This window comes from Arthrobacter sp. K410C (assembly GCF_059090105.1).
Genome location: NZ_JBNHFJ010000005.1, coordinates 1 through 57,112, shown reverse-complemented (window position 1 = coordinate 57,112; position 57,112 = coordinate 1). Strand labels below are relative to the sequence as shown.

Annotated in this window: 46 protein-coding genes, 3 tRNA genes, 1 pseudogene and 1 riboswitch (1 of these 51 cut by a window edge); of the genes and pseudogenes, 21 read left to right on the top strand and 29 right to left on the bottom strand. The window is 67.1% G+C overall.

Annotated features, from left to right (window positions below; translation table 11 throughout):
* The 4 genes from AC5RU7_RS09745 to AC5RU7_RS09730 all read right to left on the bottom strand — a co-directional run.
* Window positions 1–738: the 5' portion of a YcnI family copper-binding membrane protein gene (locus AC5RU7_RS09745; protein ID WP_494052056.1), read on the bottom strand. 24 nt of this gene lie to the left of the window's left edge; the window shows 738 of its 762 coding nt (coding positions 1–738); it begins with the start codon at window positions 736–738; its stop codon lies beyond the left edge, outside the window.
* 80 nt (window positions 739–818) lie between these two features.
* Window positions 819–1,454: a hypothetical protein gene (locus AC5RU7_RS09740; RefSeq protein WP_494052055.1), complete on the bottom strand. Its 636-nt coding sequence runs from the start codon at window positions 1,452–1,454 to the stop codon at window positions 819–821.
* Between the two features lie 112 nt (window positions 1,455–1,566).
* A complete protein-coding gene (locus AC5RU7_RS09735; RefSeq protein ID WP_494052054.1) occupies window positions 1,567–2,640 on the bottom strand; it encodes an NAD(P)H-dependent flavin oxidoreductase in 1,074 nt (357 codons plus the stop codon).
* A gap of 74 nt (window positions 2,641–2,714) precedes the next feature.
* On the bottom strand, window positions 2,715–2,930 hold the full coding sequence (locus AC5RU7_RS09730; RefSeq protein ID WP_494052196.1) for a hypothetical protein: 216 nt from the start codon (window positions 2,928–2,930) through the stop codon (window positions 2,715–2,717).
* Between the two features lie 256 nt (window positions 2,931–3,186).
* Between AC5RU7_RS09730 and AC5RU7_RS09725 the strand changes: the two genes are divergently transcribed.
* A complete protein-coding gene (locus AC5RU7_RS09725) occupies window positions 3,187–3,531 on the top strand; it encodes a hypothetical protein (protein ID WP_494052053.1) in 345 nt (114 codons plus the stop codon).
* 148 nt (window positions 3,532–3,679) lie between these two features.
* Window positions 3,680–4,009 (top strand): GYD domain-containing protein, encoded by a 330-nt coding sequence (locus AC5RU7_RS09720; protein ID WP_494052052.1) that lies wholly within the window; start codon window positions 3,680–3,682, stop codon window positions 4,007–4,009.
* A 120-nt stretch (window positions 4,010–4,129) separates the two neighbouring features.
* Here the strand turns inward: AC5RU7_RS09720 and AC5RU7_RS09715 are convergent.
* From AC5RU7_RS09715 to AC5RU7_RS09705, 3 genes and pseudogenes are all read right to left on the bottom strand, one after another.
* Window positions 4,130–4,564, bottom strand: a pseudogene (locus AC5RU7_RS09715) (thiamine pyrophosphate-dependent enzyme); the annotation flags it as partial.
* Entirely contained in the window at window positions 4,563–5,513 is a 951-nt protein-coding gene (locus AC5RU7_RS09710; RefSeq protein WP_494052051.1) for a glutaminase, read from the bottom strand. The pseudogene AC5RU7_RS09715 and the gene AC5RU7_RS09710, both read right to left, overlap by 2 nt.
* Entirely contained in the window at window positions 5,510–7,108 is a 1,599-nt protein-coding gene (locus AC5RU7_RS09705) for a PucR family transcriptional regulator (RefSeq protein WP_494052050.1), read from the bottom strand. Before AC5RU7_RS09705 ends, AC5RU7_RS09710 begins: the two co-directional genes overlap by 4 nt.
* 268 nt (window positions 7,109–7,376) lie before the next feature.
* Between AC5RU7_RS09705 and AC5RU7_RS09700 the strand changes: the two genes are divergently transcribed.
* Both AC5RU7_RS09700 and AC5RU7_RS09695 read left to right on the top strand, forming a co-directional pair.
* Window positions 7,377–8,594, top strand: a complete 1,218-nt coding sequence (locus AC5RU7_RS09700; protein WP_494052049.1) for an NRAMP family divalent metal transporter — start codon at window positions 7,377–7,379, stop codon at window positions 8,592–8,594.
* A complete protein-coding gene (locus AC5RU7_RS09695; RefSeq protein WP_494010783.1) occupies window positions 8,591–9,376 on the top strand; it encodes a putative hydro-lyase in 786 nt (261 codons plus the stop codon). The genes AC5RU7_RS09700 and AC5RU7_RS09695 overlap by 4 nt, the downstream gene beginning before the upstream one ends.
* Window positions 9,377–9,462: 86 nt before the next feature.
* Here AC5RU7_RS09695 and AC5RU7_RS09690 read toward each other — a convergent pair whose 3' ends face one another.
* The 6 genes from AC5RU7_RS09690 to AC5RU7_RS09665 form a co-directional block, all read right to left on the bottom strand.
* Window positions 9,463–10,149 (bottom strand): GntR family transcriptional regulator, encoded by a 687-nt coding sequence (locus AC5RU7_RS09690; protein ID WP_494052048.1) that lies wholly within the window; start codon window positions 10,147–10,149, stop codon window positions 9,463–9,465.
* A gap of 32 nt (window positions 10,150–10,181) precedes the next feature.
* Window positions 10,182–11,945 carry an acetyl/propionyl/methylcrotonyl-CoA carboxylase subunit alpha gene (locus AC5RU7_RS09685; protein ID WP_494052047.1) on the bottom strand — a complete coding sequence of 588 codons (1,764 nt, stop codon included), beginning with the start codon at window positions 11,943–11,945 and terminating at the stop codon, window positions 10,182–10,184.
* 11 nt (window positions 11,946–11,956) lie between these two features.
* On the bottom strand, window positions 11,957–13,669 hold the full coding sequence (locus AC5RU7_RS09680) for a 5-oxoprolinase subunit B/C family protein (protein ID WP_494052046.1): 1,713 nt from the start codon (window positions 13,667–13,669) through the stop codon (window positions 11,957–11,959).
* The gene (locus AC5RU7_RS09675) at window positions 13,666–14,424 is read right to left on the bottom strand and encodes a LamB/YcsF family protein (protein WP_494052045.1); all 759 of its coding nucleotides are present in this window, start codon (window positions 14,422–14,424) and stop codon (window positions 13,666–13,668) included. Before AC5RU7_RS09675 ends, AC5RU7_RS09680 begins: the two co-directional genes overlap by 4 nt.
* 310 nt (window positions 14,425–14,734) lie before the next feature.
* A complete protein-coding gene (locus AC5RU7_RS09670; RefSeq protein WP_494052044.1) occupies window positions 14,735–15,169 on the bottom strand; it encodes a hypothetical protein in 435 nt (144 codons plus the stop codon).
* 234 nt (window positions 15,170–15,403) lie between these two features.
* Window positions 15,404–15,493, bottom strand: a tRNA-Ser gene (locus AC5RU7_RS09665).
* A gap of 163 nt (window positions 15,494–15,656) precedes the next feature.
* Between AC5RU7_RS09665 and AC5RU7_RS09660 the strand changes: the two genes are divergently transcribed.
* The 4 genes from AC5RU7_RS09660 (at window position 15,657) to AC5RU7_RS09645 (ending at window position 20,086) form a co-directional block, all read left to right on the top strand.
* Window positions 15,657–17,426 (top strand): HNH endonuclease signature motif containing protein, encoded by a 1,770-nt coding sequence (locus AC5RU7_RS09660; protein WP_494052043.1) that lies wholly within the window; start codon window positions 15,657–15,659, stop codon window positions 17,424–17,426.
* A gap of 118 nt (window positions 17,427–17,544) precedes the next feature.
* On the top strand, window positions 17,545–18,588 hold the full coding sequence (locus AC5RU7_RS09655) for a zinc-dependent alcohol dehydrogenase (RefSeq protein ID WP_494052042.1): 1,044 nt from the start codon (window positions 17,545–17,547) through the stop codon (window positions 18,586–18,588).
* A gap of 3 nt (window positions 18,589–18,591) precedes the next feature.
* A complete protein-coding gene (locus tag AC5RU7_RS09650; RefSeq protein WP_494052041.1) occupies window positions 18,592–18,987 on the top strand; it encodes a 6-pyruvoyl trahydropterin synthase family protein in 396 nt (131 codons plus the stop codon).
* 4 nt (window positions 18,988–18,991) lie between these two features.
* Window positions 18,992–20,086: a glycosyltransferase family 4 protein gene (locus AC5RU7_RS09645; RefSeq protein ID WP_494052040.1), complete on the top strand. Its 1,095-nt coding sequence runs from the start codon at window positions 18,992–18,994 to the stop codon at window positions 20,084–20,086.
* A 9-nt stretch (window positions 20,087–20,095) separates the two neighbouring features.
* On the opposite strand, the gene tadA is transcribed toward AC5RU7_RS09645, so the two are convergent.
* A complete protein-coding gene (gene tadA, locus AC5RU7_RS09640) occupies window positions 20,096–20,599 on the bottom strand; it encodes a tRNA adenosine(34) deaminase TadA (protein ID WP_494052039.1) in 504 nt (167 codons plus the stop codon).
* A 61-nt stretch (window positions 20,600–20,660) separates the two neighbouring features.
* Here tadA and AC5RU7_RS09635 point away from each other — a divergent pair, with 61 nt between their 5' ends.
* From AC5RU7_RS09635 to AC5RU7_RS09625, 3 genes are read left to right on the top strand one after another with little or no spacing between them, the layout of a single operon-like run.
* Window positions 20,661–21,464: a phosphatase PAP2 family protein gene (locus AC5RU7_RS09635; protein ID WP_494010772.1), complete on the top strand. Its 804-nt coding sequence runs from the start codon at window positions 20,661–20,663 to the stop codon at window positions 21,462–21,464.
* Window positions 21,465–21,476: 12 nt separating this feature from the next.
* On the top strand, window positions 21,477–22,112 hold the full coding sequence (gene upp, locus AC5RU7_RS09630) for a uracil phosphoribosyltransferase (RefSeq protein ID WP_494052038.1): 636 nt from the start codon (window positions 21,477–21,479) through the stop codon (window positions 22,110–22,112).
* Window positions 22,113–22,157: 45 nt separating this feature from the next.
* Window positions 22,158–22,532, top strand: a complete 375-nt coding sequence (locus AC5RU7_RS09625; protein WP_493974556.1) for a glyoxalase superfamily protein — start codon at window positions 22,158–22,160, stop codon at window positions 22,530–22,532.
* Window positions 22,533–22,592: 60 nt separating this feature from the next.
* Here the strand turns inward: AC5RU7_RS09625 and AC5RU7_RS09620 are convergent, their stop codons facing one another.
* Window positions 22,593–23,327, bottom strand: a complete 735-nt coding sequence (locus AC5RU7_RS09620) for an aggregation-promoting factor C-terminal-like domain-containing protein (RefSeq protein WP_494052037.1) — start codon at window positions 23,325–23,327, stop codon at window positions 22,593–22,595.
* Between the two features lie 5 nt (window positions 23,328–23,332).
* Window positions 23,333–23,492: riboswitch (cyclic di-AMP (ydaO/yuaA leader) on the bottom strand.
* A gap of 1,011 nt (window positions 23,493–24,503) precedes the next feature.
* Between AC5RU7_RS09620 and AC5RU7_RS09615 the strand changes: the two genes are divergently transcribed.
* The 3 genes from AC5RU7_RS09615 (at window position 24,504) to AC5RU7_RS09605 (ending at window position 26,997) form a co-directional block, all read left to right on the top strand.
* Window positions 24,504–25,367: a winged helix-turn-helix domain-containing protein gene (locus AC5RU7_RS09615; RefSeq protein ID WP_494052036.1), complete on the top strand. Its 864-nt coding sequence runs from the start codon at window positions 24,504–24,506 to the stop codon at window positions 25,365–25,367.
* A gap of 65 nt (window positions 25,368–25,432) precedes the next feature.
* Window positions 25,433–25,960, top strand: a complete 528-nt coding sequence (locus AC5RU7_RS09610) for a SixA phosphatase family protein (RefSeq protein WP_494052035.1) — start codon at window positions 25,433–25,435, stop codon at window positions 25,958–25,960.
* Window positions 25,961–25,998: 38 nt separating this feature from the next.
* Window positions 25,999–26,997, top strand: coding sequence for an EamA family transporter (locus AC5RU7_RS09605; RefSeq protein WP_494052034.1), 999 nt, complete (start codon window positions 25,999–26,001; stop codon window positions 26,995–26,997).
* A gap of 553 nt (window positions 26,998–27,550) precedes the next feature.
* Here AC5RU7_RS09605 and AC5RU7_RS09600 read toward each other — a convergent pair.
* The 5 genes from AC5RU7_RS09600 to AC5RU7_RS09580 form a co-directional block, all read right to left on the bottom strand.
* Entirely contained in the window at window positions 27,551–28,192 is a 642-nt protein-coding gene (locus tag AC5RU7_RS09600) for a TetR/AcrR family transcriptional regulator (protein ID WP_494052033.1), read from the bottom strand.
* The gene (locus tag AC5RU7_RS09595) at window positions 28,189–30,225 is read right to left on the bottom strand and encodes a YhgE/Pip family protein (RefSeq protein ID WP_494052032.1); all 2,037 of its coding nucleotides are present in this window, start codon (window positions 30,223–30,225) and stop codon (window positions 28,189–28,191) included. The genes AC5RU7_RS09600 and AC5RU7_RS09595 overlap by 4 nt, the downstream gene beginning before the upstream one ends.
* Entirely contained in the window at window positions 30,222–31,013 is a 792-nt protein-coding gene (locus tag AC5RU7_RS09590) for an ABC transporter ATP-binding protein (RefSeq protein ID WP_494052031.1), read from the bottom strand. Before AC5RU7_RS09590 ends, AC5RU7_RS09595 begins: the two co-directional genes overlap by 4 nt.
* Before the next feature lie 69 nt (window positions 31,014–31,082).
* Window positions 31,083–32,537, bottom strand: a complete 1,455-nt coding sequence (locus tag AC5RU7_RS09585; RefSeq protein WP_494052030.1) for a dihydrolipoyl dehydrogenase family protein — start codon at window positions 32,535–32,537, stop codon at window positions 31,083–31,085.
* 130 nt (window positions 32,538–32,667) lie between these two features.
* A tRNA-Arg gene (locus AC5RU7_RS09580) sits at window positions 32,668–32,744 on the bottom strand.
* A 276-nt stretch (window positions 32,745–33,020) separates the two neighbouring features.
* Here AC5RU7_RS09580 and AC5RU7_RS09575 point away from each other — a divergent pair.
* Window positions 33,021–34,847: a phosphoenolpyruvate carboxykinase (GTP) gene (locus AC5RU7_RS09575; protein WP_494052029.1), complete on the top strand. Its 1,827-nt coding sequence runs from the start codon at window positions 33,021–33,023 to the stop codon at window positions 34,845–34,847.
* Window positions 34,848–34,997: 150 nt separating this feature from the next.
* Here the strand turns inward: AC5RU7_RS09575 and AC5RU7_RS09570 are convergent, their stop codons facing one another.
* The 4 genes from AC5RU7_RS09570 to AC5RU7_RS09555 form a co-directional block, all read right to left on the bottom strand.
* Window positions 34,998–36,158 carry a globin domain-containing protein gene (locus AC5RU7_RS09570; protein ID WP_494052028.1) on the bottom strand — a complete coding sequence of 387 codons (1,161 nt, stop codon included), beginning with the start codon at window positions 36,156–36,158 and terminating at the stop codon, window positions 34,998–35,000.
* Between the two features lie 148 nt (window positions 36,159–36,306).
* Entirely contained in the window at window positions 36,307–36,771 is a 465-nt protein-coding gene (locus AC5RU7_RS09565; protein WP_494052027.1) for an RrF2 family transcriptional regulator, read from the bottom strand.
* A gap of 13 nt (window positions 36,772–36,784) precedes the next feature.
* Window positions 36,785–37,273 carry a hypothetical protein gene (locus tag AC5RU7_RS09560; protein WP_494052026.1) on the bottom strand — a complete coding sequence of 163 codons (489 nt, stop codon included), beginning with the start codon at window positions 37,271–37,273 and terminating at the stop codon, window positions 36,785–36,787.
* A 6-nt stretch (window positions 37,274–37,279) separates the two neighbouring features.
* Window positions 37,280–38,698: a phosphomannomutase/phosphoglucomutase gene (locus tag AC5RU7_RS09555; protein WP_494052025.1), complete on the bottom strand. Its 1,419-nt coding sequence runs from the start codon at window positions 38,696–38,698 to the stop codon at window positions 37,280–37,282.
* Between the two features lie 141 nt (window positions 38,699–38,839).
* Between AC5RU7_RS09555 and AC5RU7_RS09550 the strand changes: the two genes are divergently transcribed.
* Complete coding sequence (locus AC5RU7_RS09550; protein ID WP_494052024.1) at window positions 38,840–41,050, top strand: RecQ family ATP-dependent DNA helicase; 2,211 nt, start codon at window positions 38,840–38,842, stop codon at window positions 41,048–41,050.
* On the opposite strand, the gene AC5RU7_RS09545 is transcribed toward AC5RU7_RS09550, so the two are convergent.
* From AC5RU7_RS09545 to AC5RU7_RS09530, 4 genes are all read right to left on the bottom strand, one after another.
* On the bottom strand, window positions 40,974–42,455 hold the full coding sequence (locus tag AC5RU7_RS09545; protein WP_494052023.1) for an MFS transporter: 1,482 nt from the start codon (window positions 42,453–42,455) through the stop codon (window positions 40,974–40,976). The two genes, AC5RU7_RS09550 and AC5RU7_RS09545, sit on opposite strands and share 77 nt — an antisense overlap.
* A 131-nt stretch (window positions 42,456–42,586) precedes the next feature.
* Window positions 42,587–42,675, bottom strand: a tRNA-Ser gene (locus tag AC5RU7_RS09540).
* A 104-nt stretch (window positions 42,676–42,779) separates the two neighbouring features.
* Complete coding sequence (locus AC5RU7_RS09535; RefSeq protein ID WP_494052022.1) at window positions 42,780–43,310, bottom strand: GNAT family N-acetyltransferase; 531 nt, start codon at window positions 43,308–43,310, stop codon at window positions 42,780–42,782.
* Entirely contained in the window at window positions 43,307–45,565 is a 2,259-nt protein-coding gene (locus AC5RU7_RS09530) for a prolyl oligopeptidase family serine peptidase (RefSeq protein WP_494052021.1), read from the bottom strand. Before AC5RU7_RS09530 ends, AC5RU7_RS09535 begins: the two co-directional genes overlap by 4 nt.
* Window positions 45,566–45,633: 68 nt before the next feature.
* Here AC5RU7_RS09530 and AC5RU7_RS09525 point away from each other — a divergent pair, with 68 nt between their 5' ends.
* The 5 genes from AC5RU7_RS09525 (at window position 45,634) to AC5RU7_RS09505 (ending at window position 51,884) form a co-directional block, all read left to right on the top strand.
* Window positions 45,634–47,574 (top strand): FAD/NAD(P)-binding protein, encoded by a 1,941-nt coding sequence (locus AC5RU7_RS09525; RefSeq protein ID WP_494052020.1) that lies wholly within the window; start codon window positions 45,634–45,636, stop codon window positions 47,572–47,574.
* Window positions 47,575–48,020: 446 nt separating this feature from the next.
* The gene (locus AC5RU7_RS09520) at window positions 48,021–49,100 is read left to right on the top strand and encodes an ABC transporter substrate-binding protein (protein ID WP_494052019.1); all 1,080 of its coding nucleotides are present in this window, start codon (window positions 48,021–48,023) and stop codon (window positions 49,098–49,100) included.
* Between the two features lie 2 nt (window positions 49,101–49,102).
* A complete protein-coding gene (locus AC5RU7_RS09515) occupies window positions 49,103–49,996 on the top strand; it encodes an ABC transporter ATP-binding protein (RefSeq protein WP_494052018.1) in 894 nt (297 codons plus the stop codon).
* The gene (locus tag AC5RU7_RS09510; protein WP_494010749.1) at window positions 49,996–50,910 is read left to right on the top strand and encodes an ABC transporter permease; all 915 of its coding nucleotides are present in this window, start codon (window positions 49,996–49,998) and stop codon (window positions 50,908–50,910) included. Before AC5RU7_RS09515 ends, AC5RU7_RS09510 begins: the two co-directional genes overlap by 1 nt.
* A 50-nt stretch (window positions 50,911–50,960) precedes the next feature.
* On the top strand, window positions 50,961–51,884 hold the full coding sequence (locus AC5RU7_RS09505; protein WP_494010748.1) for a TauD/TfdA dioxygenase family protein: 924 nt from the start codon (window positions 50,961–50,963) through the stop codon (window positions 51,882–51,884).
* A 143-nt stretch (window positions 51,885–52,027) separates the two neighbouring features.
* Here AC5RU7_RS09505 and AC5RU7_RS09500 read toward each other — a convergent pair whose 3' ends face one another.
* On the bottom strand, window positions 52,028–56,578 hold the full coding sequence (locus AC5RU7_RS09500; protein ID WP_494052017.1) for an ExeM/NucH family extracellular endonuclease: 4,551 nt from the start codon (window positions 56,576–56,578) through the stop codon (window positions 52,028–52,030).
* Window positions 56,579–57,112 lie beyond the last annotated feature (534 nt).

Here is a 57,112-nt window from a genome sequence, read left to right as displayed (position 1 = left end):
GGCCTTACGCCGGGCTCCGCTCCGCAGCAGGGCTGCCCCGCCCAGGACCAGCCCGCCCACGCCTGCAGCGAGCCCTGCCCAGCTGCGGGCTTCAGCTCCGCTCTCCGTTACGGCTGCGGCCTGTTCTGGTTCGGCGGGGGCCTCGTGCGCTGAGTGCGCTGCGCGTTCCGCCCCGTGCCCGCCGGCGCTCTCAGCCGCCGTCACGGTGATGGACGGCGCCGGTGCCTCCAGGGAATGCGGGTCCTCGCCGTCCTTCGCGATCTGGGACCAGTCGGTCTGGCCTGTTTCGCAGGTCTGGAGGGTGGGGAAGTGCAGCGTGCTGTCCGCCGCGTCAGGAAGCTTTACGGACAAAACCAGTGCGTCGCGGAGGTCATGCGGCAGGGGTTCCTTGGCGGTGTAGACGATCTGGCTGGTCCGCTTGGTGATGGATGTTCCGTCCGTGAGCTTCTTGGGCTCGGCGAGCTGCTCTGTCACCTTTTCAACCGTCCAGTTGGGGTTGACTGTGGGCTGGGCGTCGTTGAGCTCGGCGGGCAGGGTGATAGCCACCTTGGTGGTGCCGGACTCGTCACAGCCGTGGGGAACCCCGAACGTGAGGAGGGCGTAGGAGTTGGCGTCGGTCTTGTCCGGCGTGACGCCGACATGCGCCGCGGCGCCGCCCGCCGCTGCGAGCATCAGGGCTGCTGCGCCGCCCGTGGCGGCGGCGGTGGTCAGGGTACGGCGAAAGATGGAAGTGTTCATGGGGTTGCCTTTCTGGCGCACGCCCGCACAGGGCGTGCAGAAGTATTGAATGCCCCGCCGGCAGTGAATGCGGCGCGGGGTTAGGAACAAAGCGCGACGGCGGAAGGCGGGCCGCGTCGGCTGTCTTGCCTGAGGTTCCGCCAGGGACGGCGGGGAACGGCGGCAGGCGGGAAAACTGCGAAAACCGGGGGAACGGCGTCGGGCGCCGCTACGCGGGGGAGTCCCGCGAACGGACGAAGCCAGGCGGCCAGGGCCCACAAGGCATCCTCGCCCCTGGCCAGCAACAGCGCGCAGCCCAGGGACGCCAAAACATGCGCGGCCAGCATCAGCGGTGCCGAACCGGGATCGCCGGCGGATGCATGACCCGCGACGGTAACCAGCTCGGGAAGCACCGGTGCGCCGCCGCCATGCTGGTGGCCGGCATGCAGGCTGGCCGGTCCCAGTGCGAGGGCCGGGGCGCTGAACGCGGTGAACGCCTCATGCAGGACCAGCTGTCCGACGCCAAGGAGCGCCCCCACAGCGGGAAAGGCGAGCCGCAGCCGGGTGGCGGCCGTGCTGGCGAGTCCGGTCAGGGCCAGGATGGCCAGCATGATGCCGGGGGCCGGAAGTTGGCCGCCGCCCGCCACGTGGGCCCCTGCCGCCAGGGTAAGTATCGCGGCGGCGAGGGCCGAGGAGCGGAGGAGGTGGAAGGGCGCGCGCGGCTGGTGTGTCGGCACGGCTCCTCCTCTCCCCGTAGCGGTTGCCGGCGAGATCCCGGGCATGGTTCCGCCGGTCCAGATTCTATCGGTGATTGGCACGCCGGCAGGTGCCGCTGCTTTCTGCGTCCTGTTATCCGACGCCTGCCAGCAGTTCGGCGAGGACATCCGCGGCGGTGTCGTGCCGGATCAGGGGAGCGGCCTGGCCGGCCCAGAGGGACATGAGTCCGGTGTTCCCGCGGGCGGCGGCCTCGGGCCGGAAACGCCCTGTCAGCCAGTTCTGGACGGGGAACGGCGCGATGGACCGGGCATCGGCCAGGTCGGTGGTGACGCGGTTGGGGATGCCGCGGGCCAGCCTGCCGCTGAGCGCCCTGGTGAGGACCGTCCGGCCGGCCGACGGGCTGAAAAGGAGCGAGCGGTAGGCCGGGACCGCGGCCGACTCGCGGGTGGCCAGGAACGCGGTCCCAACCTGCACGGCTTCCGCGCCGAGGGCAAACGCAGCAGCAACCCCGCGCCGGTCGGCGATTCCGCCGGCAGCTATCACCGGGATACGCACGGCGTCGGCAACCTGGGGGACCAGGGCGAAGGTGCCAATGAGCGACTCTTCTGCCGGCTGCAGGAAGGACACGCGGTGCCCGCCAGACTCCATGCCGCTGGCCACCACGGCGTCCACGCCGCCGGCCTCCAGCGCCACGGCCTCCTCCACGGTCGTGGCGGTGCCGAGCACCTTGATGCCGTGACGGTGGGCGTCCTCCACCACCTCGGGTGCAGGGACACCGAACACAAAGCTGATGACGGCGGGACAGGCTTCCAGCGTGGCCTCCACCTGTTCGCCGTAGTCGGGCAGGTACCGCGCTGGCATCTCCGGCAGCGGGATGCCGAGTTCCTGGAAGTACGGCTCCAGCAGGCTGGTGAAGCGGCCAAAGTCCTCCTGGTCCACGGCCCCGGCCTCATCGCCGGTGGGGATCCACAGGTTGAGGGCGAAAGGCCTGCCCGTGGCGGCACGAAGGTCCGCTGCCGTCCGGCGGATGGCGCCGCCGTCGTAGCCGTACAGGCCGTAGGAACCCAGCCCGCCGCCGTCGCTCACGGCTGCCGTGAGCTGCACGGAGGAGACGCCGCCGAAGGGTCCAAGGACCACGGGCGCGTCGATGCTCAGTAGTTCTGTGATGGGGGTGCTGCGGAAAGCGATGAAGTCCGGCTGGGGCATGGCTGTCTCCTGGCTGGTTGCCTATGGGCGGGTCCGTCCCTAGTCTTGCAAAGCCCCGACGCCGTTCCGGCCGGTTATTGCGGCGCCGGTGACTCCACCAGGTCGTAGCCGTCGGAAATGTGGAACAGCCGGCGGCCACCGGCCGGGGCGATGACCCACACCACATCGCCGTCTGCAGTGCGGGCATCCACCAGCCCGGCATGGACGCGGGCGCCGTTGCGCCGGAGTTCCACGGAGTCGCCAATTTCCACTTCGTCCCAGCGGGTGGGGCTCTTGACGCGGTTCGCCATTGAAGTCACGGGATTTTCCTTAGGTGGTCGGGCGGCTGTCCAGCCGTTCCTGCAATCAAACAGGTGCGGACCCGGTGGCTTCAATGGAGGACTGACCACGCCTGCCGCCGGCCGCTTGTGCAGCCCTCCAGTGCACGGGCAGAGTGCTGGACATGCTTTCACTTTCCGGCCCGGGGCCTAAGCCGGGCACTGGGGACGCAGCAGCGTGCGGCGTTAGACTGCGTTCGTAAGTGCCAGACGATCCAAGGAGATGTTCATGGACTACACCGGAAGCCAGTCGGAAAAGGTTGTACCCGCTGGGGAGCTTGGCCGCAACCACATCGGCCAGACCATCAGCTTCCAGCCCAACCAGTTCACAGTCGTCATTGGGAAACTCGCCGGAGTTGCCCGGACAGAGGCTATGGTCTACTTGTCCCTGCAGGGGGTCGGAAACGGCACGCACCTGAAGGATGAATACGACCTGCCGCTCACACACGACGTTTACGTGCCGGTGGACGTCATCAGCAACGCCGAATCCACCATCAAGGACCTGTTCGGCAAGGTCCAGGAGAACCTCCGGGGCGCAGGCCACAAGGGTGAGGACCGCACGGACAAGCTGTAGCCACAGTCCCGGCACGGTCCTAGCCCTGGAGTTGGCAGGACGGCGGCCGGCCCCGGAACAGCAGCCGAAAAACGGCCATTGCCGACCCGGGGCCGGCCTGCCATTCTGGGTGCATCCGCAGTACAGGCACCCACGACAGGACAGGGCCATGCCTCTTTATCTCTCGAAATTCAGCTACACCCCGGAGACCTGGTCCCGGCTGATCAGCACTCCTGAAGACCGGCGGAAAGCTGCGCAGGCCTACATAGAGTCGGTGGGCGGAAAGCTGCACGGATTCTGGTACGGCTTTGGCGGCCATGACGGCTACAACCTGTGGGAAGCGCCGGACAACGTGTCCATGGCCGCCGTGGCCGTTGCGATCAGCGGGGGAGGTGCGCTCAGCTCCTTCGAAACCACAGTTCTCCTCACTGTTGAGGAAACAATGGAGGCCCTCCAAAAGGCCCGGGATATCAAGTACCGGCCGCCGGGAACGGAGTAACTGTCCGGCTCCGCGGGGAGGCGGACGACGGCGGTACTTCCCGCCGTCGTCGCCTTGCCTTCAGTGGTGCCCCCCAGAGGTTCCCGGCATGGGCGCGCCACAGCGCCCGCTGGGCTTTCGTCAGTACGCCTTGACCCGCTGCTCCACCACCAAATGGATCAGGGCAAAGACGTTGTCCTGGTCGATGGCCGCCAGTGCAGCGTCCAGCGCTGCCGGAATATCCTCGTCCTCCGTAACCGTGATGCCAAAACCGCCAAAAGCCCTGGCCATTAGCCCAAAGTCGGGGTTCTGCAGTTGGGTGCCGGAAATCCGGGCTGGGTAGTGCCGCTCCTGGTGTGTGCGGATGGTGCCGTATTCCTGGTTGTCCATCACGATTACCAGCGGTGTGGCACCGTACTGGGCGGCGGTGGCCAGCTCCTGCCCGTTCATGAGGAACTCGCCATTGCCCGCGATAGTGACCACGCGCCGTCGGGGATCATCCAGGGAAGCCGCGATGGCTGACGGAACGGAGTAGCCCATGGAGCCGTTGCGGGCGCTGATCATGGACGTATAGCTAGAACACGGACCAGCCGGTGAGGTCGGAGAGTTCGGCGAGGGCGGCAGTGCCGGCCAGCGAGTTGCCTTTGGCGTCCAGCCGCGGGCTCCAGACGCAGATGGCGCATTTGCCTGGAACGATGACCAGGATTCCGCCGCCCACCCCGCTTTTGCCCGGCAGGCCCACGCGGTAGGCAAACTCGCCGGCGGCGTCGTACATCCCGCAGGTCAGCATGATGGAACCGATCCTTTTGGCCTCGCTGGGGGACAGGACAGGTCCCTGGGCGCCCTGGCCGTCCCGGGCCAGGAAAAGCCCGGCGGTGGCGAGTTCAGCGCAGGACATCATGATCGAACACTGGCGGACGTAGCTTTCCACCACCGCTTCTGCTGGCCGCCGGAGATTGCCGAAGTCCTTCAGGAAGTGGGCCAGTGCTAGGTTGCGGCTGCTGCGGGCCAGCTCGCTGGCAGCCGCGGCCTCGTCGATGAAGGGCCCGGGCTTCCCGTTCCCCGGCCTGCTCCCTGCCTGTTCGGCGAGGAACCGCAGAAGCTGCGTGGCGGCGTCGGACGTTTCCTCCATCAGGTGGTCCGTGACCACCAGGGCACCCGCATTGATGAACGGGTTGCGAGGAATGCCGTGTTCCACTTCCAGCTGCACCAGCGAATTGAAGGACGTTCCGGACGGCTCGCGCAGGACCCGTGGCCAGAGCGCACCGGCCTTGCCGCCCTGCAGGGCCATGGCCAGCGTGAAGACCTTGGAAATGCTCTGGATGGAAAACGGGACGTGTGCGTCCCCGGAGCTGAACACTTCGCCGGACGTGGTGGCCACCGCGATCCCGAACCTGTCGAACGGGACCTCCGCGAGGGAGGGAATGTTGCCGGGAACGGATCCCGCTTCCCGGCGGGGACGGTGGTTGCTGACGATGTCGTTGAGGAGGGCACCCAGAGGTGGTGCCTGGAGTGTTGCGGTCATTTCCTGCCTGGAAGATCGTGATGGTTGGCTGCCCACTCCTGGATGTGGAGCAGGGCGACGAGGGAATGGCGGGGGTTGCCGAAGTCCAGGCGGGTTACCCGCGCGGCCTTGCTGACCCGGTAGTAGACGGTGTTCTTGTGGAGGTTCATGCGTTTGGCGCACTCGGCGACGTCGAAGGACGTATCGAAATACGCGTGCAGGGTCGCGGCGAGCTCGGCGTCCTGCTGGAGCAGCGCCGCCAGGCTGCGGTGCCGGAAGGGGGACGACGTGAAATTGCGGACCGCCTCGCGGAAGAGGATCTCCTCCTCGAAGTCGTCCACCGTGGCAACGGCAACCGTATCCGCACTCCCCACACAGGCCAGCAGGGCTTCGGTGATGCGGGTGGCCGTATGGATGGACAACAGGTCCGGGACGATGGGACCGACGGCGGCAAAGGGGGTAAGGCCGAGGTGCTTGCGGGCATCCCGGACGATGGCCTCGGCGAGGGTGCGCAGCCCCGGTTCGGAGGTGCTCGGCTGTAGCCCCGGGACGATCACCGCGGTATCGCCATTGAACTGCCCGACGACGGCGGAGGCCTTGTACGCGGCGGCGTGGATGGATGCGAGGTTGGCCAGTTCGCCGTGCTTGAGTGCCGCATCGTCGGCCTGGGAGTCTGCGGCCGACATTCCGATGAGGACCAGGGCGGCCGGACGGTCCGCCGGGATCTTCTCGCTGTGGGCGCTGGCCGCGGCCTCGGCCGGACCGGACAGGAGCCGGACAATGCGGTCTTCCCGCATGTGCACGGACTGCTGGTTGCGGTAGCGGATCAGCTCCGCGGAAACCCGCGCGGCGGATCCTGTCAGGACGTAATCGACGTCCGGTCCAAAGCCCTCCCCGGTTTCCTGGAGCCAGATATAGCCCATGATCCGGTCGCCGGCGAACAGGGTGATGGCCACCCGTTCGCGCAGCCCGTCCTGCGGCCTGGCCGGGACGCGCACAGGCAGCCGGGTGCGGTGGAGTTCACGGTAGGCGCCCAGGTCCTTGAGCAGCAGTTCGTACTTCCGCGGCCCACGGCGGGCCAGGATGGAGGCCTTCCGCAGTTCGTCAATGTCGTTGGTGACTGTGGAGTAGGCAAGGACCTTGTTGGCGGCGTCCTCGATGACCACATGGCTTGAGGTCAACCGCGCCGTGGTCTGGGCGATGGCAAACAGGTCCTCCTCGAGGAGGGTCAGCACCTCGCTCTGGTAGCTGCGCGGCTGGATCCTGTCCTTCGCAATGGACAGCAGGCGGTCCCAATCTGCTCCTGGATCCACCAGGAGCAGCCCGGCCCCGGCAGTGTGCAGGAGTTCCTCCGCCTCGGCAACGTCTTCCCGGTTGCCCTTGATGGCCACCACCGGCGGGGGATTCTGCAGGAGCCGGCGCAGGGCCGGCAAGGCCGAACGGCCGCGTACGCCGATCAGCAGTACAAACGCGCCTGCTGCATCCGCGGTCCCGTCATCGGCGTCCAGGATCAGGAGCCGCTCGACAGCCGACTGGCCGGGGGAGGGCCGGAGGATGAGGCTGGCGAAACCCAAGGGGAGATCCGAGAGGATGTCGTCCACCGTAACCGCGGCCATGGGTTTCCTTTTGCGTTGATTCCGCCGGACGGCTCTGTCCGGTCACCTCATCGTATCCAGCGCAAAGGTCGCCGATTATGGAATACAATCCAAGCTTGCGGTCCCGTTTTTGGTTTCAGATCCATGGAAGTGCCGTGCCGAAAGCTTCCGTCACAGCACCCATTCGGAAAAATTGTTCAACAATACCTTGCCAAGATTGTTCAACAACCTGTATCGTCGCTGGGGACGATAATTGTGACTCCAGTCACCCGAGGCAATGGATGGAACCATGGCAGAACCCGGCATCAAACTGAACCTGAGCACTTCCGCCCGGCGTACGGCGCTCCTCGGCGCCATGTTCCTCATGGCCACCAGCGCCATCGGACCGGGCTTCATCACCCAGACAACGGTATTCACAGCCCAGATCGGGGCCGCGTTCGCCTTCGCGATCCTGGCCTCGATCCTGATCGACATCGCGGTACAGATGAACGTCTGGCGGGTAATCGGCGTCACCGGACTCCGGGCACAGGAACTTGGCAACAAGGTGCTTCCCGGCATCGGCTGGTTCCTCTCCGGCCTGGTGTTCCTTGGCGGCGTGGTCTTCAACATCGGCAACATCGCCGGTACCGGCCTCGGAGCCAACGCCATGATGGGCGTGGACCCGAAGATCGGTGGCGCCGTCTCGGCCGTCGTCGCCATCCTGATCTTCCTTAGCAAGAAGGCCGGCATGGCGCTGGACCGGATCGTGGTGCTGCTGGGCGCCGTCATGATCCTGCTGATGATCTACGTGGCCATCGTCGCCGCCCCGCCGCTGGGAGAGGCACTGAAGAACACGTTCCTTCCCGAAACGGTGGACTTCCTCATCATCACCACCCTGGTGGGCGGCACCGTGGGCGGTTACATCACCTACGCCGGCGCCCACCGCATGCTCGACTCCGGCGCCACCGGCGTCCGGCACGTCAAGGAGATCACCCGCAGCTCCGTGCTGGGCATCCTGACCACCGGCCTGATGCGCGTGCTGCTCTTCCTGGCCATCCTCGGCGTCGTGGCCGGCGGAACGGTCCTCAGCAGCAACAACATGGCCGCCGAGGCCTTCGGCGCAGCGGCCGGTGAAATCGGCATGCGGATGTTCGGTGTGGTCCTCTGGGCAGCCGCCATCACCTCGGTCATCGGCGCAGCCTTTACCTCCGTCTCCTTCATCACCTCCTCCCGCACCCCCGAGCGCAAGCGGAACCTCATCACCGTCGCATTCATTGCCGGCTGCACCATCATGTACATCTTCCTCGGCCAGGCGCCCCAGCAGCTGCTGATCTTCGCCGGCGCCTTCAACGGACTGATCCTGCCGGTGGGCTTTGCGGTCCTGCTCTGGGTGGCCTGGCGCCGCCGCGACCTGATGCACGGCTACGCCTACCCCAAGTGGCTGCTCCTGGTCGGTGCCGCCGCCTGGGTCCTCACCGTGTTCCTCGGCTGGAACTCGATCCTGGGCCTGGCCAAGCTGTGGGCATGATGGAGCGCTCCAGCATCCTCCCCTCCGCGGCGCGCGAAGCGTTCCGCGGAGGGCTGGTGGAACCGACGTCGGGCTGGTCCCGCGGGTACGCGCAGGCGAACGTTCTGGCCATCCCGCGGGAGCACGCCTTCGATTTCCTGCTGTTTGCCCAGCGCAATCCCAAGCCATGCCCCATCCTGGGCATCCTCGAGCCCGGTGAAACCAGCGGCCCGCTGCTGGCCGGCGGGGACATCCGCACCGACGTGCCCAAGTACACGGTGTACCGCGACGGCGAAAAGGTGGACGAGCCCACCGATATCACCGGCCACTGGCGGGATGACTTAGTGACGTTCCTGATCGGCTGTTCCTTCACGTTCGAAGCCGCGCTGCAGGACGGCGGCATCGGCATCGCCCATATCGAGCAGGGCGTTAACGTGCCGATGTACCGCACCAACCGCCAGTGCGCTCCGGCCGGCGCAATGTCCGGTCCAATGGTGGTCTCCATGCGCCCCGTCCCCGCCTCCCAGGTGGCCGACGCGGTCCGGATCACCTCCCGCTACCCGGCCGTGCACGGCGCGCCAGTCCACGTGGGCAATCCACACGAACTGGGCATCGGCGACCTCGCCCGGCCGGATTTTGGCGACGCCGTGGCCATTCCGGACGGCCACATCCCCGTGTTCTGGGCCTGTGGGGTCACACCCCAGGCCGCCGTGATGCAGTCCCGGCCGCCGCTGGCCATCGGCCACGCGCCGGGCCACATGCTCATTACCGACGCAAGGGACAGCGACTACCTGGTTCCCTGAACCTGCGCCTTGAAAACGGGGCGCATTGAAAGTGGAGAGGGCCTGCACCAGCCGGTGCAGGCCCTCTCCGCTTAACAATTGCCGGGTCAGTGCCCCGTGTCGGTCAGTTGCGCAGTGCCGGCCAGGTGGCCCAGCAGCTCGGCTTCCGCGGCATCGAGGTAGGCGCGCAGCCCGGCCGCCGCCGCCTCGCGCTCGCCCGCCCGGAGCCGCTTCACGAGCTCCACGTTGCGCTCCACGTAGTGGCTGTGGAAGTCGGGGGCGGAGGCCATGGCATGGAAGACCAGACGCATTTCGGCGAGCACCCGGTCCATCAGTTCCTGCAGAGTGGCGCTCCCCGTCAGGCCCACCACCGCACGGTGCAGGGCCTGGTTGGCGTCCGCCATGTCCGTGACGGAGCCGGCGTTCCGGGCCACCTGGGCGCGCAGAACTACGGCTTCCATCTCGTCCAGCGTCTGGGGAGTGAGCTTACCCCAGAGCACGGCGGCAGGTTCGATGGTGCGGCGGATGCGGTAGATCTCGCGCACCTCCTCCTCGCCCGGCGATGCCACGAAGACGCCCCGGTTGGGGATGTGCGTGACAATCGATTCGCCGGCAAGGATGGTGAACGCCTGCCGCAGGGTATTGCGGGACACGCCCAGCGACGTGGACAGAGATTGTTCGGACAGCTTGGACCCGGGGGTCAGTTCGCCGGCCGCGATGCGGCTCCGCAGCACTGACGCGATCCACGCCGTGGTGTGCGCGTGTTCTGCCGTGCCGTGTTTTCCGGTGTCCAAGTCTTTGCCCCCGCTTTCGTCAACATTTGATGTTAGCTGACCGTCCCCAGCACTTCGCCGCGCACGACGACGGCCCCCGGCTCCTGCGCACCGCGGCGGAATGTGCCGGCACCGGACGCGGCCACCACGGTTTCCATTTTCATCGCCTCCACGACGGCGAGGGGCTGGTCGGCGGCCACCTCGGCGCCGTCCTCGGCCAGCCATTTGACCAGGTTGCCGCCCATCGGCGCGGTAACCCGGCCGTCGCCAGCGGCGTCGCCGCTGTGGCTGCCGGCAGCGTCGCGGGCGCCGGCCGAAGCTGCACCTGCCGAAACTGCGCCGCCGTGCATCAGGGCGGCATAAACCTGCGCCGGCAGTCCCAGCTGGACAGCCTTGCCGTCGATTTCCACCGTGAGGGTTTCGCGCCGCGCCACGGGCCCGGCAATTCCGCTCTTTAGCGAGGCCGCGAGCCGGCCGGAGAACTCGGACTCAATCCACGTGGTGTAGACGCCCAGCCGGTCGGGTGCCGTGAAATCCGGGTCCCGCACCACGGCGCGGTGGAACGGGACCACCGTGGGCACGCCTTCGATCCGCAGTTCGTCGAGTGCGGCGCGGGCACGGCGCAGCGCCTGCGCCCGGTCCTCGCCGCGGACGATCAGCTTGGCCATCAGGGAGTCGTATTCGGCCGGGATGACGGAGCCTGACCGGACCCCGGAGTCCACGCGAATGCCGGGGCCGGTGGGTGCTTCGAAGACGTCCACGGGCCCCGGGGAGGGCAGGAAGCCGCGGCCGGCGTCTTCGGCGTTCAGCCGGAACTCGATGGCGTGGCCGGTGGGCTGGGGGTCCTCGGTGATGGAGAGCGGCAGCCCGGCGGCGATCCGGAACTGTTCGCGCACCAGGTCGATGCCGGAGGTTTCCTCGGTGACCGGGTGCTCCACCTGCAGCCGGGTGTTGACCTCGAGGAAGGAGATGACGCCGTCGGGTGCCACCAGGTACTCCACGGTGCCCGCTCCGGTGTAGCCGGCTTCCCGGCAGATGGCGCGGGCGGACTCGTGGATGCGGCTGCGCTGCTCCGGCGTGAGGAACGGCGCGGGTGCCTCTTCCACGAGCTTCTGGTTGCGGCGCTGGAGGGAGCAGTCACGGGTGCCCACCACCACCACGTTTCCGTGCGTGTCGGCGATGACCTGGGCTTCGACGTGGCGGGGACGGTCCAGGAAGCGCTCCACGAAACATTCGCCACGGCCGAAGGCTACGGTTGCCTCACGCACCGCGGAGTCGAAGGCGTCGTCGATGTCCTCCATCCGGTAGGCGATCTTCAGGCCGCGGCCGCCGCCGCCGAAGGCCGCCTTGATGGCCACCGGGACGCCGTACTGCGCGGCGAACGCCCGGACCTCGTCGGCGTTTGCGGCGGGCCCGTCCGAACCGGGGACCAGCGGGGCACCGGCGCGGACGGCAATTTCCCGCGCCGTCACCTTGTTGCCCAGGCTGCGGATGGCGTCCGGCGACGGGCCCACCCACGTGAGTCCGGCGTCGAGCACTGCCTGCGCAAAGTCCGCATTCTCGGACAGGAAACCGTAGCCGGGGTGGACGGCGTCGGCACCGGCGCGGGCTGCCACTGCCAGGAGTTTCCCGATGTTCAGGTAGGTCTCGGCGCTGGCGGACCCGTCCAGGGCGTAGGCCTCGTCGCTGAGGCGCACGTGCAGGGCGTCGGCATCGGGATCCGAATAGACGGCGACGGACGCCAGGCCTGCATCGGCGCAGGCCCGGGCGATCCGGACGGCAATCTCGCCGCGGTTGGCGATCAGGACTTTTTTCATGGCTGCTTCTTTCACAGGCTGTTCGTGGCAGGCGTGGGGGTGATGGGCTGTGGCTGCTGCAGGGCCGAAGGCCGGAGCGGCTCCATGGTCACCGGATCCACGGCCTGGAACCGGATGGTGGTGCCGGGCGGGAGCTGCGCCGCCACCGGCAGGTCTTCGGGAACGACGACGGCGATCACGGGATAGCCACCGGTTACGGGGTGGTCGGCGAGGAAGAGGACGGGAAGGCCCGACGGCGGCACCTGCAGCGAGCCGGCCACCACGCCTTCGCTGGGCAGTTCCTCCGTCCGCGAGCGTTCCAGCGGTGTCCCGCCAGCTGTTGTAGCCAGCCGCACGCCGATTCGGTTGGACTCGGCGGTGACCGTCCAGCCCTGCCCGGTCAGGGCGGCGAGGGATTCCGGGGTGAACCAGTCGTCGCGGGGGCCCGGCGTCACGCGGAGTACCACCGTGGCGTTGCCGGTCCCGCCTTGCTGGAGGGCTGGATGCAGGGTTGGCGGTTCGGGCTGGCCCACCACGCGGCCCCGGTTCGCCGGGCTGACCGGCAGCACGGTTCCGGCGGCCAGCGGAGAAGGCCCGATCCCGGACATCAGGTCCGTGGACCGGCTGCCCAGCACGGGGGGAACGTCGATTCCGCCGCGGACGGCAAGGTAGCTGCGCAGGCCTGCCTCCGGGATGCCGAGGTGGAGGCTCTCACCGTCGTGCAGCGGGAAGGGGGCGTACATCGGGGCCGGGCGGCTGCCGCTGCCTGAGCGGATCTCGGCGTCTGCGGGGGCGCCGGTGAGCGCTGCAGTCAGTTCGCCGCGGGCACGTACGGACAGCCCGCCCAAAACGGTTTCGAGCACCGCGTCACCCGGCGGGTTTCCCACCAGCCGGTTCGCCTGGCGTGCGCTTGCGGCGTCGGCAGCGCCGGAGGTGGAGACGCCGAGGTCGCCGAAGCCGGGGCGGCCAAGGTCCTGGATGAGGGACTGTGGGCCGGGTGCGATGATCTCCAGGGCGTGAGCGCCGTCAGCGGGGACGCCGGCTGGGGTGAGCTGCTGTCCGGCGGGCTCGGCCTGTCCGGCGGGCTCGGCCTGTCCGGTGGGTTCGGTGACTTCCACGACTTCCCGCACCGCGACATAGCGGACGGTGCTGCCGGGCCGGAGCAAGGCAGGCTGTTCACGGTCCAGGTCCCACATCCGGGCGGCGGTGCGTCCGATCAGCTGCCAGCCGCCGGGGGAGCGCCGCGGGTACACGGCGGAGAAATTGCCGGCGAGGGCCACGGAACCGGCGGGAACGGCGGTCCGCGGCGAACTGCGCCGCGGAACATTCAGCGCGTCATTCTCGCCCACCAGATAGGCGAAGCCGGGGGCGAACCCGCCGAACGCCGCCGTCCACAACTGCCCGGTGTGCGCGGCGACCACGCCGTCGGCACCAAGCCCGGTCAGCCTGCCTACTTCGGCGAGGTCGTCGCCGTCGTACACCACCTCGATCCGGACGGGATCGGCACCGGCGGCGTTCACAGCGGCCGGGTCCCTGTCCAGCGTGCCGACGGCGGCACGGGCCGCCTGTGCCGAAGCGCGCGAATCGAAGACCGCCAGGACGGTCCGCGCGGCGGCCAGGACATCCACCTGTCCGGGCAAGGGCGTCTCCTGCAAACGGGCATGGACGGCCAGGACCGTTTCCAGGGAGTCGAGTTCCAGAAGGAGGGCGCGGGGCCCGGCCCAGCGGATGTGGAGGGAGCTCACACGAAGCTCCGGATTTCCACGCCGGCTGCTTCCAGTTCCCGCCGCACGGCGGCGGCCATGGAAACGGCGCCGGCGGTATCGCCGTGCAGGCAGATGCTCTCCGCTTCCGCCTTGATGGCGGATCCGTCGCGGGCAATGATGATTCCCTCGGTGGCCAGACGGACCATGTTGGCGGCGACGGCGCCCTCGTCGTGGAGCACGGCGCCGGCCTCGCGCCGGGAGACCAGGGTCCCGTCAGGGTTGTAGGCGCGGTCCGCGAAGGCTTCGGCCACGCCCCGGAGCCCGGCGGCCTCGGCGCGGGCCAGGGCTACGGAGCCGGGGAGCAGGAGCAGCGGCAGGTCGCCGCCGAAGGCCTTGACCGCATCCACGACGGCCTGGGCGTGCGTTTCGTGCGTGACGATGGTGTTGTAGAGGGCGCCGTGCGGCTTGACGTACCGGATGCGGCCGCCCGCGGCCGTGGCCAGTGCGCTGAGGGCACCCATTTGGTAGAGGACGTCATCCGCGAGTTCCGTGGCGGAGCAGTCCAGGAACCGCCGGCCGAAGCCGGCAAGGTCGCGGTAGCCCACGTGCGCACCGATGACGACGCTGGCCGCGACGGCATCCCGGCAGGTGCTGGCGATGGTGGACGGGTCCCCAGCGTGGAAGCCGCAGGCGACGTTGGCGCTAGAGACCGAGCGGAAGATTGCTGCGTCATCGCCCATGGTCCAGTTACCGAAGGATTCCCCGACGTCGCTGTTGAGGTCAATGAAGGCCATAGTGATTCTCGTCTCGTTGAAGTGGTCTCTCTAGGATGCACGAGAATCAAGGATTGTTCAACAATCTTGGGATGGATTTTTGTCGGTTGGCGTGCCCAAGGTCCGGACCGCGATACACGCCCACGCCGGTTCACGGGAGGTCATCCGGGCAGCCGTCGAAAAGATTCACGGCAAAACAGGAGTTCCAGGGGACGTTCAACCACAACGTGTTCTGCGGGCCCTTCGACACCCGGCTTTAGTTGGCCGTCCGTCGTATCGCCTTTTTTAAGGAAAGACCTTGCTTTCCATTGGAGTGGAAGCGGGTCTTTCCTCACCTGCAGACCATCGGCGCCTTGCATGGCGCCAGAGGTTGGACCAACAGGTTCTGGTGAAGAGTGACCCATCCGTCGGCCTCCAGTTGCCCGTGGTCAAACTGGTCTGGGACGAGGGCAACGTTCCTGCCGTCCGGCCCCGCAACGAATCCGATAACCTCGCGGCTGTCGGCCATGGTCTCGCAGAGCTCCCAGTAGTCTCCCGTCGTGATCGCCTGGCCGACCAGACAGACGTCGTCCGCGGACGCGCCCTGAGTGGCGTAGTAGTCCGTGTATTCGTAAATAGCCAGAAACCGCGCGCTTGCGACTTCTGCTTCCCCGCCCGCCACTGCGTTGATGTCCAGCACGTCGCGTTCCGTGGCCGGCCGTTCCAGCACCGTCATTGTCCCTGCCTGCACGATGAAAAAGTGCGCGTAGAGCAGGCCCAAGGCCACGCACGTACCTGTGCCGACAACGGCTGACAGCGCTAGGACGAGTCTCCAGAAAAGGGTCAGCGGCACCCGGCGCTGCTCGTGAGAATGAGTAATCAAGCCTTCCCCCAAGGCTAGGTTTTTCTTGAAGAGTACACGCCCTTGCCGGGGGACATTGGCGCCAGTGCTTTGATAGCGTACGCCATCCTTAAAAGCGGAAGGCCCCGGTTCCAATTAGGAAACCGGGGCCTTCTCAGCTGGCGGTGACGGTGGGATTTGAACCCACGTTGGCTTTTACACCAAACAACATTTCGAGTGTTGCACCTTCGGCCGCTCGGACACGTCACCAACCTCAATAGGGTACCGGAGCGGGGCGCACATCCCCAAAACGGGCGACGATCCCCGGTGGTAAGGCTGGCTGCCTCCGCGACGTTTGAGGGCAGCGGACGGAGGTGCCCGACCGTACGGAGGTGCCTGCCAAAATGTCATACCCCCATTGGAGGATGTCCTTATGGGAATCGGCACGCGCACGGCGGCAGCGATGCAGGGCATTCGTTCCACCATGGCTGCCCTCCAGGCGCTGTTCCTCGAAGAAGAGGAACTGGAGGCTACGGCCGCAGACGGGGATGCCGACGGATCCGTGGTGGATGTCATGGGGCGGTTGTATCGGCTTCGGTTGGCGCGACTGGAGCTGGAGTCGGCGCTGGAAGCCCAGAACGCTGCACTGAAAGCCCGGGACTCGGCCGAGGCCTTCGACCTGCAAGAGGCCATGCTCCCACCGGACGCACGGGTGTGGGAGCGGACCTTCAGTGAAGTCTCCACGGTGGAGGAGATCGCCGGGGTTCTCACCATCTCCTCTGGTGCCGCCGCCGCGTTTTTGGCGCAGTCGCGGCGGGTATGCTCCCTGCCGTCGGTGTACAAGTCTTTGTCAGCCGGGGCGTTGTCGTGGCAGCACGCCAGGATCATCGCCGATGAAACCGAGAACCTGGACCATGCCAGCGCTGTGGTGCTGGCGGACCACTTCCTGGACCCGGATGCTCCGAATCCTGCGCGGGGCTGTCCGGCTGGGCAGCTGGTTCCTTCACGGTTGAGGTCGAAGGTGCGGGCCTGGCGGGAGCGGCATCATCCGGAGTCGATCGAAAAACGGCACGCCAAGGGTGTTGCGGACCGGCGGGTCGAATTCACCCCTGACCGGGACGGCATGGCCTGGATCTCGGCCTACCTCCCGGCCGACTCCGCGTTGGCGGCCTGGAACAAAACCACGGCCATCGCCCGCGGCCTGCAAGGCCCCAACGAAACCCGAACCCTTACTCAGATCAGAGCTGACGAGTTCACCCGCCGCCTCCTAAGCACCGGCACCACCGCCACGGCGGATGGCCGCCCCGCGGGGGCCAGCGGGGCGGACGACAGGATCCCGGATAGCAACGGCGCGGGCGCCTGCCGCACCGGCGTCCGTACCCCCGGGCGGGCCTCCCATGACCACGGTGAAGGTGTCCAACAACTCCCCGAAGGTTTCATCGGGCTTGCCGCGCTCGATGGGTCCGACGAGCCGGCTGCGGACCTTGGCATCCCCGACGCCCTGGCAGCGGCGTCCATGCAGGCGAGCAGCGCCGGCGAGCATGGAGACAACAGCCTTGGCGATCCCGCAACCAGCGCGTTTCTCGGCGATCCGGAGGGCGGGAAGATTCCGACCCCGCGGGCGGACGTCATCGTCACCGTCCCCGTGCTCGCCCTGTTCGGCCAAACGGACGAACCAGCCATCCTGGAGGGGTACGGCCCGATCCCGGCGTCGATGGCCCGCAAACTCCTCGCCGACGGAGCCGACTCCTTCACCCGCGTCCTGGTTGACCCGCGCGACGGTGCACCCCTCGAAGTCGGCCGCACCAGCTACCGGATCACCAAAGCCACGCGACAAGCCCTGACCCTCCGGGACGGCAAATGCACCTTCCCCGGCTGCAACAACAGCGCCCTGGACAACGAAGCCGACCACCTCACGGCCTGGCAACACGGCGGAACAACCGGCATCAGCAACCTGGCGCAACTCTGCCCAAAGCACCACCGGCTCAAGCACAACAGCGGCTGGACACCAACGAAAGCAACAGAAACCGAACCACCCGGCTGGACCTCACCCACCGGCCGCTACTACCCCAGCGAACAGCCCGACTGGGACCCACCACAATGGCCCGCGGGAATCCTGCCGCCCGAAATTCTTCCACCGGGAGTCCTCCCAAGGAAACGAAGCCTCCTTGAGGATGCGGTTGTCGCGTATCTGTCCGGCTGACGACAAATGCCGCGTGCCCCGCCCGCCGTACCACCGCGCGCCTGGACAGTCGCACAGCGCCGCCACCCGACGTCGGACTTTCCCCGCCCGCGGCTGTCCGGCTAGATTCATCAGCAAGATGACTAATGCGCATGATTCCGTCCACGCCACCGCCTATTGGACCACCGCCCGGGAACACGGGGAGCTCCTGCCTGAGGAGCTCCCGGCTCCGGCTCCCGGCGAAGCCCTGGTGTGTGCCCTCTACTCCGGCATCAGCAAAGGCACGGAGATGGTGGTCCACAGAGGCGCTGTCCCGCCAAGAGTGGCCCAGGAGATGCGGGCACCCCACCAGGAGGGGCAGTTCCCGGGGCCCGTGAAGTACGGCTATCTGTCGGTGGGCGTGGTGGAGGAGGGGCCGGAGGAATGGAAGGGCCAGCGGGTCTTCTGCCTTAACCCCCACCAGGACCGTTACGTGGTGCCGGTCTCGGAGCTGACCCGGATCCCGGATAACGTGCCCACCCGGCGCGCAGTCCTCACGGGAACCGTGGAGACTGCTGTCAACGCGCTGTGGGAGGCCGGACCGCGGCTGGGGGACCGGGTGGCGGTGGTCGGCGCAGGGCTGGTTGGCGGCATGGTGGCCACCCTCCTGCGCACCTTCCCGCTGTCCCGCCTCCAACTGGTTGACCTGGACCCAGGCCGGAAAACCCTGGCAGACGCGCTGGGCGTCGACTTCGCCCACCCGGATGACGCGCTGGCAGACTGCGACATCGTCTTCCACTGCTCCGCCTCACAGGAAGGCCTGGAAAGAAGCCTGCAGCTGGCCGGCGATGAGGGGGACGTCATCGAGATGTCCTGGTACGCCAACCGCGAGGTCACCCTGCCGCTCGGCGAAGACTTCCACGCGAGGCGCCTGTCCATCAGGGCCAGCCAGGTGGGCGTCGTGGCCCGCGCCCGGCGCCACCGGCGCACCAACGCGGACCGCCTGGAGCTTGCGGTGTCCCTCCTGAAAGATCCGGTGTTCGATGCGTTCCTCACCGGGTCGTCGCCATTCCAGGAACTGCCCGAGGTGGTGCAGGGCCTCGCCCACGGCACCATCGACGCCCTGTGCCACGTCATCGAGTACCCGCAACACAACGTAGAACCGCAGCAGCCAGCCCCCACCCATCCCACAGACCAGAGGTAATGCATGTTCAGCCTGACAGTCCGCCGCCACTTCATGATCGCCCACAGCCTCCCCCGCGAAGCCTTCGGCCCGGCGCAGGCCCTGCACGGGGCAACCTTCGTCGCGGAGGTTGCCTTCCGCCGTCATTCGTTGAACGATGACGCGATCGTCCTGGACATCGGCGCCGCCGGAACCTTCATCGAGGAGGTGCTGGCGGGACTGAACTACCGCAACCTCGACGAGCACCCTGACTTTGCGGGCAGGCTCAGCACCACCGAGGCGTTGGCGCAGTACATCGCGCAGGAAGTCGCGGGAAAAATCGAAAACCACGACGACGGCCGGCACCTGCAAGGCATCGACGTCACCTTGCGCGAAAACCCGGACGCCTGGGCCACCTACTCGCTGGACCTGACAGCCTAGAACCATGCGCCGTATCCGCCTGCTGGTTCCCGGCAACATCCACCACCACTCCGGAGGCAATGCGTACAACGCCAAGCTGGTCCGCGGGATGACGGAGCTCGGGGCCGACGTCGAGGTGGTGCCCGTTGAAGGCGCCTGGCCGGAACCCTCGGCCAAGGACCGGCGCCGGTTCGGCGGCATTATCGGCGCCTGGGGTCCGGAGGCGGAGCAGGAGCCTGCTGTGGATATCGTGGACGGGCTCGTCGCCGTCGGCGTCCCGGACGAACTGGAGTATGCAGCCAAGGCCGGGCGGCAAGCCTGGGTCCTGGCGCACATGACAGTTGATGTGACGGCTGATCCTGGCCCGGTGGAACGTGAGGCGCGGGCCATGCGGGCAGCCTCCGGAATCATTTCCACCAGCACCAGCACGGCGGCCATCCTGCAGGAGCGCCATGGGCTGGCCGGGATCCGTGTCGCCCTCCCCGGCGTCGATCCCGCACCGGTGGCATCCGGATACCGCCCGCCACGCCTCATTGTCGTGGCGGCCCACCTGCCCAACAAGGACCAGTTGCTGACCGTGGAAGCCCTCGCCCTAATCAAGGATCTTGAGTGGAGTGCAGCCATGGTGGGGTCTGACCAGGCGGACCCGGATTACGCGGCGGAGGTGCGGGCCGCCGTCGCTGCCAGCGGGCTGGACGACCGGCTCAGGATCACTGGCGAGCTCCTGGGCGATGCCCTGGAAAATGCGTGGGACGCCGCGGACCTCAGCCTGCTGGTGTCCCGTGTGGAGGCATTCGGCATGGTGGTCACCGAGTCACTGGCACGGGGAATCCCGGTGGTGGTGCGGCAGGGGACAGGTGCAGAGGAAGCGCTCGGGCTGGCACGGTTGGTGAAGGACGACGGCGGCGCCCGGCTTCCCGGCGCGGCCGTACCGCTTGTGCCGGGGGACCGGGAGAACCCCGCGAGGCTCGCCGGCGTCCTGCGCCACTGGCTGCGGGACCAGGCAACGAGGGACGAATGGCGGGCGGCCGCGCTGGCGGCCCGTGACCGGCTGCCGGGGTGGGACCAGACGGCAAGAGTCGTACTGGAGGCGTTGGAGCCCGGGGAGGCGGCGGAGTAGGACTTCCCGCTACAGACGGCTGCGGTGTCCGGCGAAGAAATCACGGAGCAGTTCCGCGCATTCGGCTTCCCGCACCCCGGAGTAAACCTCCACCCAGTGGTTGAGCCGGCGCTCGCGGAGGACGTCGAACACCGATCCCGCGGCGCCCGCCTTCTCGTCCCAGGCACCGAAGACAACCCTGGGAATCCGGGCGAGGACGATAGCGCCGGCACACATGGCGCACGGTTCAAGGGTGACCACCAACGTGCAGTCGGACAACCGCCAGCCGTCGGCCTTCCCGCCGTCGCGGGCCGCAAGCTCGCGCAGCCGCTCCGCTGCCTGGCGGATGGCCACCACCTCGGCGTGTGCCGTGGGGTCCCCAAGCTCCTCCCGCTGGTTGCGTCCGGAACCCAGCACCGCGCCGTCGGGCCCCAGCACCACGGCGCCGATTGGCACATCCTCTGTTGCAAGGGCGCGGCGGGCCTCCGCAAGGGCAAGACCCATCCACGTGTCGTGTTTTCCAGTGGAGACCATGGCTCAATGATAGTTTCGAAGGATACCCTGAGCCCGTGACGACCAGCCCCGGGAGGCACAAATGAGCACCGTCCGTGACCGCGTGGACAGATGGTTCAAACCATATGCCGCCCTGTGGCTGACCCTGATCATCGGTGGAACCCTTGTGCTTGCCATGGCGCTGCTGGGCGCCGAGGTGTACTCGGACGTGGTGGATGAGGAAGGCCTGGCCAGCCTCGATATTCCTGCACTCGACTATTCGCAGTCACTGCGGAACCCCGAAACGGACGCCTTCGTCACCGCATTCACAAACATCGGTGGCGGGGTCGGGATGCCCATCCTCGCGAGCATCCTCACCGCCTGGCTCACGTTCCTGAGCCGGTCCTGGCGGCCGCTGATCCTGGTTGGCGGTGCAGCCGCGGTGTCCACCACGGCAACCACGATCGGCAAGCGCCTGGTGGGCCGGACCCGTCCCGAACATACGGAGGCCGTGCCACCGTATGAAACCACGCCGTCCTTTCCAAGTGGCCATACCCTGAACACCACCGTGGTGATCGGCGTGCTGCTCTATATCCTGTGCCTGCACTTCTTCAAGCTGTGGGTCCGCATCACCGCCATCACAACGGGCGTGATCTTCATCATCGCGATGGGATTGAGCCGGGTATACCTGGGGCACCACTGGCTCACGGACGTGATGGCCGGCTGGCTGCTGGGCCTCGCGTGGGTGCTGATGGTCATACTTGCCCACCGGCTGTTCCACATGATCAGGCGGCGGGAGCACGTGGGCCCGGCACCCGATTTCGAGCATCCAGTGGTGCGGGATGTGGTGGTTGATGCCCTGCATCACGACGGCCCCGGCGGGCACGGGAAGGACAACGCCGGGTGATAGTTTTGACGCATGCGAACTCTCGTTGTGGACCACCCGCTCGTCGCCCATAAGCTCACCGTCCTGAGGGACAAAAACACCCCGTCCCCGGTGTTCCGGCAGTTGACCGAAGAGCTGGTGACCCTCCTCGCCTACGAGGCGACCCGCGAAGTCCGCACCGAACCCGTCACCATTGAAACGCCCGTCAGCAGCACCGTGGGAACCGCATTCACCAAGCCCACCCCGCTGGTGGTACCCATCCTGCGCGCCGGCCTGGGCATGCTCGAGGGCATGACCAAGCTCGTCCCCACCGCCGAAGTGGGGTTCCTCGGCATGGCCCGGGATGAAGAAACCCTGGACATCATCACCTACGCCGAACGGCTTCCCGAAAACCTCACCGACCGCCAGATCTTCGTCCTGGACCCCATGCTCGCCACCGGCGGAACCCTGCGCGAGGCCATCAAGTTCTTGTTCAAGCGCGGCGCCTCGGACGTCACCTGCATCTGCCTGCTGGCCGCACCTGAGGGCCTCGCCAAGCTGGAAGAGGAACTCGCGGACGCCAACGTGACGATTGTCCTGGCATCCATCGACGAGAAGTTGAACGACAAGTCCTACATTGTTCCCGGGCTCGGGGACGCGGGCGATCGCCTGTACGGCATCGCCGGCTGAGGTTCAAGCCTTCCAAGACCAGGGGCTCAGCCGTAGCCTGTGCCCATGGACTGGAAACTTGAACTCGTGTTTGTCCCTGTGTCCGATGTGGACCGTGCCAAGGATTTTTACGTCAACAAGGTTGGCTTCAACGCCGATTTCGACCAGCGGCCCACTGACTCCATCCGCTTCGTCCAGCTGACTCCGCCGGGCTCGGCCTGCTCCATCTGCATTGGTGAAGGACTTACGGACGCCCCTCCGGGGACCGGTTCCAACCTCCAGCTGGTGGTCAACGACATCGAAGCCGCGCACCGCCACCTCAAGGAGAACGGCGTGGACGTCAGCGACGTGGACGTGCAGGACTGGGGCCACTTCGTCTACTTCGCCGATCCGGACGGCAACAGGTGGGCAGTGCAGTACATCCCGGGACGGGACTCTTAAGCCCAAAATCCCCGTCCCTGACGCACGGACAGCGTAAGGGCCGGGGAATTCTGCAGCGGCTTAGTACCAGTTGTTGGCGTAGTGGAAGTTCAGCGCGCCACAGGGGGACTGGTAGCGCTCCTTGATGTAGTTCAGGCCCCAGTTGATCTGTGTGCGGTAGTTGGTGAGGTAGTCCGCACCGGCGCTGGCCATCTTCTCGGCGGGCAGGGACTGCACGATGCCGTAGGCGCCGCTGCTGGGGTTGGTGGCCGTGGTGGTCCAGTCGGATTCCTTGGTCCAGAGCGTCACCAGGCACTGCATCTGGTCCTGGGCCCAGCCGTAGGAACCAAGCTGGCCGGCGGCGTAGGCCTGCGCGCCTGCCGGGTCATTGACCGCGACGACGGGAGCCGGCTCGGGTGCAGGTGCCGGAGCGGGCTCCGGTGCGGGTGCGGGCTCGGGTGCCGGAGCAGGCTCAGCCGCGGGGACGGGCTCCGGCGCGGGTGCGGCGGCAGGCTCGGCGGCCTGGGGAACAACGTTGATTTCGGCGGGGGCGGGAGACTCGGCCGGGTTGGACCGGATCTCGCTCTTTTCGATGCTCATCTGCGCATCGGAGTCCGCCGCCGTGGTGCTTGTGGTGGACGCCGCCGGAATAAAAGCATTTGTCGCCTGGCCGGCGGCGCCGAGGCCAACCAGCAGCGCACCGGACGTTGCGAGGACCGCGGCACGCTTGCCGAGGGTGAACTTCTTGCCTTCCGGACGCTGGGAATCGCTGTCTGAACCCTGTTTCGGGCGCGGTTTAGCCGGGAATGTAAACATGATGAATCGCCTCTCACACCTGCGGAGTTAGCTGTCGGGTTCGGATGAGGGCATCCGGCCGCACGGAAATATCACGTGCTGGCTTAACCCCAAGGGCAAGTCAGTGCCCGGGACGGTGGGTCCCCCGCCTCTGCCTTCGATCAAGCGGAATCCGGGAAGTGGCAGAGCTTGGCGTCATCCGGATATACGGCCCGAACGGGAACCGTACCCAATCGACGCTACAGGAGTTCAGGGCTTAAGTCACATTTAGGTAACGGACATCACGATGACGGCGCGTCGACTTGTGCCAGTCGGCCCACATGGGCGGGTGGAGGGCTATGGGTCTGGCCCGGCTGTGATGCGAACGTGACCTTCCTTCGTCGGCCGGGCTATTCATTGCCATTTGGACAAGCCCCATCCGCTGGTTCCCTCCGCGGCCGAGGCCTGGCCTCTTCACCCAAACATTGCCATGAGTAACAGCGCCTGGACCTCCGGTGTGGACGGGCGGACCCTGCGCGGCAGTTCAAGCCGTCGAATTTGAGAGCATCGCATCCAGTGGTCACAGTCCAGTCGACCGTACATACGGCGCTCGCGGCCGGGAGGTATTCGGCCCGGACGCGAAGGCCAGGTGCAGGGAGCGGAGGTGATCCTGCGCCTCGGGGCCGATCAACGCGGGTCTGGCGGGAAAATTTCTTCCCTTGCTCCGCGCGCCGCTGGACACGCGCCGCGTCAGTAGGGGGCGATTTTGGCAATTCGCACTCACTTGAATAAAGAACTTCGTGGCGGCGCTTTTCGCGAAGTATATTCTGCCAACCGCCCCTTTTGTGGGGGCAAATCGGATAACGAATGTTATTCTTTGGCTTCCGCCAGAATCGTGATCTGCGCCACAATAGAGCATTTCGTCTCACAATGCGGACGATTCGATCCATTGTTACTTGCAAGTTGCCATTGTTACGCTGCACACTTCCAATGTGAACAAGAACTCAACAGCACCTGCAGCCGCAGAATATTGGCCCAGCACATCAGCTGCTGCCGACATGCGCTGTTGTCGAATGCACGCCTGACCTTCTCCACCCATCGAAGTTCTTAGGCATTCGCCCCCCAGCCCAGCGTCGGGCGCCCCTCCCCAGTTCGCATTGCGGGAAAACCCAGCATTCGAGCCGCGATGGCGGCCATTCACATTGAGGTAAGCAATCCATGTCTGTTGCATCCGGATACGTCCACATCTCTGTCCGTAACGCCGCCAAGGCAGGCCAGCCCTCCGGCCTCCGCCCCGGATTTGGTCCGCGCCCGTCAATTTCGCCGTCTTCCGGAAGCAGCTTCCCAGCCCAGGGCTACGCGCCGCAGGGCTACAACCCCAACTCCTACGGGCAGCTCCGCGCCGTTCCCACGGCTGACTCCGCTCCTGTAACGGCACCCACGCCCGTGGTGGCAGGACCCAACGCCGTCCGCCCGGTGGCCAATGACAATGTTGCCCGCGGGTTCGTCCTGTACATGGGCATCGACGAGGAAACCGCTGCGGCTGCCGGCACCTCCATCGCCAAGCTTGCGCAGGAAATCCGCGCCTACGCCCAGTCCCTGGTAACCGGCGCCGAAAGCTATGCAGCCGTTGCCGTTGCCCCCGCGGGCACCCCCGGTTCGGCGCTCGACGTCGTCCGTTCCACCTTCGGCGACCCCACGGTGAACTCCCGCCAGCGCACCGAGACGCCCCGTCCGCAGCAGCCGCAGGAGCCGCGCCCGTCCGGTGTCCTGATCGATCTTGCCCGCCGCGAAGTCCACCTCGACGGCGAATCGCTCAACCTGACGTTCAAGGAGTTCGAGCTCCTCAACTACCTGGTGGAAAACGGCACCCGCACCGTGGGCCGCGACGAACTGCTCGAAGGCCTGTGGCGGAACGCCGAGGAAGTGCCCAACGAGCGCACCATCGACGTCCACATCCGCCGCCTCCGCTCCAAGCTGGGCCGCCTCGCCAACACGGTCCGCACCGTCCGCGGCCAGGGCTACCGATTCTACGAGCACCCGGAAGTAGTGGTCTGGGCCGCTCCTGAATACTCGATCTGACCCCAGGTCTTCCAACCAGCACCCGTCCCCGTTTGGGGCGGGTGCTGGTTCGTTAAGCTTGGGGCATGAGTGAGCACCATCTTCGCCGCCTTGTGATCATGCGCCATGCCAAGGCGGACTGGCCCGGCGGTGTGCCCGACCACGAGCGGCCGCTGGAGGAGCGCGGCCACCGGGAGGCGCCACTGGCCGGGCGCTGGCTGCTCAAGCACAACATCGTCCCGGACTTCATCCTCTGCTCCAGCGCCCTGCGCACGCGCCAGACCTGCACCTGGGTGTGCTCGGAGCTGGGGGACAAGGCACCCACGCCGAAGCTGGAGGACGGCCTGTATGCCGCCTCCGCCCTCCGCATGCTCTCCGTCATCAACCACGTGCCGGATACCGTGACAACGCTCATGCTGATTTCCCACCTGCCGGGCGTGCAGGACCTGGCCATCCACCTCGCCTCCCGCGATTCCGACCACGACGCCTATATGGACGCGGCCACCCGTTTCCCCACCAGCGCACTCACCGTACTGGAGACGGAAAAGCCCTGGGCGGAGCTGGACGGGCAGGATGCCAGGATCATCAAGTTCAAGGTGCCCCGCGCCCATTAGCCCCGGTTCCGGCGGGTGGTTCTGGCAGAGTAGGGAGCGTGAATCTCCGGGACTCCCTGCTTGCAGTGCTGGTGGCCGTGCTCTGGGGCCTGAACTTCGTGGCAATCGACATCGGCCTGCACCCGGGCGGCGTGGAGGTGCCCCCGCTCCTGTTCGTGGCCATGCGCTTCATTTTGGTGGTCCTGCCGTGGATCTTCTTCATCAGGAAACCGGACGTCAGCTGGATGGCGATCATCGGCGTCGGGCTCTTCATGAGTGCGGGCCAGTTCGGCCTCCTCTACTTGTCCATGGCGCTGGGGATGCCGGCCGGCCTGGCGTCCCTGGTCTTGCAGGCCCAGGTACTGCTGACCGTCCTCCTCGCCGCCGCGTTCCTTGGTGAGCGGCCGAACCGCAGGCAGCTGACCGGCGTCGTCCTGGGCGTGGTGGGCCTCGCCGTGGTTGCCGCGGGCCGGAGTGCGGTTGCACCCCTGCTGCCGTTCCTGATCGTGCTCGCGGCGGCCCTGTCCTGGGCGGCGGGAAACGTCATCGCCCGGAAAGCGAAGGCAGCCTCCGGGCTGGGACTGGTGGTCTGGTCCGGCGCCGTGGTCCCGTTACCCCTCACCGCGCTCTCGCTCCTCGTGGACGGCCCGGACGCGGTACTCGCCACGCTCGCCACCCTCCAGGCGCCCACCATCCTCACCGCGCTCTATACCGCCGTCTTTGCCTCACTGGTGGGCTACGGCATCTGGAACCGGCTCCTGGCCAGCCACCCGTCGTCGGCCGTTGTGCCGTTTACGTTGCTGGTCCCCGTGGTGGGGATGACCGCCGCATGGCTTGTGCTGGGGGAGGTGCCGACGCTCACCGAGCTGGCCGGCGGCCTGCTGCTCCTGGGCGGGGTGGCGACGGCGGTGCTGACCCTGGGCGGGTGGCGTCAGCGCCGCGGGGTGGAACCGGCGCCGGGCTTGGGAGCAGGCCTGCGGGCGGGATCCGCGGACGACGACGGCCGCTTGGCTGTCGGGGGTACGCGCGACGTGGTCCGCGATCCGGAGCCGCGCTGAGCCGCGCCGCTTCTTGCCGCGCCGCCCTTTGCTGCCCTGCCCTTTGCGGCCGCGATTTTAGGTCCGGCGCCGCTGGATGCAGCGCCCTTGGTGGCCGCCGGCCGGGAAGCAACAGGCCGCCGCTTCGCTGCGGGCCGCCGGGCAGGCGCCACCCTTCTGCCGGCAGGCCAGGCGGCACCAATGAACAGGACCAGGAACGTTGCCACAAGGGACACCCCGGCGCCGAAGAAGTAGTTGTCTGGATCATTGGTGGGCACCGGCGTGCCCAGAAACGTGGACTGGCCGTCAAACGCCAGCTCCCACGTGCTTAGGAACGCCAGGACAAGGCCGAGAGTGAGGCTGGTTCCGGCCCCGACGCACAGCAACACCAGCCGGCGGCCCCGCATCAGGACCTCGCCGATGGCGGACAAATACGCAAGGGCAAGCACGCCAAGGAACGCGAGGAACACGGGCTCGGCGAGGGTCATCCCCGTGAGCACGAGCAGCAACGCCGCAACGATGCCGGTGATGACCGCGAACTTTCCGCTTTTCCCCATGTGGCGCATGTGCACCATCATTCCGGAGGAGCAGGCTGCCGCAGGACGTAGCCGCGCATGATGGCCATGATTGCTGCAACACTTTGGTCACGGCTGCGCTCGGGGTTGTAAGTCTGCCTGTCGAGCCCCACCACAAAGCAGGCACCGAAGATTGCCGTCTCCAGGCTGCCCCGGGACACGGACTCGTCCACAGGGTACGCCTGCGCCACATCGTCTACGGCCTGGGCAATGACGGCCAGCAGCTCGCCGCGCAGCACCGCGAAGGTGCCCTGCCATTCGCTGGGCGTCCGCCAGTTCTCGCTCACCCAGAGCCGGGCGAAGGACGGATACTCGGCCATGAAGTCCATGGCCTGGCCGATCATGGCTTCCATGGCCTGCAGCGGATCCTGTGCCGGCCCTGTCCCGGCCTCGAGCAGCCGTGCCTTCAGGATATCCACGCCGTGCCGCAGCAGCTGCGCGATGAGTTCCGATTTGCTGCCGAAGTTGTAATAGACGGTGCCCTTGGACACCCCGGCGGCGTGGGCGATCTCGTCCACGGTGACGTTGGCGGCTCCGCGTCGGCCAATAAGCTCCATGGACGCGTCGAAGAGTTTTTGCCGGGTGGCAGTGGTCCGTCCTGGCCGCTGCCCTTTTGCTGGCGCCGGGGGCCCGGAGGTCATGCTGCAATCTCCGGTTTCAGCGTCTTCAGCGTCCAGTATTTGTTCCTGCGGACGGCCAGTGTGGACAGGACGGCCCCCAGCAGGGTGTAGCCCAGGAGTCCGAGGACCGTGGGGAGGATCATGGACAGGTCGGCCCCGTAAATCAGGTGCCGCATGCCCGTGACCACGTATCCCATAGGCAGTACCTGGTGCGCCACGTGGAGGGGTTCCGGCGTGGTCTGCCAGGGGAACGTGCCGCCGGAGGACACCAGCTGGAGCACCAGCAGGATCAGCACCACCAGTTTGCCCGGCGACCCCAGCAGCGCCACGATTCCCTGGATGAGGGCGCTGAAGGCCGTGGCCGCCGCCAGCATGAACAGCCACATGAGGACCGGGTGCACCGGGTTCAGCCCCAGCGCGAGGTTCACCACGAGTGTAAGCAGGGTGGCCTGGACCGCGGACACCGCCAGGAACGGCAGCCAGCCGCCGACGGCGATCTTCCAGGACGGCGCGTTGGATGCCAGTGCCCGCTGCGTGATGGGCCGCATGACCTGCACCAGCATGAAGATGCCGATCCACAGCGCCAGGGTGAGGAAGAACGGTGCAAGCCCCGCCCCGTAGGAGTCGGCCTTCGCCTGGGAAACGTTGCTGACGGCGACAGGATCGGCCATCACCCGCGACAGGTTGTTCTTCTGGGCATCGTCTGGGTTGGGTACCTGCCCCGCACCCTTGCCGAGCTCGTCCGCCAGCGAACGTGAGCCATCGGCGGCAGTGGCAGTCCCCGCGGCAAGCTGGGCAGCGCCGGCAGACAGCTTCCGGGCGCCTTCGGCGAGGCCGGCAGTGCCGTCCAGGGCTGCTTGTCCGCCGGTTGCCAGCGTGGCGGCACCGGTGTGCAGCTGGTCCGCCCCGCTGGACGCCTGCTGGACGGCGTCCTTGAGTGCCGGCGTCCCTGCAGCGAGCTGCGCGGCGCCGACGCTGACGGACTCGGCGCCGTCAGCCAGCTGCTGGACCTGGGCGGCGTCCGTCTGGACCTTGGCCTTGGCCGCCGCCACCGGGCTGGACGCCGCCGTGGCGTCGAAGTCGGCCAGGATGCTGTCAGCCTGTTCCTGGGTCAGGACGCCGGCAGCGACCAGCCGGGTGTTCGAGTCAATGACGCGCGTGCGGAGTCCCTGGTCGGCCGTTTCCAGCTGGACGGCCACGTCCTGGAACTTCGCGTTCAACTGGGCGTTGCCGGCAGCCACCTGTGCCGCACCCGTGGCGAGGGTCTGCGTATCTGTGGGCAGGGACGCGGTCTTGTCCTTGAGGGCGGACAGGCCGCTGCTGAGTTGTCCGGCGCCGTCGGTCAGCTGGTTGGCGCCGTCCCGCAGCTTCAGTTGGCCTGCGTAAAGGTCGTCAGCGCCGGTACTTAGGCCGGAGGTTCCCCCCTGGAGTCCGGCCGCGCCGTCGCGGAGCTGCGCCACGCCGTCGGCCAGCCGGCCGGCGCCATCAGCGGCCTGCACCATCCGGGTATGGATCGTGCCGAAGCCGGTCAACAACTGGTTGGCCGTCTCCTCGCCCACCTCCGTGGCTACGGTGCTGTGTACGGACGTGGTCAGCTTGTCCACGATGGTGCTCAGCAGATAGTTGTTCGCATCGTTCGTGGTGACGTTCAGCATGGCCTGGCTGGCCGAATCGAAGCTGCCCGGCGACACGAGGTTCGCGGAAAAATCCTTCGGGATCTTCAGGGCGAACGCGTACTCACCGTCGCTGACGCCCTGATCGGCTTCCTGGGTGCTTGCCACCGGAACCCAGTGGAAGACGTTGCCTTCCACCAGGCTGTCCGCCACCTTGGTTCCGGCCGCAAGATGGGTGCCGTCGCTGGCGGTGGCGCCGGCGTCCTCCACAACCAGAGCCGCATCCAAGTGGTCCAGGTTCCCGTACGGGTCCCAGTTGGCATAGAGATAGACGGCGCCGTACAGCAGGGGAACCATGGTCAGCGCCAGGATGGTCAGCTTGGGCAGCAGCCCGCCGGTCATGCGCTTGAGTTCGGAGCGGGCCAGCCGCAGTACGGTCACTTGGCAACCTCTGTTTCGAAGTGGGTGTGCTGGTGGTCCGGGCGGCGGTTCGCGTCGTCTTGCGCCTCTGCTTCCTCCCGGCGCCCTGCCTCGTCCCGGCGCCCTGCCTCGCCCCGGAGGTCTGCCGCTTCCTGGGGCGCTGCCTCGTCCCTGGATTCGCGGCCCGCCTCGGCGTTGCCGACTTCCACGGCTGGACCGGTCCATGACTGCGGCAGGGCTCTGACTGTTGCTACGACGGCGAGCGGCCGCCCGGCGTCGGACGCCAACTGCCGGAGCTGCGGCAGCCAGTCGCCGTCGTCCGCGCTGTGCCGGTCCGGAGAGTCCACTACCACCAGGTCCGTGCGGGGGTTGGCGAGGGCAAGGGAGACGAGGAGCTCCAGCCGGCGGCGCGGCTCCAACTGCTCGGTCCAGAGACCGGCGATGTCCTCGAAGCCGTTGACCTTGAGCCAGGGGCCGCTCAGCAGCGCTCCCCGGTAGCGGCGGGGGACAAGGGCCAGGTCCTCGGTCACCAGGTCGCGGACGCTCAGATGCTGCTCGGGTTCGTTGACGCCGGGGGAGTCCACCAACGCGCTGACAAGCCGCAGTTGGCGGATGCGTTGGTTGCCGTCCCAGCTGAGCACCCCGCTGCTGGCCTTCATCCTGCCGCCCAGGACCAAGGCAAGAGCTGTCCTATGGTCCTGGCGCTGGCCCGCGACGAGAAGCAGTTCACCCCGGCTGACGTGGAGTGAGGTGGAGGGAAGCAGTGGATCGCGGCGGCCTTTGACATGGAGCTGATGCGCTGAAAGCAAGAATCGCCTTTCGCGGGGAATGCGGCTGCTTCCAGCTTAACAAAACTGACCGGTCAGTTCAAATACCGCTCACAGCCCGTACTTCTCCAAAAGGCGCAACCACACCTCGCTGACGGTGGGGTAGGAGGGCACCGCGTGCCACAGGCGGTCCAGGGGAACTTCGCCCACGACGGCGATGGTTGCGGCGTGCAGCAGTTCGGCGACATCCGGGCCGGCGAAGGTGGCCCCGAGGAGGACCTTGCGGTCCTCGTCCACCACTAGCTGCGCCCAGCCCTCGTAGTTTTCGGAATGCAGTGAGGACCCGGCCACCTGGATGGGAAGCTCCACCGAGGAGGCGTTGTACCCGTCCTTGCGCGCCTTCTCCAGGGTGCGGCCCACGGAGGCCAGCTCAGGATCGGTGAAAACCACGCCGGGCACCGCGTGTGCGTTGGCCGTCTGCGCGTACCGGCTCCATTCGGCCGGTGCTCCTTTCAGTTCCCCCTTGGCGCGGGCGGCGATGGCGTCGCCGGTGGCGCGGGCCTCGTATTTACCCTGGTGCGTGTAGAGGTTTTCACCGGCGGCGTCTCCTACTGCATACAGCCACGGCTCGTCTCCGGGTGTTCCCTGGACCAGGCCTGAGGCGTCCGTGGCCAGGACAAGGTGCCCGTCCTTGTCCGGCTCGAAGCCAAGGCTTTCCAGGCCAAGCCCCTCCAGTGCGGGGTGCCGGCCGGTGGAGACCAGGACCTTGTTGGCCGTCACGGTGGTCCCGTCGGACAGCATCAGGCTGAACGTGCCGTCGTCGTTTTCGCTGATGCGCTCGGTGGCGGTGTTCAGGCGGAGTTCGACGCCGTCAGCGCGCAGCCCCGCGGCCACAAGCCGTGCGGCCTCCTCCGGAAAGTTCCGCAGCAGTCCGCTGCGCGCCACCAGTGTTACATCAGAGCCCAGGCGCGCGAATGCCTGGGCAAGTTCGGTGCCCGCAACGCCGCCGCCAAGGACAGCAAGCCGCTGCGGGACCTCCTTGGCCGACGTTGCTTCGCGGGTGCCCCACACCTGGAGGTCCTGCAGTCCCTCGATGGGGGGAGTGTTGGGCATGGAACCGGTTGCCAGGACTACCGCCTGCCGCGCCCGGAGCAGGTGCGATGTTCCATCCAGCCCGGCCACCTCCACGGTCCTGGCTGCAGTGAGCCATGCGTGGCCACGGACCAGTTCGATGCCTGCCTCCTTGACCCACGACACCTGGCCGTCGTCCTGCCAGTTGGCGGTCATGTAATCGCGGCGTTTCAGTACGGCTGCAGCATCCAGCGTGCGCGTGACGGCCTCTTTCGCGCCCGGCGTGGTCTGTGCGCCGTGCAGTGCGGTCCCAGGCCGGAGGAGTGCCTTGGACGGCATGCAGGCCCAGTAGGAGCACTCGCCGCCCACCAGTTCTGCCTCCACCAGGACTGCTGTCAATCCCCCCTGGACCACCCGGTCAGCCACGTTTTCCCCTACGGCGCCTGCGCCGATCACCACTACGTCAAATTCGCGCTCAACAGCGTCCGGCATCATGGGGAAAGCCTACGCCCGGGCGGTGACAGTAAGGGCCCTGTTTGGTGCGGCTACAGGGGGGGTGGATGCGCGGCGGGCCGGCGCTGGTTAACGCAAAAGGTCCGCACCGGCGAACCGGTGCGGACCTTGTTGGTGCGCCCAAAGGGATTCGAACCCCTGACCTTCTGTTCCGTAGACAGACGCTCTATCCAGCTGAGCTATGGGCGCATCTCGTGTCCTTGGAGAAGAACCGCTCTCCCCGAACCTCGAATTACTTTACGCGAGGTTGGCCGCCGTGCCAAATCGAAAGCCATGTAATCTGCGCAACTAGACCGGTATAGGTGACCTTCGTCACTTAATTCGCCGTTTTCCCGCTGCTTTTCCTTGAATTCTCGCGGAATCCGGTTTTTGCAGCTCCATTTGCCCGGCATCCGGCCCAAAAATGCCGGTGGTCCGGACCATAGCATTTAGCTCACACCGATGAACCCGAGGAAGGGAACCGAAATGGGCGATCTGGCGCAGAAACCGCTGCTTGATAAAGCACCCACCACACATGCCGGTCTGCTGGCATGGGTCGAAGAGGTTGCTGAGCTAACGCAGCCGGACCGCATCTACTGGGTTGACGGATCCGAAGAGGAAAACACCCGTCTCACCGATGAGCTTGTTGCAGCCGGAACCCTGACCCGGCTGAACCAGGAGCTGTTCCCCAACTCCTTCGCCGCTTTCTCGGACCCGGCTGACGTGGCACGCGTGGAGGAGCAGACGTTCATCTGCTCCGAGAACAAGCGTGACGCCGGGTTCACCAACAACTGGATGGCCCCGGCGGAGATGAAGGACAAGCTCCGCGGCCTCTTCGCAGGTTCCATGCGCGGCCGCACCATGTACGTCATCCCGTTCGTCATGGGCCACCTGGATGCAGAGGACCCGAAGTTCGGCGTCGAAATCACCGACAGCGCCTACGTTGTTGCCTCGATGCGCATCATGGCCCGCATCGGCACCGACGTCCTCAACCGCATCACCGAGACGAACGCCTTCTTCGTCCCGGCCCTGCACTCCCTGGGTGCCCCGTTGGAGGCGGGCCAGGAAGACGTGCCGTGGCCCTGCAACCCGGACAAGTGGATCGTGCACTTCCCGGAGGAGCGCTCCATCTGGTCCTTCGGCTCCGGCTACGGCGGAAACGCGCTGCTGGGCAAAAAGTGCTACGCCCTGCGCATCGCCTCCGTCATGGCCCGCGATGAGGGCTGGCTGGCCGAGCACATGCTCATCCTCAAGCTGACGTCCCCGGAACAGAAGACCTACTACGTCTCCGCGGCATTCCCCTCCGCCTGCGGCAAGACCAACCTTGCACTGCTGGATCCCACCATCAAGGGCTGGAAGGTGGAGACCCTCGGCGACGACATCACCTGGATGCGCTTCGGCAAGGAAGGCGAACTGCGTGCCGTCAACCCCGAGGCGGGCCTCTTCGGCGTTGCTCCGGGCACCGGCTGGGGCACCAACCCCAACGCCATGCGTGCCATTGCCAAGGGCAACAGCATCTTCACCAATGTTGCACTGACCGACGACGGCGGCGTGTGGTGGGAGGGCATGACCGAGGAAGTGCCGGCGCACCTGACCGACTGGCAGGGCAACTCCTGGACGCCTGAGTCGGGCAAGCCTGCCGCGCACCCCAACTCGCGCTTCTGCACCCCGATCGACCAGATCGACATGCTGGCCGAGGAATACCACAGCCCCAACGGCGTGGAACTGTCCGCCATCCTGTTCGGCGGCCGCCGCAAGACCACCATCCCGCTGGTCACCGAGGCCCGCAGCTGGTCCAACGGCATCTTCATGGGTTCCACCCTGTCCTCGGAGACCACTGCCGCGGCAGCCGGTGCGGTGGGCGTGGTCCGCCGCGACCCCATGGCCATGCTGCCCTTCATCGGTTACGACGCAGGCGACTACCTGAACCACTGGGTCAACCTGTCGGCCAAGGCAAACCCCGAGCGGCTGCCCAGGATCTTCCTGGTCAACTGGTTCCGCCGGAACTCCGAGGGCGGCTTCGCCTGGCCCGGCTTCGGCGACAACGCCCGCGTCCTCAAGTGGGCCATCGAACGCCTCGAAGGCAAGGCGGACGCCGTCGAAACCCCCATCGGTTTCGTTCCCACCGGTGACTCCATCGACCTCGAGGGCCTGGACATGACCCCGGCGCAGGTGGAGGAAGCCGTGAAGGTCGACCCCGCCGAATGGGCTGCTGAACTTGCCTCCATCGAGGAATGGTTCGCGAACTTCGGCGGCTCGCTGCCCGAAGCCCTCCAGTCCGAGCTGGCCGGCCTGAAGAAGCGTCTTTCCTAAACGGTTACAGCAGCACGACGGCGGCCCCGCACCTTTCGAGCGAAAGGTGCGGGGCCGCCGTCGTTCCGTGAAGGAGTTTTTGTCCAGATACGGCGACTTCCAGTCACTTCAAGTCGCCGTATCTGCCCAAAAAATCAGGGGCTGGGAGGCCTAGCCGGCCAGCCAGATGTCCGGGCCGAAGACCTCATAGTGGATGCTGGTGGCGGGCACCCCGGCGTCGATGGCCTCGTTGCGGATCTTCTGCATGAAGGGAAGCGGGCCGCACAAGTACAGGGACGCATTGGCGGGAAGATCCACCTCCCGCAGCGACATGAAGCCCACGCGTGCGCCTGCCTCCGGCTTTTCCAGCCACAGCTGCAGTTCGGCACTGTCCAGGCGTTCGACGTCGTCCGTCATCTGGCTGCGCAGCGCCCAGCTGTCCAAAGTGCTTTCCGCATGCAGCACCAGGACCCGCCGGTCCGTTCCGGCCTCGGCCAGCGAACGCAGGATGGAAGCCGTAGGGGTACAGCCGATACCGGCAGAGGCCAGGACAACGGGACCGGCAACCTCCTTGAGTGTGATCTCGCCGTACGGGTTGGAGATTTCGAGGATGTCGCCCACCTGCACGTCTCGGTGCAGGACCGGGGAGACCTCGCCGCCGTCGTCAAGCTTTGTGGTGAAGGTGCGGCTGGTCCCGGCGTCCGCAGACAGGGAGTACTGGCGGACCTGCCGCAGCCCTTCCGGGAGCACCACTTTAACGCTGATGTACTGGCCGGGAAGCGCCGGCGTAACGGGGGTGTCGTCCGCCGGCTCCAGGGTGAAGGTCATGGCACCGGTGCCGGCCGGAGTCTTGGCCGCCACGCGCCACGGCATCCACATCTGGTCATTGGCCTGGCTGGCGTACAACCCCTTCTCGAGCTTGATCAGGGCATCGGCCATCAGCCAGTAGACCTCAGTCCAGGCCTCGGCGATCCCAGGCGTGATGACCTCGGCGAGGTCCTCGGCGATGGCGGCGAACAGGTGCTCGTAGACCACCTGGTACTGCGGCTCCGTGATGCCCAGGGAAGCGTGCTTGTGGGCGATCCGGGACAGAACGGCTTCGGGAAGTGTGCCGGGGTTGTTCACCAGGTGGGTGGCGAACGCCGCGATACTGCCCGCCAGGGCCTGCTGCTGGTTGCCCGAACGCTGGTTGGAGCGGCTGAAAAGCCCGTCCAGCAGTTCGGGGTGAGCGGCGAAAAGGCGGGAGTAGAACTTGGGCGTGATCGCGCCGATCCGCGACCCGACCAGCGGAAGGGTGGCTTCGATGACGGGGCGGGACTTTTCCGAGAGCATGCGGACTCCTGAGATAGTGGCCGGGGCCTTCGTCCGGCCAAGTACGAATACATGCATTTCAGATGCGTGTATTCATAGCTCAAGTTCTACAACTCGTAGAAGATGAAATCAAATTGCGCGGAGATGTTGCGCCCGGCCGCAAAGAGTCTTATCCGGGGCCAGGCCGGAGTCCGGGCCGGAGGCCGATCATGTCGAAGACCGGGGCCATCTGACGCGACCCGGGCAGGTCCGCGATCACCACGGAGTCAAGCTCCCGGTAGAACGCCTCCCTGGCCCGCGCCAGCGCTGCCCGCAGCTTGCACTCATTGATGAGCGGGCAGTTGCCTGTTGCCGCCATGCATTCGGCGGGGTCGGTGCGTGTGTCAAGTTCGCGCAGGATCTGCCCCACCGTTGCCGTGCGGCCCGCGTGGCTTAGGCGTGAGCCGCCCGTCCTGCCCCGCGCTACCTCGATCAGCCCGAGGCTCCGCAGCTTTGCCATTGCCTTGCTGACATGGTTGTAGGGCGTTCCCACCGAATCCGCAATGCTCTGCGTGGTGAGCAGCTCGCCGCCGGGAACGGCGGCGAGCACCATCAGTGCCCGCAGGCTGACATCGGCGAAGGCGTTGATCTTCATGGCAGGCGGCGGTCTAGTCCACCCAGATTGCGGGTTCGTTGGTGTCGGCACCCAGTTCGCCGAATTCCCATGTGCGGGTTGCCGTGTTGGCCGCGTAGGGCAGCACGGCCGCGAAGACTGAGCCATCGCGGTGTTCGGCGGCCACGTGGATGGCGTCCGAGTCCTCCTCCACCAGCAGGATGTCGCACACGATGGCGCCAGCCCGGAAGTCATCCCTGTTCTGCCGCAGCAGGGCGTGAAGGTCGCTGATCATCGCGTCGGCATCGAAGTCCGCGTCCGAATCCTCCGCCACGTCGGCGGGGGAGACGGCAACGAGCCGTACCTCGCCGTCGTTCTGGACGGTGAGGGCGAAGGGCAGGAACCCGCCGTTGCGCTGGAGTTGTTCCTGGGCGGCGCTGACGCCCGTCCCTAGGAGGTTCTCCAGGTCAGTTGCGGTGCCGTCCGGAACAGAATCGCGCCATGCGGCCTGTCCCTCAGCTCCCGGCAGCGTCCCGTCAGCCATCGCGCCCTAGGCCCGGACGATCGACAGGACGCGGTCGCGGATGCGTTCCATGGTGCCGCGGTCCGTAGCTTCTGCATTGAGCCGGAGGAACGGTTCGGTGTTGGAGGGGCGCAGGTTGAACCAGTAGCTGCCGTCGTTGGCGGTGAAGGTGCTGCCGTCCAGGGTGTCGATGGTGAGGTCCTCGCCGGCGAAGGCGGCGCGAACCCGTTCCACGGCGGCAGGCTTGTCTTCAACTTCCGAGTTGATCTCGCCCGAGCTGACGTAGGGCTCGTATTCGCGGCCCAGCTCGGACAGCGGGCCGTCCTGCTCACCCAGGGCAGCCAGGACGTGCATGGCGGCCAGCATGCCGGTGTCCGCGTTCCAGAAATCCCGGAAGTAGAAGTGGGCCGAGTGCTCGCCGCCGAACACTGCGCCTTCCTTTGCCATGACGGCCTTGATGAAGGAGTGGCCCACGCGTGTGCGGACGGCTCGGGCGCCGTCGTGCTCCACCAGTTCGGCCACGGCGCGGGAGCAGAGGAGGTTATGGATGATCGTTGGCATGGACTCGCCCTGAGCCTTCGCGCGGGCGATCTCCCGCCGGGCCACCATGCCGGTAATGGCCGACGGCGACACGGGCTGGCCCTTCTCATCCACCACGAAGCAGCGGTCGGCGTCGCCGTCGAAGGCCAGGCCGATGTCCGCGCCGTGCTCGATAACTGCGGCCTGCAGGTCGCGGAGGTTCTCCGGCTCCAGCGGGTTGGCGGGGTGGTTGGGGAAGGAGCCATCCAGCTCGAAGTACAGCGGAATGATGTCGAACGGCAGCTTGGGAAGCAGGGTGTCGCCCAGGACCGCGGGCGTGGTGAGGCCGGCCATGCCGTTACCGGCGTCGACAACGACTTTGAGGGGGCGGGAACCTGACAGGTCCACCAGCTTGCGGAGGTATTCGGCGTAGTCCTTGAGCACGTCGCGGACACTGATCTGGCCCCGGGTGCCGGCAGCGGGAATGGAACCGGTGTTGAGGTACTGCTCAGCGAGGGTCTGGATGTCCTTGAGGCCGGTTTCGGAGGAGATGGGAACGGCGCCGGCCTTGGACATCTTGATGCCGTTGTAGCCGGCAGGGTTGTGGCTGGCGGTAAAAGTGGCGCCGGCGCGGTCCAGGAAACCGCATGCGAAGTACAGCTCATCGGTGGAGATCAGGTCCAGCAGCTCAACGTTTGCGCCGCGGGTTGCTGCCCCGGCTGCGAAGGCTTTGCTGAACTCGGGGGAGGAGGGGCGCATGTCCCCGCCCACCAGGATGGTATGCCCCTCGAGCTGCAGGACGTCCACGAACGCGGCCCCCACGGCTTCGACGATTTCGGCGGTGATGGTCTCGCCCACGATCCCACGGACGTCGTAGGCCTTGAAGGATGCCGAGAGATCAAAAGTCGTTGTCTGTTCGCTAGTCACGGGCTTTATCTTACGATGGCGTGGAAGGTGCCTGTGGAGGAGGGGTGGCGGCAGCCCATGTGACGGCCGGGTCTTTGGGCCGGTTTCCACATATAAGTCCGCCATGTGCCCGCTGTCGGAGGTGGCTGGGATACTGAATCAATGGTCGATAACCAGCACGCCGCCGCCCTGATAGACACGCCACCAACTTCCGGTACAGCATCCAACGGCCCCGTCCCTGCCTCCGCCACCCACCAGCAGGCACTAGAGGTCCTCCGGGAGCTGGTGGGCCACCCCGAGGCCGGTTTCCACGAAGGGCAGTTTGAAGCCATTGAGGCGCTGGTCGACGGCGGGCGGCGGGCTTTGGTGGTCCAGCGCACCGGCTGGGGAAAGTCGGCCGTGTACTTCGTGGCGTCCCTGCTTCTCCGGCGCCGGGGTGCGGGGCCCACACTCATTGTCTCGCCCCTGCTTGCCCTGATGCGGGACCAGGTGGCCGCAGCGGCAAGGGCAGGCGTCCGCGCCGTGGCCATCAACTCGGCCAACCAGCTTGAGTGGGACACGGTCCGTGAGCAGCTGGCAACGGACCAGGTCGACGTCCTGCTCGTCTCCCCGGAACGCCTCACCAACCCTTCCTTCCGGGAAAACCAGCTGCCCGAACTGATCGGGCGCACCGGCCTGCTCGTCATCGATGAAGCACACTGCATCTCCGACTGGGGGCATGACTTCCGCCCGGACTACCGCAGGATTGCGGACCTGATCACCCGGCTGCCGGAGTCGGTCCCCGTGCTGGCCACCACCGCTACCGCCAACTCCCGAGTGGTGCACGATATTGAGGAACAGCTCGGGGCAGGCGTCCTGACCATCCGCGGCGCGCTGGGCCGGGACTCGCTACGGCTCGGCGTCCTGTCTTTGCCGGACTCCAAACAGCGCCTGGGTTGGCTCCTGACCCACCTGTCCGATCTTCCCGGCAGCGGCATCATCTACACGCTGACGGTCTCCGCCGCGGAGGACACCGCCCGCCTGCTGGTGGAGGCAGGGCACGAGGTCCTGGCCTATACGGGACGCACCGATCCGGCAGACCGTGAACGAGCCGAACAGCTGCTCAAGGACAACCAGGTCAAGGCCCTCGTGGCCACATCCGCGCTGGGCATGGGATTCGACAAGCCCGACCTGGGCTTCGTGGTCCACCTGGGCGCGCCTTCCTCGCCGGTGGCGTACTACCAGCAGGTTGGACGTGCCGGCCGTGGTGCCGCCAACGCCGACGTCCTCCTGCTTCCGGGCTCCGAGGACCGGGAAATCTGGCAATACTTTGCCACCGCCTCCATGCCCTCCGAGGAAAAGGCGGCCGCTGTCCTCACAGCGTTGGCGGAGGCCGGGACTGCGCTGTCCACGGTGGCCCTCGAAGCGCGGGTGGACCTGCGCCGCACCCCGCTGGAGCTGTTGCTCAAGGTCCTGTCCGTGGACGGGGCCGTCGAACGGGTAGGGGGAGGCTGGCGGTCCACGGGACAACCATGGGTCTACGATGCGGAGCGCTACCAGCGGATTGCCGAGGCCCGGGTGGACGAGCAGGACTCCATGGTGATCTACCAGGACACCGCGGGCTGCCGGATGGAGTACATCACCTCCGTCCTTGACGATGAAACGGCGCACCCCTGCGGCCGGTGCGACAACTGCGCCGGGCGCTGGTTCCCGGCAGACGTGGCGGAGGATGCCACCGCTGCCGCAGGCCAGACCTTGAGCAGGGCGGGCGGTGTCCTGGAGGCACGCTTGCAGTGGCCCAGCGGCATGGACCGCCTGGGCGTTCCGGTGAAGGGAAAGCTGAAGCCCGCCGAAGGACTCGCGGAGGGACGCGTCCTGGCCCGCCTGACGGATCTCGGCTGGGGCGGCGCGCTGCGGGAGCTGTTCGCTGCCGGTGCCCAGGACCGGCCCGTGGATCCCGGGATGCTGCAGGCCTGCGTGCAGGTCCTGCGGGAATGGGGCGCCGGCGATTCAAGCACCCCGGGCTGGAGCGGTGCGGGCAGGCCCGCCGCCATCGTGAGCATCCCGTCACGGAGCAAGCCGCAGCTGGTGGGCTCCCTGGCCCGGGGAATCTCGGAGATCGGCCGGATTCCCTACCTCGGCGAGCTGCAGCTGGCCCACGGCGGCCCCACCGGGAGCCGCGGCGGCAACAGCGCCTACCGGCTGGCCGGGGTGTGGGACCGACTGGCCGCCGGACCGGAGCTTGAAGCAGCGCTGGCAGCAGTCCAGGGGCAGAGCGTGATGCTGATCGACGACCTCGCGGACAGTAGGTGGACGCTCACGGTCGCGGGCCGCGCTCTTCGGCAGGCCGGGGCCGGCGCGGTTCTTCCACTGGTACTTGCCCAGGCCGGCTGACTTCCGCACCCGCGTGCCGGGGCAGCAGGAGGCTGTCCAGGGTGCTGGCGAGCATCAGGGCGGCCATGGCCAGGAAGGCGCCGCGGAACGGGCCGGCCGGGTCCGCAGATCCCGCCGGCAGTCCGGAGAAGATCCGGATTAGCAGTGCCGCCACGGCGATGCCCGCGCCGGTGGCGAGCTGCACAAGGGTGGCGGAGACCGTGTTCGCTGACGTCAGCTGGGCCGGCACGATGTCTGCGTATTGCACCGAGGCGTAGGCCGAGAAACCGATGGACCGGAACGCGCCGCTGCAGACCAGCAGGGCGAATGTCAGCGCCTGGGGTGTTTCGGACGTGAGGAAGGCGCAGGCGGCGAAGGTAGCGGCGGACGCGAGGGAAGCGAAGACCAGCATTGCCTTGAAGCCGAAGCGGCGGATCAGCGGGGTGGTGGCCGGCTTGATACCGATGTTGCCGATGAAGACCGCCGCCACCATGATGCCCGCGTGGATGGGGGACCAGCCGAATCCTGTCTGGAACATCAGTGGCAGCAGGAAGGGTACGGAGCTGATGGTCAGACGGTAGACGAACCCGCCTGTGGCCATGGCGCGGAACGTCCGCGTGCGGAACACCTTCAGGTCGAACAGTGGGTTCCTTGCCTTGCGCATCCACAGCACGGCGGCCGCGAGGCAGAGGGCTCCGGCGGCTGCGCTGATCCCGGCCCAGGGGGTGTCGGGGTGGGCGCTGGCCAGTTCGAGGCCGGTCACCAGTGCGCCGACGCCCAAGGTGGTGAGGATAAGCCCGGGCCAGTCCAGGCGGCGGCCCGGGTCTCCGCTGGTGCCGGGCACCAGGCGCAGCGCTGCGATCAGGGCGGCGGCGCCGAGCGGAAGGTTGATCAGGAAGATCCAGTGCCAGGACAGATAGGTGGTGAGTGCGCCGCCCACCAGGGGAGCGAGGACCGGAGCCAGGAGTCCGGGCCACACCAGGAAGGCGGTGGCCCGCAACAGTTCGGCTTTGGGAGTCCCGCGCAGGACCACCAGCGTTCCGACCGGCACCATCATGGCTCCGCCGGCGCCCTGGGCGATGCGGCTCAAAGTCAGGGTGGTGAGGTCCTGGCTCAGCGCGCAGGCAAGCGAGGCGGCGGTGAAGACGGCGATGGCGAGGCAGAACACCCGGCGGGCTCCGAAGCGTTCGGCCAGCCAGCCGCTGATCGGAATGCCCACCGCCACCGTCAGCAGATAGGCCGTCATGGTGATGTTTACGTCGGCTGCCGGAACGCCGAAGTCGGCGGAAATGTTGGGGATGGCGGTGGTCAGGACCGTGCCGTCCAGGAATTCCATGAAGAACGTTGCCGCCACCAGGAGCGCCAGGCGCGGATTCCACACCTGCCCGGTGCTTCCGCTTCCGTCCACCTGAGTACTCGCTGCCATTCGTTTATGGTGCCATCGGGAGTAGCCTGCAGCAGTGCGGCGTCCGGTCCCCGGACAGCCCCGGCCAGGCCCCGGGAACGCAAAGCACCCTGGAACGCAAAAGGCCCCGGTCCAGGGACCGGGGCCAAACGCGGAGACGGGGGGATTTGAACCCCCGGTCGAGTTTAACCCCGACCCTTCATTAGCAGTGAAGTCCATTCGGCCGCTCTGGCACGTCTCCAATTGCTATTCCTAGCCCACCAAGGATACGCAGATCCGGGCACCCAGTGCAAAACGCCGGGGAGCAGGCACAACGCCAACAGGCATGCTGTGCAACAGCGGAACTCAGGCGGCGGCTTGCGCGGGCCGCACCATCCGGATCTCGCGCAGGTTCTCCCACTCGGCCAGGACATCCTCGGCGCCGTCAGGTTGGAAGCCGAACCGGCGGTAGAAACCGATGGCACGGCTGTTGTCGGCCGCCACCCACAAGCTGGCCGCTTCATTTCCAAGTGCCGTTTCCAGCAACCGCCGGCCCAGTCCCAGGCCCTGGTGCGAGGCCAGCAGGTACAGTCCCCACAGCTGGAAGTCTCCGGAGGCCGGCGGTGGATGCCCTTGCGGGGAACCCGGGGCGGGATCCCACCGGACACCCGCGAATCCGACCACTGTCCCGTCGTCGCACGCCACCCACGCCGCCGCGGGCTCGGGACGGTCCAGCAACATCCGCCACAACTCCAGCCGGTTGGCCGGATCCACCCCGGACAGGAAGGCGTCGGAGAGCATCCCGCGGTACGTTTCCCGCCAGCAGCGGATGTGCACCTCGGCCAGCGCCTCCACGTCGGCGGCGACGGCCCGCCGCACCGACAATCCCGGCGTCACGACAACCCGCCCGCCAGCGCCTTCCACAGGAAATGCTGGCTGCGTGCTTGCAGCGCGGCGGCTTGCCGGTTGTCGGACGCACCGGCGTGGCCGCCCTCCAGGGCTTCATGGAACCAGACGTTCGGGATGCCCATGGCCAGCATGCGTGCTGCCATCTTCCGGGCCTGGACAGGCCCCACCCGGTCATCGGAGGTGGCGGTCCAGATGAACGTTTCGGGGTACTCCACCCCGTCCCGGAGCAGGTGGTAGGGGGAGAAGGTCCTGATGTACTCCCACTGCTCCGGCATATCCGGGTCGCCGTACTCCGCGATCCAGGAGTGGCCGGCGGACAGTTTGGTGTAGCGCCGCATGTCCAGCAGGGGCACACCGCAGGAGACGGCGCCGAACAGTTCCGGGTAACGGGTGAGCATGTTCCCCACCAGCAGCCCGCCGTTGGAACCGCCCACGCAGCCCAGCCGCTCGCGGGATGTGACCCCGCGGCTGATGAGGTCCCGGGCCACGGCCGCGAAGTCCTGATACGCCTTGTGCCGGTTCTCCTTGAGGGCGGCCCGGTGCCAGGACGGACCGTATTCGCCGCCGCCGCGGATGTTGGCCACCACGTAGACCCCGCCACGCGAATGCCCGTCGCCGCGGCCGGCGGGGCCCGCGGTCCGGCGCTCCAGCCACGCCCTGCCCACGGTGCCGCTGTAGGCAGGCGTCCGGGAGATTTCGAACCCGCCATAGCCCGACAGCTGTGTGGGGTTCTGGCCGTCCAGTGGCAGGTTCCGGGCGGACACCTGGAAATAGGGGACGCGTGTTCCATCCTCGGACACGGCGAAATGCTGCTGCACTTCGTACTCGCTGTCCGCAAAGAACGACGGCGATGCCTTCACCACCGCGTGCCGGCTTACCACGCCGGGCTGCCCGCCGTCGTCGTGGTTGCGTTCCAGGGTTCCCCGCATCAGCGTGCTGGGGGTGGTGAACCCGGTGGCGACGAGCCAGAAATCGTCGCCCGCACCCCCGTCGGCCGCAGTTTCGTCCTCATCGTCCACGGCGTAGGCGTTGACGTCGTGCAGGGGCGGGCACGCATCCAGGGGAGTGGACGCCCAGGCGCCCGCAGCGCTGTCGGCACCTGCCGCGGGGCAGGACGGGTCGAGGACCCGGATTTCGGACGAGACGTCACGAAGGAGATTCAGCAGCAGGAAGTTGCGCGTCCAACTCCAGGACTGCAGCGAGGTGCGGGCATCCGGCGTGAACAGGACGGACACGCGGCGGCTGCCGGCCAGGTAGTCCTCGAACGCCGCGGCCAGCAGCGATCCGGCCGGATAGGTGGTGCCGGCCAGGATCCAGTCCTGCTGCGGGCGGAACAGCAGCCACTCGCGGTGCGCGCTGACGTTGACGTCGGTGGGGACGTCGATCGCCACCCATTCCCCCTCGCGGAGCACCAGGTTGGTGCGGTTGAAGAAGTCGATGTAGTCCACGGCGAACGTGCGTTCAAAGCCGGGGGTGGAATCGTGGGCCACCACTGCCATCATGTGGTCTTCGGGGACCTCAAAGAGCCGGGGAGCGGACGCGAGGCTGGTGCCGCGCCTGAGGGTTACCGCGGTCCGGGCATAGGAGGACGCCGTCCTGGGCAGCCCTTCAGCCGTGGAGGCGACCAGCAGCGTGTCCGCGTCCAGCCATGACACGTTGCCCTTGGCAGTGGGTAGGTCGAAGCCGCCCCGCGCGGGGTCCACGAAGGAGCGGGTCTCGACGTCGAATTCGCGGTAGCGGTTGGCGTCGCCGCCGTCGGGGGAGAGCGCCAGGAGAGCCAGGCGGTAGGGGTCGCCGGCCGCCGGCCGGAGGAACGTGGCTCCGTGGAACACCCACTCCTCGCCTTCGGCGGCGGACAGCGCGTCCACGTCCAGCAGGACGTCCCACTCGGGGGAGGCAGTGCAGTAGCTTTCCCAGGTGGTCCGGCGCCACAGGCCCTTGGGGTTCTGCTGGTCCTTCCAGAAGTTGTAGTACCAGTCGCCGCGCTTACCCACCATGGCGATGCGGTCCGTGGAGTCGAGGACTTCCAGGATGCTGCCCTCAAGCGCCGCATAGTCCGCGTCCTCGAGCAGGTCCTCCGTGCGGGAGTTCTGCTCCTTGACCCATGCAAGCTGCTCTTCGCCGTAGATGTCCTCGAGCCACACGTTTTCGTCGATGGGCTCCGGCGCGGTGCCCGCAGGCGCGCTCCCGTGGCTGGCCCCGGAACCCGGAACGGACGCTGAATCAGCTGCAGTGGTGGTCATTCGCCCATCCAAACAACATCGGCGCCGGCGGGCAAGGCGTTCAGCTGGCAGCGGATAGTCTGGATGCCGTGGAAAATACGCAGAGCATCCGGGCCGCCATCATTGGTGCCGGCCCCCGCGGCACCAGCGTGCTGGAACGCCTGCTCGCGCACTCCGCCGCCCGCCGCGCCAATGACGGCGGGGCCCTCCGGCTCCACATCGACGTCGTGGATCCCTACCCGGCCGGGCCGGGGCATGTCTGGCAGCCGCAGCAGTCGCGGCTGTTCCTGATGAACACCCAGTCCTTCTACCCCACGCTCATTCCGGAGGACCCGTCGCTTCCGGCGCCGCTGGCAGGCACCTCGTTCGACAGGTGGCGGGAGCGGCAGCAGCGCAACCCACTGCCGTCCCTGACCGCGGACGAGCGCGCGGAACTCGCGGTGCTGCAATCCAATGACTTTCCCAGCCGCGCCCTGTACGGCAGGTACCTGCGCTCCACCCTGGAGGACCTGCTGGACAACGCGCCCGACGGCGTCACCGTCCAGTTCCACGAAACGTCCGCCTTGTCGGTGCGCCCCGCAGGGGACGGAACGTTCAACGTCGGCCTGGCCACCGGGGAGACGCTCCGCACCGGCTCCGTGGTGCTCGCGCTGGGCCACATCCCGTCCAGGCTCAATCCCGAACAGCGCGAGCTGCAGGCAGCGGCGGAGCAACTGGGACTGCAGTACCTGCCCCCGGCGGCACCCGCCGACGTGGACTGGTCCCGGATCCCTGCCGGCGAACCCGTCCTGGTCCGCGGCATGGGGTTGAACTTCTTCGACACGATGGTGCAGCTCACCGAGGGCCGCGGCGGAAAGTTCGTATCCGGCGGCGGACGGCTGGAGTATGAACCGTCAGGCCAGGAGCCGCTGATCATCGCGGCCTCCCGGCGCGGTACCCCGTACCGCGCCAAGGCGGCGCTGGAAGGCTACTATCCGGCGTCGGTCACCCTCCGCTACCTCACCGAGGCGGCGCTGGAGCGGTTCCGCAGGGCCGGCATCCGGCCCGGGTTCGACCACGACCTGTGGCCGCTGCTGCACCGCGACACCCTTTGGGCCTACTACTCCACGCTGGTCCGCTCGCAGCCCGCCGCCGTCCCGGACAGGGCTGCCTTCCTTGCCGCCCTCGAAGAAGCGCTGCACCCGCACGCGCATTCGGCGGCCAACTGGGAGGACAGCGTGGAGAGCGTGCTGGCAGTCCATGTGGGACCGCGGCACAGGCTGGACCTTCCCGCGCTCGCGGCACCCCTGGCAGGAAGGACGTTTGGTTCGCGGAGGGAACTCGACGCCGCCGTGGTGGAATACCTGCTGGACGATGCCCGCCGCTCAGCCCTGGGCGAGGACGACCCCGTCAAGATGGCCATCGGCGCCCTGCACCACGGGCGGGCCGTCCTCAAGACCGCAGTGGCCGACGGCGGCATCACCGAGGCGTCCTGGGTGGCCGGACTGCGTGGCTGGTTTGAGTCCTTCGTTGAGGGCCTTGCCAGCGGGCCCCCGGCCCTGCGCTCCGAGCAGCTGGCCGCGCTGGCCCGGGCCGGAATTGTCAGCTTTGTGGGCCCGGACCCGAAGTTCGGCGTTGACCGCAGGACCCGGATGTTCACCGCGTCCTCACCCTGGGTGGACGGTCCGCCAGCCGCCGCGCGCTCCATGGTGGAAGCCCTGGCCCCCGGCAACAGGGTCTCGGCCAACGACTCACCACTCCTCGGGCAGCTGCTGGGTGACGGCGCGGTCCGGCCCCGCCTGATGATGACCGCCGAGGGTGCGCCCGTCCAGTCCACCGGCCTGGACGTGGTGCCGCACCCGTACCGGCCGGTGGCGGCAAACGGCGCCGTCACTGAGGGCATCTATGTCCTGGGCCTTCAGCTCTCCTCCAACCAGTGGGGGACGGCCATCGCCGCCGAGGCTGCCCACCCCGGGTACCCGGTCTACCGGAGCGGCCAGCGGACCCTCCGCGACGCCGACGAGATAGCCGCCGCCATCCTCGGCCGCTGACCGCCGCCCCTCCCGGGAACCGCTGCCGTGTAACAAAAGGCGCTGCACCACGAGAAATATCCGGGACGGATTTCCCACCGGCAGGCCTGCCATGCAGCGCATGACTTGACGACGGCGGCACAGGCAGGTCCGCTTCATGGCCGTGATGGGTGCCAGGCCCCCGCACGTACCGGCCCCGTATGTCACCAGGCGTAGCGACGTGACCCTCCTTTACCCGGCACGGTGGCCCAACGTTGCCGCCGGTTAACCCCCGGGTAGGAGTGTTGCACCGTGCGTCCACGGCCTTCCCCGGGAGACGTTTTGGGGCCGATCATGACCCGGGAAAACCTGAAATTTCCTGCCGTTTCCCGCCGTGAAGGCCCCCCTTCTGCTTCGGATTCCGCTCTGTTCTAGTGGTTGCCACGAGCCAGCCGGCCCGGACCCAACCGACTGCAGAAAGACCCCCGATGAAAAACCGACTCCTGCCCGCAAGACGAATCACCGCCGCAGGCAAGGCAGCCGCAGTGGCCGCCGCCGCGGCACTGTCGCTGGTGCTGTCCGGGTGCGGCGGCAGCGCCACCGCGGAATCGGCGGGAAGCGGCGGCACCGAAGTGAAGACCGTCCGTTACCAGGGCTCACCCAACACCGTCTCCCTGCTGGAGGTGGCCGAGGACCTGGGGTACCTCGGCGACGTCAAGCTCCAGTGGGTCAGCAACACCACCAGCGGCCCGCAGAGCATCCAGTCCGTTGCCACGGACCAGACGGACATCGGCGGCGCATTCACCGGAGCGGTGATCAAGCTGATCGAAGCAGGCGCCCCCGTCCAGGCCGTCATCAACTACTACGGCGAGGACAAGGACACGTTCACCGGGTACTACGTGGAGGAAGGCAGCCCCATCACCAGCGCCCGCGACCTGATCGGCAAGAAGATCGCGGTGAACACCCTGGGCGCCCACCATGAGGCAGTCATCACCACGCACCTGAAGAACAGCGGACTGTCACCCGAGGAAATCAAGCAGGTCCAGCTGGTGGTGGTGCCGCCCAACGAAACCGAGGTGGCCCTGCGCAAGAAGCAGGTGGATGTGGGCACCCTGGGCGGGGTGCTCCAGGACCGGGCGCTCGCCGAGGGCGGCATCCGGGCCCTGTTTACCGACGTCGGGGTCATTGGGGGGCCGTTCGACGCCGGCCAGTACGTCCTGCGCAAGGACTTCCTGGCAAAGAACCCGGAGACCAGCCGCACGCTGGTGACCGGCGTGGCTAAGGCAATCGAGTGGGAACGCAACACACCCCGTGAACAGGTCATTGCCAAATTTGAGGAGATCATCGCCAAGCGCGGACGGAACGAAAGCACCGAGGTGCTCAAGTACTGGAAGAGCGTGGGAGTGGCCTCACCCGGCGGGCGCATCTCGGATAACGACTTCACCCGCTGGTCCGATTACCTGAAGTCCGCAGGGATCATCAGCGGCGGCCTGGACACGGCAAAGCTCTACACCAACGAATTCAACCAGTTGGAGACAACCGCTCCGGCTGCACAGTCCAAGGGATAACCATGACCTCCAAAATCAGCCTTCAACACGTCACCAAGGAGTTCGCCGTCCGGCAGGGAAGGAACAGCCGGGGCAGGAGAATCCGCAGCCAGCCGGAGGCCGCCGTCCTGACCGCCCTGGATGCCCTCAGCCTGGACGTGGCAGCCGGTGAATTCCTCACACTGGTGGGGCCCAGCGGTTCCGGCAAGACCACCCTCCTGGACCTGCTGGCCGGCCTGTCCCGTCCCACGTCCGGAAAAGTCCTGGTGGATGGAAAGGAAGTCACCGGGCCGGGCCAGGACCGCGCCGTCGTGTTCCAGCAGTACGCCCTCTTTCCCTGGCGGACTGCGTCAGCGAACGTCTCGATCGGCCTTGAGAACCGCGGGCTGTCCCGGAAGGACCGGGCGGCGACGGCAAGCAAGTACCTGGACCTGGTGGGCCTGGCCGGGTTCGAGGACCGGTATCCGCATGAACTGTCCGGCGGTATGAAGCAGCGCGTGGCCATTGCCAGGAGCCTCGCCTATGAGCCGGACGTCCTCCTGATGGACGAGCCCTTTGCGGCGCTGGACGCCCAGACCCGTGAGCAGCTTCAGGACGAGCTCCTGAGGATCTGGCAGGCGACGGGGAAAACCATCGTCTTCATCACGCACGGGATTGACGAGGCGGTATATCTCGGCCAGCGGGTGGCGGTGTTGAGCGCCAGGCCCGGCAGGCTCAAGGAAATCGTGGACATCAACATTCCGGACCGCGGGGGCGAGGCGGATCTCCGCTCCCACCCTGCGTTCGTGGAGCACCGCCACCAGGTATGGTCCCTGCTGCACGACGAAGTCCGGCTGGCCCAGGACTCGGGCCACCGCAAGATCCTCCCGGACGGAACGGCCCCCGATGAACACCCCCTCGAAGGGAACGCCGCCTGATGAGCACCGTCCTAAGCCGGCCCCCACAGGGGAGCGCCGCCGTCGAACCCGCACCGCATCCCGCCGAACTGCCGGCGGCCCCCTCCCATCCAGCCCGCAGTGAACGCCCGACGGCGGCACGAAGGTTGGGTGCCGCAGCGAACCTGGCCACACGCACGGCCTGGAAGTCGCTGGCAGTCCTGCTGTTCCTGGCGCTGTGGGAGTTTGGTCCCCAATACTTCGCGGGCCCGTCCACCCGAGTGTTCCTCCCGCCGCTGCACGAAGTCCTCGCGGCGGGGGCCAGGCTGGTGGAAACCGGGCAGCTGCGGAACCACCTGCAGGCCAGCCTCACCCGCTCCGTTTCCGGGTTCGGGATGGCGGTGGTGTCCGCCGTTGCCCTGGGGCTGCTGATCGCCTGGTACGGCTGGTTGAACTCGTTCCTGAACCCGCTTTTGGAACTCTTCCGCAACACCGCAACCCTCGCCCTGCTGCCGGTCTTCACGCTCCTGCTGGGCATCGGGGAGGAATCCAAGATCACCATCGTGGCCTACGCCGCGTTCTTCCCGGTGCTGCTCAATACGATCGCCGGTGTCCGCACGGTGGACCCGCTGCTGGTCCGCGCGGCCAGGTCCCTGGGGCTGAACAGCTTCCGGCTCTTCCAGAAAGTCATCCTTCCATCGGCGGTGCCCACCATCTTCACTGGGATCCGGATGGCCGGCACCTCCTCGATCCTGGTGCTGATTGCCGCGGAAATGGTGGGTGCAAAGGCCGGGCTCGGATACCTGATCGTCAATTCCCAGATGAGCTTCCTCATCCCGGACATGTACGCAGGCATCCTCACCGTCTCCGTGCTGGGCCTTCTCGTCAACATCCTGCTGGTGGCACTGGAACGCCACTTCTCCCGCTGGCGCACCGCCGTCGGCTCCGGCAACTGACCTTCCCCGTCCCAAACCCGACAACACTGACACTGAAAAGGACACCGACCATGACCACCATTACCGAAACCAGGCTCGAATTCACGAAGCTCGGGTCCCGTATCGGCGCCGAAATCCGTGGCCTGGACCTGGGCGCGGAGCTCAGCCCTGGCACAGTGGCCCAGATCCGCGAAGCCCTCAACGTCCATAAGGCCCTGGTGTTCCGGAAGGCGAACATCCGCACCGACGAGGACCAGGTCCGGTTCGCAAGCTACTTCGGCCCGCTCACCAAGGCGCACCCCACCGTTGCCTCCGTCGATGGCAAACCGGCCGTCCTGCCGGTGGACAGCGAAAACGGCAGCGCCAACAACTGGCACACCGATGTCACGTTCGTGGTGAACCCGCCGCAGGCATCAACGCTGCGCAGCATCACGCTGCCGGCGTACGGCGGTGAAACGCTCATCGCCTCCTCGGCGGGGGCTTACCGCGACCTGCCCGAGGAGCTGCGGAACTTCGCCGATACCCTCTGGGCCATCCACACCAACGACTACGACTACTCCGTTCCCAAGAACCTGGAACACGCGAATGCGGAGGAGCGGCGCAAGGAATTCACCAGGATCCACTTCGAAACCGCCCACCCCGTGGTCCGCGTCCACCCGCTGACCGGGGAGCGCGGGCTCTTCATCGGCGGCTTCGCGCAGCGGCTGCGGATCGTGGGGCTGTCCAACACCGAGTCCAGGGACATCCTCCGCCTGCTGCAGGCCTACGTCACCCGGCCGGAAAACGTGGTCCGGGTGAACTGGGAACCTGGCCAGCTGGTGCTCTTCGACAACCGGATCACCCAGCACTACGCCCCGGACAACTACGATGGCCAGCCGCGGAAGCTGAACCGGGTGACCATTGCGGGGGATGTCCCGGTGGGCGTGGACGGCCGCAGCAGCACCGCAATCAGGGGGGATTCATCCACCTACTCGGAAACTGTGGTCCTCCCCTAGACCCCGGAGTTTTTGTCCAGATATGGCGGGATAACCTGCCCGGAAGTCACCATATCTGGACAAAAACTCCCAGCAGAATGCGCCCCACGTTCGGGTCCGGAAGTCCGGGACCAACGCGGGGCGCTTTCTTGTTTAGCCAGGCATCAGCCGCGCAGGCACTGCTGGTACTGGAGCCAGGTAATGCCGTAACGGATCCAGCCCAGGACGTCGTACCACTGGGCGGGTTTGGCCGGAGCGGTGCATACCGGCGGGACGGGACCTTCAGTGGCCACCTGCACGCCGACCTTCACCACGGTGCCGGACTCGGCGGCGGTCAGCACCAGGGTTCCGGTGCCGGCTGCCGCGCGTGCGGGGACGGCCAGGTTCACAGAAGCCGACCCGGAAGCGACCGGCACGGCGCCAAGGTCTGTCACCACACCGGCGGAATCGGTGAACACCACCGCCAGGGAGGTGTTGGCCGGGCTGCCCAGCGACGTCAGGTCCAGCTTGGAAACCGTCAGCGTGACGGGTTCGCCCGGCTTGACCTCTGCGGGAGTGCTGTTCGTGACGGCCACGGAGCGGCGGGCGAAGTCCGGCGATACCGGACTGCTCTCCTGCAGGTAGCTGATCCACGCGTCCCGGTCCACCAGCCCGGAGTCACGGGTGTTGGCGCCTTCGGTGAAGATCCGGAAGTTGTCCCCGCCGGTGGCCAGGAAGCTGAACGTGCCCACCCGGTAGGACTTCGCCGGGTCCAGCAGTTCCCCGTTGACCCGGACCGACGTGATGCGGTCACCGGCAGCGCGGGCGGCGTCGAAGGTGTAGTTCACGTTCTTCGACAGGCCCAGCTGGATGTAGGCGCGGCTGGGAACCGTGCCGTCCGCATTGGTCTGCCACTGCTGTTCCAGCAGCGTCTTGAACTGTGCACCGGTCAGGGACGTGGTCCAGAGGTTGTTCACGAACGGCAGCACCGCGTTGGCCTCGGCGTAGGTGATGGTGCCGTCCGGGGCGTAGTAGAGCTCGTTCCGCAGTCCGCCGGCGTTGACCACGCCGATTTCCGCGCCGCCCAGTTCGGCCGGCTGCAGGGAAGCAAGCAGCGAGTCGGCCACGAGGTTGCCGAGGGTGGACTCGCTCGAGCGGTCGTCCCGCTTTGGCGTACCAGTGGCGTCAGTCGTGAACGCCGTGGTGATGTCAGCGGTGACGGAACCGACCGGCTCGTTGCCGATCACGGCAGCGTCGGCCAGGGCTTTCTGGACTATGGCGTCGACGGCGGCGACCCGCGGGTAGGCGGCGATCAGGCCGGCGGCGGGATCGGTGGTCCGCTTGACGTTGCTGCCCTTGGACGCCGTCACCTCTCTCGTGGCGGTGTCCACTGTCAGCTGGATGTGGCCCACGTTCTCGCCGTAGTTGCCGGTCTGCACGATGGGACGGGTCTTGCCCTCGACGCCAGGAACGCGGGCGTCCCAGGCGTATTCCTTGTGCGTGTGGCCGGTGAAGATCGCATCCACGTCGGCGGACGTTTCGGTGACCAGCTTGGCGAAGGGGCCGCCCGCTGCCACTTCCTCCGCCAGGGTTGAACCTTCCAACACACCCGAGCCGGCGCCGTCGTGGTTTTCCACGATGATGACGTCGGCCAGGTTCTCCGCGGTGATCCTGGCGGCTGCCCGGTTGATGGCATCCACCGGGTCCCCGAACTCAAGGTCTGCGATGCCGGCCGGGGTCACCAGGGAGGGGACCTCCTGGGTGACGGTGCCGATGACGGCCACCTTGACGCCGTTCATGTCCAGCACGGTGAACTCCGGCAACACCGGCTCAGTGGTGCCCTTGCGGTAAACGTTGGCGCCAAGGTAGGGGAACTTCGCATTGGCGCCGCCGGCGATGACGCGGTCGCGCAGGTCCGTCCATCCGCCGTCGAACTCGTGGTTGCCCACGGCCGATGCCTGCAGTTCCAACGCGTTCAGCACGTCGATGGTGGGCTGGTCCTTCGCAACAGCGGAGGCGAACAGCGACGCACCGATGTTGTCGCCGGCGGAGAGGAACGCCGTGGCGCCAGGGGCGGCAGCGGCACGGAGCTTCTCGATGGTTCCGGCGAACTGGACGGTGTTGGCGTCGATCCTGCCGTGGAAGTCGTTGATCCCCAGGAAGTTCAGGTCAACGGTGGCAGGAGTGGAACCCAGGTCCAGGCCCACCACCACTGGATCGTGGTCGCTGGCACGGAACTGGTCCGGGGCGTAGTAGTTGGTGATGTTGTAGTTGTGGCGGCTGTATTCCAGGGCCACGGACTCCACCGAGTTGATGTTCCAGATGTCGGCCCCGGACACCACGGCATCGGCGGCGGGGGAAGCCAGGATGTGGTCCAGGGAGCCCACCATCCCGCCAAAGAGGTAGGAATGCTTGGCCGAGCCGTCGGCGTTCCGGGCTTTTTCGTCCTGGTTGACGTAGCCGGCGGACGTGAGGACGTTGATCGGGTCCTCCTTGGCGTAGGCGTTGAAATCACCGATCAGGAACACCTTGTCCGTGCCCTTGCTGCCCTGCAGGGACGCGGCAAAGTCCAGCAACGACTTGGCCTGGGCCGTGCGCGCCAGGTTTGAGGCGCCCTGGCCCTGGTCCGTGTCCTCCGGCGTTGCTGCCGAACCCTTGGACTTGAAATGGTTGGCGATGGCAATGAACTCGGTGCCGGCGGCACCGCCGGCGGGTTTGAACACCTGCGCCAGCGGCTTGCGGGCTGAGGCGAAGGCAACGGTGTCATTGTGAATGATGGACTCGCCCACCGGCTCGGCCGCGGCCTTCTTGAAGATGAAGGCGGTGCGGATCATGTCTTCGTCGCTCAGCGGCGGGGCATTGGCCGGCGAACGGACGTAATCCCAGACCCCGGGTGTGGCGACGTTCAGCGCGTCCACCAGCCGGGCCAGGGCGTCGTCGCGGTTTTTGCCGAACTGCGCGGAGTTCTCGATCTCCATCAGGGTGACTACGTCGGCGCCGGCCTTGGTGATGGCGGAAACGAGCTTGTCCTGCTGCCGCTGGAAGTTTTCCGGATTGGCTGCGCCGCGGGCGTTGCAGCCGCCCCGGACGGTGACGGGGTTCCCGTCGCGGTCCGTGTTGTAGGTGCAGCCGGTGAGCTGGTCGCCTGTTGTGGGGAAGTAGTTGAGGACGTTGAACGAGGCAATCTTCAGGTTGCCGCCCACCGGCCGGGGTGCCTCGGTGCGGGTGGCGCCGAACGTGGCCGGCTGGACCGTGGCCGCATTCGCGGGGGTCAGGTGGGTGAGCGGCTGGAACTTCCAGGCGTTGTTGGCGTAGCCCAGGACTACGTTCGTGGTGAACGTCGCCGGCGAACCCACCCGCACCGGATCGGTGCCCGTCAGATATGGCAGGGGCAGGGCCTTGTTGGCGCTGCTGCCGAGGAAGTTGGTGCTGGCGCCGTCGTCGAGCTTGATGCCCCGTGCGGCGTTTTCCTGGAAAACGGCGGCATGTTCGGCAGTGCCGTACGGAGCCACCGCGGTGGGCTGGACCAGGGGAGTGGTGCCGCCGGCCAGGCCGATCTCGCCGTACTGGTTCAGGCTGTAGTTGTCAGTGACCGTCAGCGGACCCTGGGGTGCCAGGAGCATTCCTTCCAGGGACTCGCGGAAGGCTTCGTTTGCGGGCAGGGTGAAGGCGGTGGGCTTCACCTCCGGGGCGGCCTCGGCCAGCTTGGTGAGCCCGGCGGCTGCGTCAACGTTGAGCTGCGTCATCCCGTAGTACTCAGCCACTGTGCCTGTCAGGCGGACGAAGTCGCCGGGCTGCACGGAACCCGCGGTGGCGGGGGAATAGACGAAGATCCCGTCCGATGCGGCGTGGTTGGTGGCCGTGAGGTCACCGCCGGTGCCGGCCGTCTGGATGTAGTAGCCGTTCAGGCCGCCGGTGGGGAACACGGCGGTGACCTTGCCCGTGGTGGTTACCGTGGCACCCGCCAGCGGGCTCTGGGTACCGGTGCCCTGGATTTCGGCAATGGTGGCCAGGGCAGGGTTTGGCGTGGGTTCCGGACCAGGTGCGGGATCCGAGTCCTGGGCTGCACCGCCAGAGGATGTGGGCGTGATGGTGGCGCTGAGGGCGAAGTCCGCGGCGTTGTTGTTGCTGTCCGCTCCGGCTGCCCTGTTCAGGCTTTTGACGTCGGTGTTGCCCGAGGGGGCGGTGGCAGCAAGCGTTTCAAAGGTGTTGGACGCGCCGTAGCCAAGGAGGTCGGCCACGCGGGCGGGCTCCACCTGGGAGCCGGTGGAAAGCGCGACGGCGGTGGGCTGCTTGGCGAGCACCACCGTTCCGGCGCTGCCGCTCGGGTTAAGGACACCTGCCACCAGGTCCGGGGCGGGGAGATCGGCGCCGTTGGAGCCGTTGCTGCCGCCCTGTACCAGGTAGTGCCCCTTGGCCGGGATGGACCCGGACAAGGCAGCCACGCCCGAAGGCGCAGATGTCCCGGTGGCGGAGCGGTACTGCAGGGACCAGCCGTCCAGCGAGACCGGGGCCTCTGATGTGTTGTACAGCTCCACGAACTTGTTCTTATAGGCAGCGCCGCTGCTGCCGCCGCTGAGGTAGGCCTCGTTGATGACAACGGGAGAGCCCCCGGCCGCGCCTGAGACCTCCGCGGCCGGATCGTGTGCAACGGCGGGAAGGGCTGCCAGGGGAGCTGCGATGAGCCCCGCGGACAAAGCTGTTCCCAGCGCCAGTTTCCAAGGTGTTTGATGCATCCGCTCTTACTTTCATAAGGATGTCCCCGGTAGGGGACCCGATGGGAAGTGTCCGGGTTGTACCAACGGACAAGTGGCCCGGACCCGGCTCCTGGTCAAGTGGGTATTTCCGGCACATCACAACAGAGCTGAATGAACGCCAAGTGGCTAGGGCGTGCATTCGGCGGGACGTCCCCCAGCGGAACGGACCGCCCACCGGCCTGGAGCCCCCGTAGCCTGGTTCCGGTGATGCTGCTGGTGGTTTATGGCCGGACCGTACCCCCACATGTGCCGGCCATCACCAAAGAATACCGGCCGGTAGCTTTGGTGGAAGGGCGCGGCGGCGGATTTGTCCAAAGAATTTACATGTCCTCCATCAAGCGCCACGGAAGCCGCAGGGAGTCCGGGCCGGCGGCGGTGGAGGGCAAAACCAAGGGCCCCTGCCGGCCAGCGGACTGTGAACTGCTCCCCGGGAGTTGGACTGAGAAATTCAGTTCCGACTCCCGGGGAGCAGTTTTATGCGTGCGTCTAGTTCGTTGTCTGAGGATCAGCGCG

Coding starts and splice junctions, on each gene's coding strand:
- AC5RU7_RS09735 (WP_494052054.1), bottom strand. CDS start 2,640: ATGCCCCAGCCGGACTTCATCGCTTTCCGCAGCACCCCCATCACAGAA.
- AC5RU7_RS09730 (WP_494052196.1), bottom strand. CDS start 2,930: ATGGCGAACCGCGTCAAGAGCCCCACCCGCTGGGACGAAGTGGAAATT.
- AC5RU7_RS09725 (WP_494052053.1), top strand. CDS start 3,187: ATGGACTACACCGGAAGCCAGTCGGAAAAGGTTGTACCCGCTGGGGAG.
- AC5RU7_RS09720 (WP_494052052.1), top strand. CDS start 3,680: ATGCCTCTTTATCTCTCGAAATTCAGCTACACCCCGGAGACCTGGTCC.
- AC5RU7_RS09710 (WP_494052051.1), bottom strand. CDS start 5,513: ATGACCGCAACACTCCAGGCACCACCTCTGGGTGCCCTCCTCAACGAC.
- AC5RU7_RS09705 (WP_494052050.1), bottom strand. CDS start 7,108: ATGGCCGCGGTTACGGTGGACGACATCCTCTCGGATCTCCCCTTGGGT.
- AC5RU7_RS09700 (WP_494052049.1), top strand. CDS start 7,377: ATGGCAGAACCCGGCATCAAACTGAACCTGAGCACTTCCGCCCGGCGT.
- AC5RU7_RS09695 (WP_494010783.1), top strand. CDS start 8,591: ATGATGGAGCGCTCCAGCATCCTCCCCTCCGCGGCGCGCGAAGCGTTC.
- AC5RU7_RS09685 (WP_494052047.1), bottom strand. CDS start 11,945: ATGAAAAAAGTCCTGATCGCCAACCGCGGCGAGATTGCCGTCCGGATC.
- AC5RU7_RS09675 (WP_494052045.1), bottom strand. CDS start 14,424: ATGGCCTTCATTGACCTCAACAGCGACGTCGGGGAATCCTTCGGTAAC.
- AC5RU7_RS09660 (WP_494052043.1), top strand. CDS start 15,657: ATGGGAATCGGCACGCGCACGGCGGCAGCGATGCAGGGCATTCGTTCC.
- AC5RU7_RS09655 (WP_494052042.1), top strand. CDS start 17,545: ATGACTAATGCGCATGATTCCGTCCACGCCACCGCCTATTGGACCACC.
- AC5RU7_RS09650 (WP_494052041.1), top strand. CDS start 18,592: ATGTTCAGCCTGACAGTCCGCCGCCACTTCATGATCGCCCACAGCCTC.
- AC5RU7_RS09645 (WP_494052040.1), top strand. CDS start 18,992: ATGCGCCGTATCCGCCTGCTGGTTCCCGGCAACATCCACCACCACTCC.
- tadA (WP_494052039.1), bottom strand. CDS start 20,599: ATGGTCTCCACTGGAAAACACGACACGTGGATGGGTCTTGCCCTTGCG.
- AC5RU7_RS09635 (WP_494010772.1), top strand. CDS start 20,661: ATGAGCACCGTCCGTGACCGCGTGGACAGATGGTTCAAACCATATGCC.
- upp (WP_494052038.1), top strand. CDS start 21,477: ATGCGAACTCTCGTTGTGGACCACCCGCTCGTCGCCCATAAGCTCACC.
- AC5RU7_RS09625 (WP_493974556.1), top strand. CDS start 22,158: ATGGACTGGAAACTTGAACTCGTGTTTGTCCCTGTGTCCGATGTGGAC.
- AC5RU7_RS09620 (WP_494052037.1), bottom strand. CDS start 23,327: ATGTTTACATTCCCGGCTAAACCGCGCCCGAAACAGGGTTCAGACAGC.
- AC5RU7_RS09615 (WP_494052036.1), top strand. CDS start 24,504: ATGTCTGTTGCATCCGGATACGTCCACATCTCTGTCCGTAACGCCGCC.
- AC5RU7_RS09610 (WP_494052035.1), top strand. CDS start 25,433: ATGAGTGAGCACCATCTTCGCCGCCTTGTGATCATGCGCCATGCCAAG.
- AC5RU7_RS09600 (WP_494052033.1), bottom strand. CDS start 28,192: ATGACCTCCGGGCCCCCGGCGCCAGCAAAAGGGCAGCGGCCAGGACGG.
- AC5RU7_RS09585 (WP_494052030.1), bottom strand. CDS start 32,537: ATGATGCCGGACGCTGTTGAGCGCGAATTTGACGTAGTGGTGATCGGC.
- AC5RU7_RS09575 (WP_494052029.1), top strand. CDS start 33,021: ATGGGCGATCTGGCGCAGAAACCGCTGCTTGATAAAGCACCCACCACA.
- AC5RU7_RS09570 (WP_494052028.1), bottom strand. CDS start 36,158: ATGCTCTCGGAAAAGTCCCGCCCCGTCATCGAAGCCACCCTTCCGCTG.
- AC5RU7_RS09565 (WP_494052027.1), bottom strand. CDS start 36,771: ATGAAGATCAACGCCTTCGCCGATGTCAGCCTGCGGGCACTGATGGTG.
- AC5RU7_RS09560 (WP_494052026.1), bottom strand. CDS start 37,273: ATGGCTGACGGGACGCTGCCGGGAGCTGAGGGACAGGCCGCATGGCGC.
- AC5RU7_RS09550 (WP_494052024.1), top strand. CDS start 38,840: ATGGTCGATAACCAGCACGCCGCCGCCCTGATAGACACGCCACCAACT.
- AC5RU7_RS09545 (WP_494052023.1), bottom strand. CDS start 42,455: ATGGCAGCGAGTACTCAGGTGGACGGAAGCGGAAGCACCGGGCAGGTG.
- AC5RU7_RS09530 (WP_494052021.1), bottom strand. CDS start 45,565: ATGACCACCACTGCAGCTGATTCAGCGTCCGTTCCGGGTTCCGGGGCC.
- AC5RU7_RS09520 (WP_494052019.1), top strand. CDS start 48,021: ATGAAAAACCGACTCCTGCCCGCAAGACGAATCACCGCCGCAGGCAAG.
- AC5RU7_RS09515 (WP_494052018.1), top strand. CDS start 49,103: ATGACCTCCAAAATCAGCCTTCAACACGTCACCAAGGAGTTCGCCGTC.
- AC5RU7_RS09510 (WP_494010749.1), top strand. CDS start 49,996: ATGAGCACCGTCCTAAGCCGGCCCCCACAGGGGAGCGCCGCCGTCGAA.
- AC5RU7_RS09505 (WP_494010748.1), top strand. CDS start 50,961: ATGACCACCATTACCGAAACCAGGCTCGAATTCACGAAGCTCGGGTCC.
- AC5RU7_RS09500 (WP_494052017.1), bottom strand. CDS start 56,578: ATGCATCAAACACCTTGGAAACTGGCGCTGGGAACAGCTTTGTCCGCG.